The sequence below is a fragment of the uncultured Nostoc sp. genome (assembly GCF_937863485.1).
Classification (GTDB): domain Bacteria; phylum Cyanobacteriota; class Cyanobacteriia; order Cyanobacteriales; family Nostocaceae; genus Nostoc.
The window spans coordinates 1-57,671 of sequence record NZ_CALMFY010000215.1; the positions used below are offsets into that span (position 1 = coordinate 1).

Here is a 57,671-nt window from a genome sequence, read left to right on the forward strand (position 1 = left end):
CTTTGGCATAACGCACCCTACGTATATTTCAAAAATCAAATATCAGTCCTATAGTAAGCGAGAATGCTTTGAGACATTACCTCGTTTACCTCGTTCCTAGTTTCCGACTGGGAACGCCTATTTTGGGGCTGCCGCCTCCCTGACTCGCAGCAGAGCCGCAATTGATTTGCATTTCCAGCTTCTGGCTGGAAACGAGGTTTTATGGGGATTTTAGCTTAAGTTAACACGGATCAGCAATTGGTGTGCCCCTACCAACGTATTTATATGATTATTAAAGTGAAACAGTGTCATTTCTGTCCGGTGAAAGTTTTATCATTAAAACCGTAGGGGGCAGAGGGAGTTTTGAATTATAGGTAATTAAGCCAACTTGATATTATCGGATGAAATTGTGTGAGTTATTTAATCTACTTTCGTGACGAAATTTTTGAGCGTAAAAATAATAAATTTTGTTTTGGTTGTAAAACATTACTTTTAAATACTTTTCTAAAATACCCAAAAGTATCTAACTGCACATCTTGGCTATGATAAATAATTTCACTAATCGGTAACCTGTGAGCATGTAACTTATGACTATTAAAGATCCTAAGGATAATCTTCGGGCAAGTAGATAAATAATTTGAGATTCAACAAATAAACTAGTGAGATGTATGTTATGGTTTTTATAGGAATCAAAAAAGTGAAAACACAAAAAGACTTCAAGACAAGTTTGAGGCAAGCTCAAGAAAGTTTTTTTGCTCTGGTAAGTCCGCTTCAATTCGCTACATCTTTTTGCCACAAAAATCTAAAACTAGATTGAGTAGGATAGTAGCCTTTGTAACAACTTGAAGTCAATCGAAATTTATCTGGGTATGAGCCAATAAGAGTTGGCTAACCTAGCTAGAGCATTACCCGCTAAAGGCAATTACTCTTGGAGTCTGGGAAGAAAGACTCTTAGTACAGCCTGACAAATCCATAGAAATACAGAATATTTACGAACTTAATCTTGCGGGAACAAACATTTGCAACCGCGAACTAAGTTGAAGCAGTTGCTGACTTTTGGAAGGAAAACTTCAAGCAGAATGGTGTAGTTCCAGAATTTTCAGGAATTTAAGCATACTGTCAAAAGTTACTAAGATATTGTCTAAGCCAGAGTGTTAGGGGTTGCCTGTGCAGGCTTTATAGTACTGCACCTGTAGCTACCACTTTTAGGCTGGAATTTATCCTGCTGCATCAATCACGAAACGAGAAGCGCTATTGAAGTTCTTGGCGACTTCACATCAGCAAAATCATAGAAGTTGTAGCGACCATTTAAGAGTGGATTGCAATTTGGTTGGTTGTGTGGTTCAGAGAACAAATCTGCGTTCATTTGAATTCCTGCTGCAACCACTCTTGAGGCTTGAGCAACCATTTGGAATTCTGTTACAACAACTGAACAATGCTGAAGTCAAAGTTTTAAAGGCTTTGTTATTAGGAAATAGAGATTTCTCTATCCCTTAAGTGATGTCTGACGACAAGTCGCTCTGCGTCTACGCTTCGTGGGTAAATATGTTCTGATTTTAAATGTTTTTGTCAGGATGCGATGTGTAGCGACAAGTTCCTACACGTCTACGCCAACAGGCTCTACTTCCCAACACCACCAAGGGTGAATATCTCACATCAAGCTTGCGACCCATCAGCTAAATCATTTTAGGAAAACACAACCATGACTGAAGAAAAGATTAGACAAATAGCTTTCTATGGTAAAGGCGGTATTGGTAAATCTACCACCTCTCAAAATACCCTAGCAGCAATGGCTGAAGTGGGTAAACGCATTCTTATTGTCGGTTGCGACCCTAAAGCTGACTCTACCCGTTTGATGCTACATAGCAAGGCTCAAACAACCGTTCTTCACCTCGCTGCTGAACGTGGTGCAGTAGAAGATATAGAACTCCATGAAGTGATGCTCAAGGGTTTCCGTGACGTTCTTTGCGTAGAGTCTGGTGGTCCAGAACCCGGTGTAGGTTGTGCAGGTCGTGGTATCATCACCGCCATCAACTTCTTGGAAGAAAACGGTGCTTACCAAAACCTAGACTTTATTTCTTACGACGTATTAGGTGACGTTGTGTGCGGTGGTTTTGCTATGCCTATTCGTGAAGGTAAAGCACAAGAAATCTACATCGTCACATCGGGTGAAATGATGGCAATGTACGCTGCTAACAACATTGCTCGTGGTGTTCTCAAGTATGCTCACACTGGTGGCGTGCGTTTGGGTGGTCTGATTTGTAATAGCCGTAATACTGACCGGGAAATCGACCTAATCGAAACCCTGGCAAAACGGTTGAACACCCAAATGATTCACTACGTACCTCGTGACAACATTGTGCAACACGCAGAATTGCGCCGCATGACTGTTAACGAGTATGCACCTGACAGCAACCAAGCTAATGAATATCGGACATTAGGTACAAAGATCATCAACAACAAGAATCTGACTATCCCCACACCTATCGAGATGGAAGAACTAGAAGAATTGTTGATTGAATTCGGTATTCTCGAAAGCGACGAAAATGCTGCAATGTTGGTTGGCAAGACTGCTACTGAAGCACCTGTATAAAGTAGTATTAAGTAAATAATGGACTAGGGTGGGCTGCTTGCCCACCTTTTTTTGGTTAAAAATCAGCAAGAAAGCGATTAACTTTAGATAAATAATATTATTTTGATTCTTAATAGGGATTTTGATGAATTGTAATCAGGACTTACGCACGGGTCATGAAAGAACGAACCACTCCAGACACAGAGAAGCCAGTGCGCCCTTGCGGTTCCCCGACTTGCAGCAACTGGCGCGACACGGAGGAATGATTTGAGAGGTTTTTTGCGTAAGTCCTAGTAATCCAAAATTTCCATATTAGAATTACAAAAAATATGTTTCAATCCCTAATAAAAATTTTAATTAATTGCGATCGCAGGAGTCTGAAATCCAAGCTATATTTAATTGGTATGCAGGAACCTAGCTAGAAAGGGACTCAGCAAAGAAAATTGTTTCGTCCCGTGGCTATTCTTTGCTAATATTTTCGGCTTTTCGCTGACAACAGCCACAGAGAAAATAAAAGCGAACGCTGTCAGTGTCGGGTTTAATCAATATTAGCTAAACGCGATCGCAGCTTTAATACTTAGTGGAAATGATATCGGACTTAAGGACTTGAGCGTGTCTGCTGAAGCGCTGAGTAGCACCGTAGTTCCCATTGTTCAAATCCAAATACTGGGGAAATTATTAAAATTTCAAGTTTAAAGTGAGTAAAATGTAAGTACGTGATATACTACGTCTCTGACTTACCCTGGTTTTATGGCACTGCCAATTGTTGCAATTATCGGACGCCCAAATGTGGGCAAATCCACCCTGGTTAATCGACTCGCCGGGGAACAAACGGCGATTGTCCATGATGAACCGGGAGTGACACGCGATCGCACTTACATGCCAGCTTTCTGGAATGGTCGCGAATTTTTAGTCGTAGACACTGGTGGTTTAGTCTTTAATGATGATACCGAATTTTTACCACTAATTCGCCAGCAAGCAATGACAGCGCTTGCAGAAGCATGTGCCGCTATTTTTGTAGTAGATGGTAAAACAGGCCCCACATTGGCAGATTTAGAAATCGCCGAATGGATGCGCCAACAACGCGTACCTGTGCTACTAACTGTAAATAAATGTGAATCCCCAGAACAAGGCTTAATCCAAGCTGCCGAATTTTGGGAATTGGGATTGGGCGAACCTTACGCCATTTCCGCGATTCATGGCAGTGGTACAGGAGAGTTACTTGATGAGTTAATTAATCACATACCTGCTATTGAGGACATCCCAGAAACGAATGAAATCAAAGTAGCAATTGTGGGACGCCCAAATGTGGGCAAATCTAGCTTACTCAATTCTTTTGTCGGGGAAGAGAGGGCAATTGTCAGCCCAATTTCCGGCACCACCCGCGATGCTATTGATACTTTCATTGAACGAGACGGGCAAAGCTACCGCTTAATTGACACCGCTGGCATTCGCAAAAAGAAACACATAGAATACGGCACAGAATTCTTTAGTATTAACCGTGCTTTCAAAGCGATTCGCCGCGCTGACGTGGTTTTATTAGTACTAGATGCTGTAGATGGAGTAACTGAGCAAGACCAAAAATTAGCTGGGCGGATTATCGAAGAAGGTCGAGCTTGCATCATCGTCGTTAATAAGTGGGATGCTGTCGAAAAAGATTCTTACACAATCTACGATTACGAAAAAACTCTGCAATCACGGTTACATTTTACCGAATGGGCAGAAACAATCTTTGTGAGTGCCTTGTCAGGACAACGGGTAGAAAAAATTCTAGAGTTGGTGAAAACGGCGGCTGAATCACACAAACGCCGTGTCAGCACATCAGTTATTAACGAAGTCTTAACAGATGCCGTCAGTTGGCATTCACCGCCAGCATCCCGTGGTGGGCGTCAAGGCAAGATTTATTATGGTACACAAGTAAGTAGCCAACCACCAACGATCGCCTTATTTGTCAATGATTCCAAACGCTTCAACGACAACTACCGCCGCTACATTGAACGTCAATTCCGGCAACAGCTAGGATTCAAGGGCACGCCAATGATTTTACTGTGGCGGAGTAAAAAAGTCCGTGATGCCGAAATTGGTAATGTTAATAGAGCAACTCGCGTTAAATTAAGTTAGGAGACGCGATTAATCGCGTCTGTACAGGATAGACGTGATTAATCGCGTCTGTACAGGATGTTATGAGTTAAAGTCAGAATTGCTTCCTAACTATAGAACCCTATCGACTTGAGTTTGATAACGGTACAAGGTGAAAGTTATGAGAGTTCCTCGTTCCCATGCTCCGCGTGGGAATGCATTAATTGAGGCTCTGACTCAATTTCTGAGTGGAGGCAGCAGCCCCTAATTAGCCATTCCCATGCAGAGCATAGGAACGAGAGAATAATGGGAAATAAATCGAGCTTTTTTCGACTTGTGCGTACACCATAGCGTTTTTAAAGGAGGATTGAGGTTTCAGGTTTTCAATGCGTAAGTCCTGTTAAAGTCAAAACTGCTAACTCCTAACTCTTAACTTTAAAATGGATTTATTGCGATCGCTGCCACTTGGACTTTATTTAGAACAACCCCAAACTTGGCTGCATAAAATCGATCCGCGAGTCAAGTTCGCCTGGTTGATGAGCTTTTTAACAAGCTATATTTTGGCTAACAACTTTTGGCGGGTGCTGCTAGTGGTAGTATTAATTATTGCCACCTTGATTGCCAGGATTCCTCGACGAGTATGGCAGCAGCAAATGGGTTGGCTGTTAATGCTATCGTTTTTTGTTTTAGCGATCGGAGCCATCAGTCCTGATGGAATGGGTGTAGATTATCAGCCACGCCTGCCAATTAATGAACAAATATTAAGCCAGCCATCAAACTCCAATAATATTGTTCCAGAGCAAGTAATTGAGAAAAAAGAATACAGCTACGTGCTATTTCACAAAGGCCCGGTGAAAGTAACTCGCTATTCCTTGGATTTGGCAGTACGCCTGAGTACACTTATATTTACCGTGATTTACAGCACCAACCTGTATCTGCTGACAACCGCACCAGAAGAAATCACATCTGGCATAGAAAGCCTAATGCAACCCCTGCGACGCCTGAAGTTGCCTGTTACAGAAATTGCTTTAACTTTAACCTTGTCCTTGCGCTTTATTCCCCTGGTATTAGAAGAAGTACAAAACTTATTTCGCTCCGTGATGACAAGGGCAATTAATTGGAAAAAGTTGGGATTGAAAGGAGGATTCAAAGTTTGGATGACAGTTGCAGAGAGACTGTTAGAAAATCTGCTCTTACGAGCCGATCAAATGGCGAATGCAATGATGGTGAGGGGTTTTACCAGTCCCAATGAGCATCGAGTCCAGTGGCACGACTTACGATTAAAAGGGCGTGACTGGTTTGCTATTGCAACTTTAATTTTATTTTGGGGAATACGGCTAGCTATAGGAACTCAGGTCTAATTTTGCGCTGAGAAAATGGTAATAGGTAATAAATAATTGCATTTTGTCAGTGGTCAGTAGTCGTAGTTATTTGTACTCACTGCTGAAAACTGTTAACTAACTATTGACAACGCTTCTAAACAGTATGACCAAGCCTTGGTATTGGCGATCGCTACCCTTAGAAAAGCGCACAGGTTCGGAAGTTTTTGCTGCTCTTTTTCGCCCCACCGCCGCACCGGGAATTGCTACCCTACTAGAAAGTCCCTACCCAACGCCAATCGATCATCCTCAACTCAACCGATATTCTATCTGTGCAGGCGCTCCTCGCCTAGTAGATGGCACCCCACAGATGTGGACACCAGAAGTAGGAGAGGTTTTTCCCTTCCTAGAAAAGTTGTTACAGCAAGGAGTAGCGGGACATGAGGAGGAATTTACCTCCCCTGCTTCCCATCTCCCCTTTACTGGCGGTTGGTTGGGTTGGCTAGGCTACGATGTGGCATGGGAAATTGAACAGTTACCCCGTAATAAAATTGATCCCCTACCCTTTCCCATAGTTTTTTGGTACGAACCAGATTGTTTTGCCGTTTTGGATCATGCACAACAAATTCTTTGGCTAGCCGCCAGTGATGCAAGTGGACTTGATGAGTTAGAAAAGAAGTTAGCAAAGAAAGACGCGGGGAAAGAATTCTCCGTGTCTCCCTGTCCCCGCATCCCCGTGTCCTCTTCACTCCCCCTGTTTTTGACATCTCAAGCAGATTATGAAACAGCTGTCAACCAGGTGAAAAAATACATTCAAGCTGGAGACATCTTTCAGGCAAATCTTTCATTGCGATTTCAAGCGTCTACATTGGCTTCTGGTTGGGAAATTTACCAAGCCTTGCAAAAAATCAATCCTTCTCCTTTTGCCAGCTATTGGCAAACGCCTTGGGGGGAACTGATCAGTTGTTCGCCGGAACGGTTAGTAATGTTGCAAAATCGGCAAGCCCAAACTAGACCGATCGCCGGAACGCGATCGCGTGGTGTCACTCCAGAACAAGATATGCAACTGGCCCAAGATTTACTCAGCAACACTAAAGAACGTGCAGAACACATCATGCTAGTGGATTTGGAACGCAATGATTTAGGGCGAGTTTGTGAATGGGGAACGGTTACTGTTGACGAATTGCTGACAATTGAGCGATATAGCCATGTGATGCATCTTGTCAGCAACATCAAAGGTACTTTAAAAGGCGAATGCACTACCATTGATTTGATTCGTGCCACGTTCCCAGGTGGCACAATTACAGGTTGTCCGAAAGTCCGTTGCATGGAAATTATTGAAGAATTAGAACCTGTGCGGCGCAGCTTGTTCTACGGTTCTTGTGGCTATTTAGATTGGCGTGGTCATTTAGATTTAAATATCTTAATCCGCACCCTGCTATTAGCTCCCGCGTTTCAACAAGGTGGGGGAGCAGGAGAAGTAGGGGAAGTAAATTCTTCCTCATCTCCCCACTCAAGACTCATCCCCCAGCACTCAGCACTCAACATTGTCTGGGGACAAGTTGGTGCAGGAATTGTCGCAGACAGCGATCCTGAGAAAGAATGGTATGAATCTCTGCACAAAGCTCAGGCACAACTGGCAGCGCTGAAAATGCTAGATAATCAATAGAAGATAGTTTTCTTTGCTGTCCCCACTCTCCACTCCCCTATTCTGTTAGCTATTTTGCGCCATTAGGCGACAGTTGTGGCAGTATAGAAAGAAGTTGAAAAGTTCACTGTTGCCGTTGGGAACTTCAAAGGGTGTTTTTCCTGGCAACGCCGAACTTTAACAACAGGATCAGGACTATTTTGTGCCTTGTCCCTACAGATTGGTAAATTGAAGTCACCAAAGCAGATGGTGATGTTTATCAACCAGCCTCTACTCTGTAAAATCTACGCTTTGCGGCTTCTGTTGTACCATTTCGCTTCACTACCACTAACTTCATCTGCCCATTAGGAACTAGATCAAGGTCTTCGTAACCGCAGTTTTGCATTTTAAGCAAATATTCAAGCGAATGTTGGTATTATCGTCTGAATGTTTGGAATTCACTGCGAAAAGATATACATACTCCCACCTTGACTCTTAAATGAATTCAGAAAACGCAGAAACTTACATAAACCATCCAACTTGGGGTTTACTCTACAAAATCTGTATGGTTGATGAGAACCAAGATTTGTTCACCACACTTTATGCCCAGCGCTTATTTTTTTTGGTAGCAAATGACGTTAAAGGTGTTAAATTCCAGTCTCTAGGACGGACTGAGGCTAGAATGATGTTGGAAAATCGCTTACGTACCCTGCGTCGCAGTGGACAATCTCAGGAGTACGATCAGCTTCAGAGTGTTTTCCAACGCACCTTCCAATGAGCAGTTCGATTTCCGAACGTATTGTTTCCATTCGCTCCTCACTGCCAACTTCAGTCCGATTGATTGCTGTTAGCAAGCAAGTTTCTGCCCAGGCCATTCGGTCTGCCTATGCCGCAGGAATTCGTGATTTTGCGGAGAGTCGTATCCAAGAAGCCGCCAGCAAACAAGCCGAGTTGCAAGACTTACCGGATATTACCTGGCACTTTATTGGACATTTGCAAAGCAATAAAGCCAAAAAAGCCATCGAGCAATTCCCCTGGATTCACTCCGTCGATAACTTGAAGCTAGCACAGCGCTTAGATCAATTGGCGCAACAGCTAGGAGTGAGTCCCCAGGTTTGCCTGCAAGTGAAAATTCTCCCTGATCCCAACAAGTCCGGTTGGAGTGTGCCAGAACTTTTGGCTGATTTACCCACACTTAATCAATACAAAAGTTTACAAATTCAAGGTTTGATGACAATTCCGCCTTCAGGATTAAATGCTCCGGAAATTTTGAATGTATTTAATCTCAATCGTGAGCTAGCAAAGGAAATCCAGGAGCAAAACTGGTCACACATTAAAATGCAGCAACTATCTATGGGTATGTCAGGCGACTACGAACTGGCAGTGCAAGCAGGCGCAACGATGGTACGATTAGGAACAATATTGTTTGGCGATCGCTCTTAGCCTGTTGATCATCAGCCTTGGAGGTCAGTATTAATAGAGATCAGGATTTGATGACAAGAATTTTGTAACAGACTGGTGCAATTGGAAACAAAGGATATAGTATTGACAAGAGCAATCGCCAAGGGAAAATGGGGTATAAAGAACTTACCTTCGGACAAACCTTAGGATATAATCTTGACTCATTATTATGTTTAGGCGATGCACAGACCTTTCCAATAAGTGTCAGTTCATCGCCAAAACTCGTAGTATGGGCTACAAATAGCAAAACACTTGCTGAAATATCCACCGATGTAGCGTAGTTTACCGCCGTAGGCATCGCTCCTTGTTCAATCAATCCTAACCCAAGTCAAAACAGGCTATTCGCATCAGGAGAGTACACACACAATGAACAATATCTTTTCCAAACTCAGAGACTTTGTGGGTCTAAATGAGCAAGTGGAATACGAGTATTACGAAGAAGAACCAGAAACAGATAATAATAATAATTACCAAAATCTGTATCAGCAAGAAAATCCCCAACCAGCACCACAAGAGAGCGCAACCGCTCAAAATCGACGCTGGCGGGAACCAGTGCCTACAATGGGAGATGATATAGCAGCAGGTTCAAAGCCAATGGGGAATGTGATTGGTATGCCAGGAGCAATTAACGGAATTTCGGAAGTTTTAGTCCTCGAACCACGCACCTTTGAAGAAATGCCCCAGGCAATTCAAGCGTTGCGAGAACGCAAGTCAGTAGTATTAAATCTGACAATAATGGACCCAGATCAAGCTCAACGAGCAGTAGATTTTGTTGCAGGTGGTACTTACGCACTAGATGGGCATCAAGAGCGCATCGGTGAGAGCATCTTCTTGTTTACGCCAAGCTGTGTCCAAGTTAGCACCCAAGGTGGCGTTCTTCATGAAGTACCACAACCGCCAGCCCGTCCCTCTCGTCCTACAGGCTCTCCAAATCAAACCTGGGGCAACGAAACTAACCGGATGGCACAATAAAGTTAAATTAGTTGTTAGTCCTTTGTCCTTTGTCATTTGTCGTGGGTTTTGATCATAATGACAAATGACAAACGACTAATGACTAATGACCCTTACAGGTGACGCTACCGCAACTCTTAGAGACGCTGCGTAGAACGCTAACGCCAGTCACTCATGGGGAGCGACTGCGGTGGACGGGTTCCCAAGGCACTCCGTTGGGCGGCTTTGCCGACTTGAAGGAAGTGCCGTCGCCATAAAAGAGGCAGTGCGCCCTTGCGCGTCTCCCCTTCTCCCATTCGTGAGAGGCTAGCGCCTGCCTTCTTGATGCCCAAAGGGCTGTAGGGAGAAGCAACTGCCGTCAAGTGGCGTGGAAACCCCCTGTAAAAGCGCTGGCTCACTAATGACTAATGATCAATGACTATAAAATTTGGCTTAATTGGTGGTGGGGTAATGGGAGAAGCGCTCTTATCCCGCCTAATCACGCGTGGAATTTATCAATCATCAGAAGTCATAATTAGCGAACCGCTATCTTCACGCCTAGATTTTTTAAAACAGCAATACGATGTTGCTGTGACCAGAGATAATAGCCAGGTTTTCACCGCAGCAAAAGAAGTTGTCTTTTTGGCAGTGAAACCGCAGGTGTTTAGCGCGATCGCTCAAGAATTAGCAGATATTGATATTATTAATAGAGAACACTCACCCGTAATCATTTCCATCTTGGCGGGTGTGCCTTTAAGCCAGCTAGAAGCTGCATTTGTGCAATTGCCAGTTATTAGAGCAATGCCCAACACCCCAGCAACTGTGGGGGCGGGAGTTACTGCGATTTGTTTAGGTGCATACACCAGCCCCAAGCACCACCAAATAGCACAGCAAGTTTTTTCTGCTGTGGGGGAAGTGGTGGAAGTGTCAGAAGGGCTGATGGATGCTGTTACAGGGCTATCTGGTAGCGGCCCGGCTTACGTGGCGCTCTTGGTAGAAGCACTTGCTGATGGCGGAGTAGCCGCAGGTTTACCTAGAACAATTGCCAATCAACTAGCCTTGCAAACCGTATTGGGAACAGCGAAACTGTTGGAGTCAACCAAACTGCACCCAGCAGAACTCAAAGATCGGGTTACCAGTCCTGGTGGTACAACCATTGCGGGGATTGCCAAGCTAGAACAGGCAGGATTTCGTTCAGCTTTAATTGAAGCAGTAAAAGCTGCCACAGAGCGATCGCAAGAACTGGGAAAATAAAGTTATGAGTTATGAGTCAGGAGTTATGAGTTTTAACTTCTAACTCCTAACTCATAACCTAACGAAGTTGACAAAGACTCGTTAGTATAGTAAACAATCTGGTTGCAAATGTGATTGAGTGAATTATCCTGCGCCGTCTCCAGAACTTGACTTAGGGTCTATATTTCCCTTTGAACTGGATCAGTTTCAAAAAGAAGCGATCGCGTCCCTGAACGCCGGACGCTCCGTAGTCGTGTGTGCCCCCACAGGTTCGGGTAAAACATTAGTCGGGGAATACGCCATTTATCGCGCCCTGTCGCGAGGAAAACGTGTATTTTATACTACTCCCCTAAAGGCGCTGTCGAATCAAAAATTACGTGACTTTCGAGAAAAATTTGGGTTTGATCAAGTCGGACTGTTAACTGGAGATGCTTCCATTAATAGGGATGCACCGATTTTGGTGATGACTACAGAAATTTTCCGAAATATGCTCTATGGCACACCCATTGGGCAAATTGGCATCTCATTAGTAGACGTTGACGCCGTGATCCTTGATGAGTGCCACTACATGAATGATCGCCAGCGCGGAACAGTTTGGGAAGAGTCAATTATCTATTGTCCTCGGGAAGTGCAACTGGCAGCCCTCTCAGCAACGGTTGCCAACAGCGATCAACTCACCGACTGGCTAAATCGCGTTCACGGCCCAACAGACCTGATTTACTCCGATTTTCGCCCAGTCCCCTTAGAATTTCACTTTTGCAATCCCAAAGGGTTATTTCCCCTGCTGAATGATAGCAAAACCAAAATTAACCCCCGCCTTCAGAAGAAGAAGGGGAGAGGGGGAGAAAGGGAGAAGGGGAGAAGTGGTAGACCGGAGGCTCCTGGCATCATTTATACCTTGAGCCAGTTAGAGCAACGAGATATGCTACCAGCGATTTACTTTATCTTCAGCCGCCGGGGATGTGATAAAGCGGTGGCAGAAGTGGGTGATTTATGGCTAGTAAATAATGAAGAGTCTCAGATTTTGCGCCAACAGATTGATGACTTTTTAGTCCGCAATCCCGAAGCAGGGCGTTCTGGACAAATTGCACCCCTATATCGAGGAATTGCCGCCCACCACGCCGGAATTTTGCCTGCTTGGAAAGCACTGGTAGAAGAACTATTTCAGCAGGGGCTGATTAAAGTAGTATTCGCCACCGAGACACTAGCAGCGGGAATTAATATGCCCGCCCGGACAACGGTTATTTCTACCCTTTCCAAGCGTACCGACACTGGACACCGCCTGTTGAACGCTTCCGAATTCTTGCAAATGGCGGGACGGGCGGGCCGCCGGGGGATGGATAAACAAGGTCATGTGGTGACAGTCCAAACTCCCTTTGAAGGAGCCAAAGAAGCCGCGTATTTGGGAACATCCAAGCCAGACCCCCTAGTAAGCCAGTTTACGCCCAGTTATGGCATGGTACTCAATTTGCTGCAAACCCACACCCTAGAGCAAACCAGGGAACTCATAGAACGCAGCTTTGGGCAGTACATGGCCACCTTGCATTTAAGACCAGAATACGATGAGATTGCCGAACTGCAAACACAATTAGCTCAACTTCATGAGCAAATCGCCGCAGTTGATGAAAATGAACTGGCTGTTTATGAGAAATTGCGGCAACGCCTGAAAGTGGAACGCCAGATATTGAAAACCCTGCAAGAGCAAGCGCAGGATGATAGACAACAAGAATTGGGGATGATGTTGGGCTTTGCAGTCTCAGGAACTCTGTTGAGTCTTAAAGGCAAAAATATCACAGTGCCTTCACCTGTAACCGCAATCTTAGTGGGAAAATCGCCTGGTTCTGGTCAAGCTCCTTACTTGGTATGCTTAGGGCACGATAACCGCTGGTATGTAGCAACAACAGGGGATGTAGTCGATTTGTATGCTGAACTGCCGCGAGTTGAGGTGCCACCTGATGTACTACCACCGCCAGAGATGCCCTTGAAACCAGGACAGTCGCGCCGTGGTAGTCAAGAAACCTTTGCGATCGCCGGGCGTATTCCCAATCCGATAGAATCTTTGTATTTGGCACCAGAAGTAACAGAACAACTCAGTCGAACTGCCGCCATCCAAGAGCAATTAGAAGCTCACCCCTTACATCAATCAGGCAATGCTGCCACGCTTTTCAAGCGTCGCGCCCGCTATGTGGAACTAGAAGCCGAACTCGAACAGTTGCAAGAGCAAGTAGAGCAACAGTCACAACGTCATTGGGAAGAATTTCTCAATTTAATTTCAATTCTGCAACACTTTGGCGCTTTAGATAACTTAGTCCCTACACAATTAGGGCGAATCGCTGCCGCCATTCGAGGGGAGAATGAATTGTGGTTGGGTTTAGTATTCGCTAGTGGTGAATTGGACAACTTAGATCCGCACCATTTAGCCGCCGCCGCCGCCGCTTTGGTGATGGAAACGCCCCGTCCAGATAGCAAGGTTAACTTTGAGCTTAGTAATGAAGTGGCAGAAGCCTTGAAAAAATTGCGGGGAATTCGCCACCAAATGTTCCACCGACAACGGCGGTATAACGTAGCGCTGCCTATATGGTTGGAATTTGAGTTAATTGCCATAGTGGAACAATGGGCGCTAGGAATGGAGTGGACAGAACTTTGCGAGAACACCACCTTGGATGAAGGCGATGTAGTAAGAATTTTACGGCGGACGTTGGATTTATTATCGCAAATACCCCACGTTCCCCATTTGCCACACTCTTTCCAGCGTAATGCCCATCGGGCGATGCAGTTGATTGATAGATTCCCTGTGAATGAGGTCGTTGAATGAACAGAACGCTCTTACGCACAAAGAGTATTTGATAATTTCTTTGCGTAAAAGCCTCTGTCCATCTTTGCCTCTTTTTCTCTCTGTGTGTCCTCTTCATCAACATTAATTTGAGGTCTTTGAAGTAATGCTACAAACTGCCCCAACAATGAATTTAAATTTGACCAAACAATAGTGGTGGTAAGTGGTTAAAAGTGCTTTTTTGGTTTCGTATATGTTTTATACGTGATTAATCACATGTATATAACAGAAGTTATAGTCCCTGTCAACGCTTTTCAATCCTAATAAACCAGGTTTCCAGTACCCTGCAACTGACGCAAAGAATTTATACACAATGGACAATCGCATCCAAATAACTGAATTGCCCGATCGCTTTCCGCATCAGTAAAGTTCAACATGGCAATATTCTGATCTGATACTGATGTGACAATGGTTGAGGAACGTGTAGATGAGGTATATGGTTGCTTTCTCTCGGAATCTCGAATGCACACAAAATCTTTTTGCCCATGTGGGTTAGTGATACAGGTACGACCGTCTTGTGTGTGCATTAATTTCTGTGTAATACTAGTACTAGCATGGGCAGGATGAAATACCGCCAGCGTAGACATCATCGATACAAAAATAGAGGAACAGGAAAGCAAATTCAGGAGAATTTTTTTGTTCATAGATTTCCTTGAGAAAATTGTCTACTAGTTTAGGGTATTATATTCACTTTCAAACTTCAAGTGAATTTTCCCTAAGAATAGCTAGCTTGACACTTGTTACTCAAGAAAGTTCCATATCTACCCAGTTTGAGCACAAAGTAGTTGCTACAGCAGAATTCACAAGTCAAACAGGCTTTCTGTCTAAATTTGATACCTAACCTAAGTTGTGTACTTTACAAAATTTTAATCCGCTGTATATTCCTAACAGTTCTATTTCGTTATATACATAAACCGTCTAGAACTCAAGCTCCAGTCTAATAACTAAAGTCCGTTTTAACGGACTATAACCTTTTCTCAGTCCTCTAAAGACGACTTTCACTATTAAACTGGTGAATTCATTCTGAAGTGAGCTAGATAAGAATGAAATAGCTCTGATATTCCCAAGATAGTGATTGTTTGCTTGATGTTAAGTATAAGGGCTTAATTAAATTAAAGCTCGTAGTCAGCGCCTCTAGTACAGCACGGCGTAAATAAGCAGACCATTGAAAAGCCCTAAAGAGCTTATTCCGTAATACTTTTGACTTTTGACTTTTGACTTTTGACTTCCGCCTTGCGGCTCTAGCCCTTTAAAATCTTAGGCAGAGCGATAAATCCCTGACTACGAACAAAAACTATATCTAATATTATTCTATACAATTACGAACTACTATCGCTATCTTTACAGATTAAAAATATTGATTTTAACCAAAAGATAGGACAAATATTTAATAATAAATCTGATATAGATTCTCATTCTTAAATTATCAACTTGTAAAAACTTCTTTTTTTGATTACATTTGGAAAAAGGCTCATATATCAAGTAATTTACTAGCCTCTACAGAAAAAATGAAACACAAAGTACATTTAGAATCATCAGGTTGTTCTAACTGTGAACATGACCATCACGAGAATCATAACCATGTTCATAATCACAATCATGATGAGAATCATAACCATGACCACGATCATGACCACGGTGGAGAATTCAATCTGAAAAATGAGGTATTGCCTTTGGTAGTGATTTTAAGTTTATATGCACCTGGTGTAATTTTTGAAAATCAATTACACAATACATTCTACTCAATAGGTGAATATCTACTTTTTATCCCAGCTTATTTATTAAGTGGATGGAGTGTTTTAAAAACTGCTGGGCGCAATATACTCAGAGGTAGAGTATTTGATGAAACATTTTTGATGGCAGTAGCGACATTAGGGGCGATCGCAATTCATAAATTACCCGAAGCTGTCGGAGTCATGCTATTTTATAAAATTGGGGAATTGTTTCAAGATATTGCCGTTAGTCGTTCTCGTAATTCTATTAAAGCTTTATTAGAAGTCCGCGCAGACTATGCCAATATCAAAATAGAGGGAGAACTTAAGAAAGTATCGCCAGAAACGGTAAAGATTGGGGATATTATCGTTGTCAAACCTGGAGAAAAAATTCCCTTAGATGGTGAGATTATAGATGGTAATTCGCAAGTTGATACATCTGCATTAACTGGAGAATCTGTGCCGCGAACGGTGAAGCTGGGAGAGACAGTTTTGGCTGGGATGATCAATAAAATGGGTGTTCTCAGCATTAAAGTAACAAAACTTTTTGATGAATCTTCCATTGCTAAGATTTTAGACTTGGTGCAAAATGCTAAAAGTAAAAAAGCAGAAACAGAGAAGTTTATTACTAAATTTGCCCGATATTATACGCCAATAGTAGTTTTTACATCTCTAGCGGTTGCTTTGTTACCTCCTTTATTCATTTCTGGCGCAACTTCTTCAGAATGGGTTTATCGGGCCCTAATTTTGTTAGTTATTTCCTGTCCGTGTGGACTAGTTATCAGTATTCCATTAGGTTACTTTGGAGGTGTAGGAGGTGCTGCTAAACGTGGTATTTTGGTTAAAGGCTCTACATTTTTAGATAGTTTAAATGCAGTCAATACAGTTGTTTTTGATAAAACCGGAACGTTAACTAAAGGAGTATTTAAAGTAGCAAGAATAGTACCACAAAATGGCTTTAATGAACAAGAACTGTTGCAATTGGCAGCCAAAGTAGAATCGCATTCAAATCATCCTATTGCCCAATCTATCCGCAATGCTTATGGTGAAAAAATCGATGCATTAGATGTGAGAGATTATGAAGAAATAGCAGGTTATGGAATTAGAGCCAAGGTTAAAAATCAGGTAGTAATAGCGGGAAGCGATCGCCTATTGCATAGAGAGAAGATTGCTCATGATAATTGCCAGTTACAGGGAACAGTTATTCATCTAGCAGTGGATAATATTTACGCTGGGTATATTGTCATTGCTGATGAACTTAAAGAAGATGCGAGACACGCTATTCAAGCACTCAAGCGAATGGGTGTAGAGAAAACAGTCATGTTGACAGGAGATAATCAAGCGATCGCCTCCCAGATTGCTCAACAGCTTGGCATAGATACCTACGAAGCAGAGTTATTACCTGAAGAAAAAGTCAATGCCATTGAGAAGTTACTCAGCAGCGCCGGCAAGCATGGTAAAGTTGCCTTCATTGGCGATGGTATTAATGATGCGCCAGTGATTGCTAGAGCAGATGTTGGCATGGCAATGGGTGGGTTAGGCTCAGATGCGGCGATAGAAACTGCTGATATTGTGATCATGACAGATGCACCATCAAAAGTCGCAGAAGCAATACAAATTGCTAGAAAGACCCGCAAAATTGTTTGGCAAAATATTGGGTTTGCTTTAGCAATTAAAGCTGTATTTATTGGATTGGGTATTTTCGGGATAGCGACAATGTGGGAAGCTGTCTTTGCTGATGTTGGAGTAGCAATGCTTGCAATTTTCAATGCAACTAGAGCGATGAAATAAAATTATTGGGAAATTGTAGAAGTTAAAACTAAAGAGTAAGGAGTTATTTATTTAACGCTTCTCACTCATATTCTGCTACCCAAAATAGAACCCATGAATTCATCAATCAAAGGTATTGCTACAGCTACTTTAGCTTTACTACTAAACTATTCAGAAAACCCAGTCTTTGCACTACCCCAGAAAATCAATCATCCAGTGACTGTTGCTAAATCGCAACCATTAACAGACACCTTGATTGTTCCTGGGGAAAGAGTGGGGCCGATTACACGCAAAACCATCAAGCAAGATTTAGTGAAGCTGTTTGGTGCATCCCATCTCATTGATAAAACCATTTCAGGCGCTGAAGGAATGGGTAGTTTTGCAGCTACGCAGGTAAACCTAAATCAGGGGCGATGTCTAACGACAAGCTGCTTTGCATCTACGCTCTTGGTAGTTTGGAGTGATAATACTCGTACTAAACCTTTAGATGTGCGTAACTTGGGTTCAGCTTGGAAAACCCGCGAAGGTATCGGTGTCGGAACCCCCTTGAGCGAGTTACGCAAGAAATTAGGTAACTTTAAACTTTATGGATTGGCGTGGGACTACGGCGGTACTATTTTGTTGGATAGTAGTAAATTATCTCGTTATCAAGGCAAACTGATTTTACGAGTAGACACGGCTCCTAATGCTTACGAAAAGTTCCCTAATGACTACCAAGCTGTTTCCGGGGATGCTACTTTTTCCTCCAGCAATCCCCACTGGAAACCTCTGGGAATCAGGTTAGCAGAAATTATCGTTGTACTGAACCCAAGTGAGTAGTGGTATGCTAAACATCAGTTTGCTTGCTAGGGCGTAGAGAAACTATGGAGACAACGTTCTTAATACTAAGTACAGTTTTGCATAAAAGCGTAGCGTTTTTAATGCAGGAGGATGCATTAGTATTGCAGGGGAACGCATTAACTAATGCCACCGACGCATTAACATTGTATTGGGATGCATTGGCATTGCAAGGGGACGCATTAACAATGCAGCCGATGCATTAACATTGTATTGAGACGCATTAACAATGCAGCCGACGCATTAACATTGTATTGAGACGCATTAACAATGCAGCCGACGCATTAACATTGTATTGGGATGCATTGGTATTGCAGAGGAACGCATTAACAATGCCACCGACACATTAACATTGCAAGGTATTGCCAAATTTAATTCGTTACAAATTAATGAAATGCTGTACTAAGTCTGGAACTTGTAAATTACTGATGCAAATTTAAGCGCGTCTAGTCTGTTTTTTACTACAAACCCCTTGTTTTCTCGCCTATCAATGCTCAATGGCAGAGAACAAAGGGCATAATAATGCCCAAAGCCTGTTTGGTGTGCATCAGATTCCAAGCGATAACCGTATCCGAGATTTGCTCGACGAGGTAGAACCATCTCAGATATTTCCGATGTTTTGGGAGATTTTCAGAGTGTTGGAGCAAACGGATCACTTATCAGGTTTTCGGTGATTCAAGATATAATTCAAAGTTAGATATCGAAAGGGTTTTACAGTTTTCTGTTATCTATTTTGCAGCACAGTTGCCGAAACCTTTGTGCCAGTTGCGTAAGTCCTGCTTCAGTTGCCAACATTACCTTAAACGGACTAAGCTAGCTTTAGCCAAAGGGACTTCCCGCTTAGTGTCTTGGATTGAGCATAAGATGGATTTTAGTCAAACTCTAAGTCAGAAAAGTAATGCCATTGTTGAACAATGGGTAAAAGCAGTTTACCAGGATGAACAAATCGAAGCTACTAAAGAGCTAACTTTTAAAGCTGTACGAAATAGCTTGCCGCGCGTTTTGAAAGCATTAGCAACAGTACTTTCTGAATCAGCAACCAGCGATTTACAGACGGTAGTGGATGCAAGCCTGGAACACGGGACACTTCGCGCTGAACAAGGATTTGAGCCAGCAGAAATTGCACGAGAGTATCGTTTACTCAGACTTGTGATTTTTTCTTATTTAGAAGAAGATTTATTAAATGCGTCTCCGCAAGAGGTATTACGGGCGGTTCGCCTGATTGATATGATAATTGATGAAGCGATCGCCCGTTGTTTTCACAGTTACACCCAAGGGCGAATACAAGAGTTTAAACAACTGCAAAGTCAGTTGCGGTTGACTAATCAAGAACTAACTCGTTTAGTTCGTGCCAGTAAAGAAAATCTATCTCAGTTGGCTCACGAACTGAAAACGCCCCTAACTTCAATTATTGGTTACGCAGACTTATTTTTACGTCAGCAGCGTCAACAACCAGAACTTAAGGATTCTTATACAAATCTTGAAAGTATCGAGCGAGTCCTCAAGAATGGTAGGCTTCTTGTCCGTTTAATCAACGATACTCTAGAAATTTCGCGTTATGATACCGGGCAAATGATATTGCAGCCAAGTCTCACTGATGTACATGATTTAATCAACTTAGTTATAGAGATGATTGAACCGTTAGCGCAGGCCAAAGAATTATCTTTAGTAGTTGATTGTGATCACGCTCCCAAGCAAGTTACTACAGATCCACTCCGGCTTCAGCAAATTGTTACCAATTTGCTGAGTAATGCAATTCGCTATACACAAACAGGTTCAATTCTTTTAAAGTGCTGGATGGAATCTCAACAGCAGTGGGCTATCTCTGTTACTGATAGTGGTATTGGTATTTCCCCAGAGGCTCAAACACAAATCTTCAATCCCTATTTTCGTGCCGTAACTTATCCCCAAGTACAAAATATTGATGGTACAGGATTAGGTTTAGCAATAGTCTCTCAATTTGTCCAGTTAATGCATGGCGAGATTAAAGTAAATTCACAGCTAGGAAAAGGTTCTACATTTACAGTAATTTTACCATCAGAACTGAGCGCTCAGATATAATATTAATTCGTAATTCGTAATTAAGATTTAGCACTAACTTGTTTCTCTTTGCCAGAGGTTGCTGTCCCTTTCCTAATTGAAGGATTGAAAGATTCAGATCCAGATGTTCGTCAGAATGCTGACTCTGGTTTAAAGCGTATCACTTATTATATCAAAATAGACCAACTCGGTCAAAGGGGATGCGATCGCACCTCTCCACAAGTTATAGAGTATAAAAGGCGATCGCATTCCTCACCCACCGTATGACAAACCAAACTTTTACCAACGGTTATGCATTACTCATTGGCGTAGGTGCTGATTTACCAGTCACAGTCCTCGATGCAACAGCTATACGAGATATACTGATTGATGGCGATCGCGCTGCCTATGCATCAGAACAAGTCACACTGCTAACCGAAACCTCTGCAACTCGGCAAAATATCCTCGCAGCTTTTGACCAAATCATCGCCCAGGTAAATCAAAATCCTGATGCAACAGTGATCATTTACTACTCTGGTCACGGTGGACGCATCCAGCGTACCAATGAATACTTCCTTGTACCGTTCGGTTATAACCCCAGCCAACGCGCAGACACAGCTATCTCAGGTGTAGAATTTACCCAAAAGATTGAAGCAATTACAGCGCGTAAACTTGTAGTTTTATTAGATTGCTGTCATGCTGGTGGCGTTCCAGCTTTAAAGGAACCAGGGGAAACCTTTGTAAAATCGCCCTTACCGCCGGAACTGTTAAATGTGCTAGGAACCGGAAGCGGTCGAGTTGTGGTTGCTTCTTCGCGGGAAGACGAATATTCCTACACGGGTCAACCCTACAGTGCTTTCACAGATTGCTTATTGTCAGCCTTGCAAGGGAAAGCAGCAGTGAATAAGGATGGCTATGCACGTATTCTTGATATTTTAGTTTACTTGTTTGACCAAGTGCCAAAAAGAGCATCAGGGCCGCAACACCCGTTTGTAAATAAAGTGCTGGATTTGGGCGATAATTTTCCCCTTTGCTATTACGCAGGTGGAAGTAAATTTTTGCCTGGTGAAGCAGCAACTATTGAAACTAGCCCATCTGCTACTAGCTTAACTCCTGGAGGGCGACGGCGATCGCAGCAAAAACTAGACGCACTTCAGGCAGAATTTGACATCCGCAGCGAGAAGTTTAAGCAGATGAAAAAAGCTGTAGCAATTGAGGCTGGTACCGCCGTTAAGTTTCAATTAGAACAGCAGCTTCTTGATGAAGAGGCAAAACTGGCACATCTTGGCGATGAACTGGATAAAATTGAGTCTGCATTGCAATCATGAGACTTATGTAAATATACAGTTATTTGGCAAATGAAAATCAGGATTTCCCCACCTAGAAAACAAGGAAAATAGAGATATTCAGTTAATTGGTGTTTGTTTATACTATTTCAATTTTTTGTAGTGGTTATACTCATGACTTAGGTTCTACCTGGGAATTAGGAAGTGGCTTTGCCACTTCTTTTTATTGATCTGGTACCCCAGGAAAAATAAATTAAAAGTTAAAAGTAATTTGTTGAACTTTTAACTTTTATTAGTTGTTATATCATGTCCGTTTAATTGACCATAAAATAATTAGCCTGTTAAACTACAGTTTTGTACTCTCTAGGCAGTCTGACAAAATTCTGGTCATATAGACATGATATTAGTCATTACTCATTGTATCTTGCCATCTCTCACGCTTGGGCTTGCTCTCCACATCACGCGATCGCGCTTCTTGCCAAGTCCCCCACATTAGGGATTGCTGTTTTTCAACATAGTTAATAAACTGCATAACTGACTGATCTGCTTTGATGGGAGTTTTTAAATCAAACTGAATTGTTTGGACAATCTTAATGTCACCCATGAGAAAGTACTTGCCTACAATGTTAGTCAGCCATAGCGCAACTTGATTGTATAACCAACCAAAAATTCCCTTACCTTTCTTAGTAATTAACAGGATCTGACCTTCAGCTTTTCCTCCTTCGAGGAGGCGTAAGGTAAACATACTGTGGACATGGAAAAAATCTGGCCCAATTGTTACTATGCCAGTGCTGCCGTACCAATAGCAAACACTATAAGTTATGGCCTTTTTGTAAAATGGACGGATGAGCTTGATAAAAAAGAAATTTTCGTTGATTGGTGTAGTGTTACTAAAGATAACAGCATTTTCATTCAGTTCCTGCCTTTCAAAGATAATTTCTATTGGCAGTTTGTGAACTGCATTGAGATGTTGAGCATCGATTGCATTAATCATTACCACATTTGGGTGACAGTTCATCACAAAATGGGAAGTAATAGCAACATCACACTCTTTTTCTTCTAACTCTGGAACAAAAGGTAGAGGTTGCTGTGGTATTTCTCCAGTCCAAACCCAAATCATCCCGTACTTTTCAGCAGTGGGCCAAGTTTGTAACTTTAAGGAAAATGGCGTATCTAAACATGGGATATCAATACACATCCCTTCAGCATCAAACTTCCAGTGGTGGAAAAAACAACGTAGTGCATTACCCTCAACTTTGCCTTCAGCAAGGTGAGCGCCCATATGCGGACAGTAGGCATCAAAGGTAACTACTCTTTTGTCTTTACCACGGTAAATCGCTAATTCTCTGCCCAAAATCGTGACAGGTTTTACTTCACCTACCCGCAGATTTTGAGAGGGTATTACCCAATACCATCCCTCAATAAAACGCTCTGGATTATTGAAATTTTTAGGTTTACGGGTTGAGCTAAAAGTCTGCGAGTTGAGATTCATTTTTATAGTTTCACTTGAGGTGAAGCAGTTGATCTAGAAATAACATACAAACTAAAAAAAAACAGTTACTTTCAGTACCATGACAAACAGTTACCCTATCAATGGATAAAATTAGAGATGTAAAATATGGAGTTAAATTTATTCACTAAAAATGTTAAAGTTAAGTAAATCAGCGGAAATTATTAAAGGTATGTAGTGACTTAATAAAATCTTTAATTAGATAAAAGTTTAAATTACTGATGCCAATATTTTGCTAAATAAAATGAGTTAATAAATTAGAAAAGTATGTAATAATAATTACAATATTTGGGAAAATATGCGGTGTTAACTCAGGAGACAAAACTGCTTTTGATTGGTCAGGTAACAGATATAAGCGGAATCTCCATCAGGACAATTCGCTATTACGAGAGTTTAGGCTTACTCAAATCATCAAGACGAACAGAGGGAGGCTTCCGCCAGTTTTCATTGGATGTGCTGACTCGTCTAGCTTTTATTAAAAGGGCACAAAATCTTGGTCTTAGCTTAGAGGAGATTGGAAATATTCTTCAGGTTTATGACCAAGGACAAGCTCCCTGTGGTGAAATTAAAGAAAAGCTCGAAAACAAGCTCTTACAAATTGATCAGCAAATCGATCAGTTGTTAACTTTACGGTCTGAAATAGATGGATTACTATCAGGCTGGAAGAATAATGGCAGACAGCATAAAGACACAATTTGTCCCATTATCCAAAACACCCCTCAGTGCTGATATTAATTTTTTGTGAAACTGCACAAAATCAAGCTTGGTCAGACTTGGGGCAAAATCCCCAAGTTCTGGAGCAACGACAGCATCTCAATTTCCTATCAAAGAATGATTAATAAAAGCCTGAAACCTTACTTCCCTTGCAGGGAAGCGGTTGGGGGTTAGGTCTGTATTCCATGCAATTGAGAAGCGCTATATTCAGAACTTTGAACTCCGGTTCCCCCCTTTTTTAGGAGGGCTAGGGGGGATCTAAAAGTTTTTGATACATCACTAACGACTTTTAAGAAATCCTTTCACGACTCAGAATTTTTATAGACAAGGAACCACCACAACTCTAATCCAATTAAGGCTAAACCACCGATCGCAACACCAACTTTCAAGCCTAAAGGTTGCTCAATGCGGTGAAATTGGCTGGTTTGCTCTGACGAGTGGGCTGGCATTTCTGCTAATGTTACATCTGATGTTCCAGTGAGCAGCACTAAAGCTGTAAGGCTTCCCCAAAGCATTTTTTTACTGAACATTTCCTAAATTATCCTGAAATTATGAAGTAGCTTTTGGTTGAAAGTTACGCAATCGTAGAGCGTTGCTAACAACAGAGAGCGAAGAAAGAGCCATCGCAGCTCCGGCGATAATTGGATTGAGTAAGCAACCAAAGATGGGGAACAGAATTCCAGCCGCAATAGGAATACCAATGACGTTGTAAATAAAGGCAAAGAAGAGATTTTGCCTGATATTATTGATGGTGGCGCGGCTAAGTTGAATTGCTGTGACAATTCCTTGCAAATCTCCAGAAATTAGGGTGATATCGCTAGCAGCGATCGCCACATCTGTTCCCGTACCAATAGCAATTCCCACATCAGCTTGTGCTAGGGCTGGCGCATCATTTATGCCATCACCGACCATTGCAACAATTTTAGATTTTAGACTTCGGCTACGCTCAGTCGAACGATTTGGGATTTTGGATTTGGGAAATCTCTTTATCTCCCCTTGCAGAGATTGAATAATCGCTGCCTTTTGATCTGGACGCACTTCGGCAAAGATTCGCTGGATGCCAACTTGTAGAGCGATCGCATCAGCAGTTTTACGATTGTCTCCGGTGAGCATTACTACTTCTAAACCTAACTTCTGTAAAGCTTTCACTACTGCTGCTGATGAAGGTTTGAGGGCATCAGCAATACCCATTATTCCTTGTAGTTCGCCATCTACAGCAATCAAAATGACTGTTTTACCAACCGCTTCCCATGCATCTTTATACTGCTGAAGACTCATGGTGTTAATTCCAAGTTCTGTTAACCAGCGTTGTGTACCAATTTGCACTAGCTGATTTGAAACAACTGCTTGCACACCACTACCTGCGATCGCCTGAAAGTTCTTTGCCTCTGTTAAACTCACTTTTTGAGACTGGGCATATTTCACCACTGCTGATGCTAAAGGATGCTCAGAATTGCGTTCCACCGTTGCTGCTAACTGTAAAAGCTTGATTTCATTACCATTAGCTGTACCGTTGACAGTCACAAAGTCTGTAACTGTAGGTTTCCCCTGAGTCAAAGTGCCAGTTTTATCTAAAACAATGGTTTGAATTTTGTGTGCTAGTTCTAAGCTGTCTGCACCCTTAATCAAAATGCCATTTTCTGCACCTTTGCCCGTCCCCACCATTACAGAAGTGGGGGTAGCTAAACCCAAAGCACAAGGACAAGCGATAATCAGTACACCCACCGTTGTCATTGTTGCTAGGGTGAGGTTACCTGTGAAGTTAAACCAAATGATGAAAGTGGCGATCGCGATCGCAATCACAGCTGGGACAAACCATCCTGTCACCTGATCTGCCAAACGCTGAATTGGGGCTTTAGAACCTTGGGCTTGTTGCACTAGTTTGACGATTTGAGCCAAAAACGTATCATTTCCGACTCGTGTCACCCGAAATTCAAATGCACCCGCACCATTAATCGTCGCCCCAATTACCTCATCTCCTGGCTGCTTTTTAACTGGCAAACTTTCACCCGTCACCATCGCTTCATCTACCGTCGAAGCGCCTGTAATCACTTCGCCATCTACCGGAATCTTTTCCCCAGGACGCACCAAAATCACATCGTTGATTCTGACTTCGGTGATGGGAACATCAATTTCCCTACCATCGCGGATAACTCTGGCATCTCTAGCTTGCAGTCCAATAAGTTTGCGGATGGCTTCAGAAGTTTGTCCCCTAGCACGATTTTCCAACAACCGCCCTAACAAAATTAAGGTAATGACAATCGCGGCAACTTCATAATAAATATGAGGTATCAAGCCCTGAGCAATAAAAAATTTCGGGAAAACAGTGACAAACAAAGAATATAAATACGCTGCACTTGTACCCAAAGCAATCAGCGTGTCCATTGTCGCCGTATGGCGCTTCAGGGTTTTCCAGCCATTCCGGTAAAAAGATCCACCACACCAGAACACGACGGGTGTTGTCAGCACTAACTCTACCCAAGGATTTTGCAGGAAGCTTGGAATTAAGGGCAAGTTCAGCCCAGTCATCATGGGCAACGACCCCAAAAGTAGGAAAATGCTGATTACACCTCCCATCACTACCTTGAGGGAGAGTTGGCGTTGTAATGCTTGCCTACTGGCTTTCTCGGCATCATCTTCTTCAGAGAGCATTTCTTCCTGGAGTGAGTAGGAAGAGTATCCCGCAGCATCTATAGCAGCTTGGATTTTCTCCAAATTGGCTAGAGAGCGATCGTAATTGATAGCGGCTTGTTCGGCTCCAAAGTTAACGTTGCAGTCAATCACCCCAGGAACAGAGCGAATTGCCTTTTCGATGTTGTTGGCGCAAGCGGCGCAACTCATGCCTCGAAGTTTGAGTGTGAGAGTATCCATAACTAGATGAACCGCCGTGATTGATGTGGGAGGATCTTAAAGATTAAGCAACTGGATAGCCAGCAGCAGCCAACGCTTCCTTAATTGCTGTTTCTGATGCTTGAGTTTCTACACTGACAAGCTTGGTTGTAGGATCAGCCTGAATGCTGGCGTTAGCATCGACTGCCTGAAGTGCTTTGGTAATGGTGCCTGCACAAGCAGAACAAGCCATATTGGGAACTGTGAGTTGGAGAGTCATAGATTTACGGGATAAAATGAACAACCTAGCCAGATCAAACTAGATGACTGAGGGACAACCATCAACAGTCAGAAATAACTGGAAAGAAAGTCGCCTTGAATTCATCCTAGACTCTCTAGCCGGCTGGAGAGTCTAGAGAATTTTAAAAGTTTTTAGCTAAACTTCAAATTTCTTTACAGACGTAGTACATAAATTGCAAAAAATACAAGATACTACAAAACACTTGTCTTCCGATGCAAGTATGTGTTATTAAGGCTATATAACCTGTTGTTTTCCCCACAGTTCTGGGAAAATGACCCTCCGCACCACTTGAGACGCGGCTGCTGAACCCAAGTCTCCTAAATCTCTTCACAACAAAGAGTCTTTTTTAAGGCTCTATTTGGAGTTTTTATGCAGCCAAAAAATCTGAAACGTCTCCTGCGTGCTTTAGAGCGGCAGGGTTTGGATGTAACTTACAATAATCGCACTTATTCAGTTCGTTTAGTTAATTCTCCTGATGCCCCTGTAGCAGAAGTGCTACTGCCAGAAGGCTTCCCCGTAGAAGCAAAGGCACTGAAGCAGTTAGCGAATTTGGCAAGCGTTCGCCACCCGTCAGGTGGATGCGTGTGTCGTGCCTGTGCTACGCCTGACTTTCACCCAGGTGATGCGGGTGTTGCCATTGGTTCAGTTGTGGAAACTGTGGGTCAGATCATCCCTGGCGCTGTCGGTTCTGATATTAACTGTGGGATGCGCCTGCATGTTGTTGATTTGACAATCGAGGAATTTCTGGCAAAACGTGACCAATTCGTAGAACGGATGAAGGGGGATTACTTCTTCGGTACACGTGATGTGACGATGACTGCTGACGCAATGCGATCGCTATTTCAGTACGGAGTTCCCGGTTGGCTGGATGCCATGCTAGATCAGCCTACGGGGAGTGTAGTCAAGTCTGATTTGCAACAACTTGCCCAAGAGAGCGATCGCATCTTTTTAGGTGGTTCAATGGATGGTGATTGGAAACTTGCGCCTGAAGAATTGGTTCCCGATGCTGGACTAGTACGCGATGGTGGACTAGCAACCATTGGCGGCGGCAACCATTTTGTAGAAGTGCAACGGGTTGATAAAGTCGAAAATCGCCCACTTGCCCACGCCTGGGGAGTGCGCGAGGGACAGCTAGCTTTTATGATTCACTCTGGTTCTCGAAACGTGGGTAAGTATATTGGGGGAATGTGGCGAGATAAAGCTAAAGCGACTTGGCAAAAAGGTCTAAAGTACCCTGATTCGCAGATTTTTCCTCTCTCTACTTATTCTCACCCCGAACTAGTCACTAGTTACCTGCAAGCTGAGGCTACTGCTGCTAACTATGCCTTTGTGAATCGCCTGTTGCTAGCGGAACTGCTGCGTCTGCGTTTACGGGAAGTATACAAAGATGTGGAAGCACCTCTAGTTTATGACTTGCCGCATAACATCACCTTGCCACAACTTGAAGATGTAGAGACATTGGGTACAACGTCTCTACAATCCAAAATCCAAAATCCCTTCGGGTTCGGCAGTCCCCCAGACGCTCGTTCCTCGCTACCGCTAGCGCTAACGACGGGAACCGCCTTCGCGGAGCGTCTCGTAGAGAAGACGGGGGCTACCTCACCAAAATCCAAAATTGAGAAGTGGGTAACACGCAAGGGCGCAAGTCCAGCCCATGTAGGGCAACCAGTGATTATCCCTGGTTCAATGGGTGCTTATTCTTATCTGATGGTGGGTAGAGGCAATCCAGCATTTTGTAATTCAGCCTCACATGGGGCGGGAAGAATTTATTCTCGCTTTGACCTCAACCGCAAAGGTGCATCCCAAAGTCAGGCAGAACTGGGATTAACTGGGATAGACTGCATCACTTTGCGTGAAGAACGCCGAATTGAAGAAGCACCCGTCGCCTACAAACCGATTCAGTCTGTGATTGATGTGCAGGTTGAGGCAGAAATGGTGGATGTTGTGGCGCGATTGAGTCCAGTGTTAACGTTTAAGGCGTAAAAGATTATGAATTAGTCAAAGGCAATGAATTATTGCAGCTAGATTTATCTAAATGTAGTTCCAGACTTTTTTGCCACCTGATTGAACGATAAAGTGTAATTAGGGGAGTAAAAGAAATTTCAGCTTTTACAACCCTATCTCTTCAAATAAGGATAGGTACTCATGAGCAAATCAACTTGCTTTTAGATTTAGATAAGCTTTAGCTTTAGCTATTCGTAGACATCGCTGTTTACCTTTGTGGGAGATAATATTTAATTTTTAATTATTATAAAAATGAAGGAGAAAACTTAAGTGTTTTTAGGTAGTTGCACAGTGAACAAACTACCTTTACCTACTTCAGAGGTGACCTGGATAGTTCCTGCGTGCGCTTCTACAATCCGATGGGATAGATGTAGTCCTAAGCCACTACCTGAGCGTTTATGTTTACCTTGGCGAAATCGCTTGAAAATTGTTGCCTGATCTTCTGGCGCAATCCCATATCCTGTATCTTGGATCTCGATTGTTACCGAATCTTGATTTCCTGGATGAGGTGATTTTTCAAAAATGCGGATTGTGATGCCTCCTGTATCTGTAAATTTGATCGCATTTGCGATCAAGTTATTTAGCACCCGGCGTAGTTCCAAGCGATCGCCCATAATAATACCAGCGTTTTTTCCCTGTGAGTCTAATTCACGGCTGTCTATTTCCAGAGTCAAACCTTTTTCACCAGTTAGAGGACTTAGTTCGCTCACTACTTCTTGAGATATCTCACGTAAATCGCATATTTCCCAATTCAACGTTTTTTTACCTGCCTCGAAGCGATAGACTTCTAGGAGAGTGTTCACCATTTCCATCAAATTTTGGTTACTGCGAATCATGACTGCGATCGCCTGTTTCATTTCCGGCGAGATTTTGCAGAATGTTTCCATCTCAAACAAATTCAACATGCGATCGGCGGCTACTAGAGGAGTTCGCAAATCATGAGTCAGACGCGAAACAAAGTCTTCCCGTTGGCGGGCCATTTTTTGTTGTTCATCCAGACTGTGCTTGAGACGCAACAGCGATCGCACCCTTGCCAGTAGTTCATCGGTATCAAATGGTTTACGAATAAAGTCGTCAGCACCAGCATCTAAACCTTCGACAACGCTAGATTCGTGAAAGGCAGTAATTAACAAAATTGGAATATAACTAATTGCTGGGTTATTCCGAATCCGACGTGTGACTTCATAACCATCGATTCCCGGCATCATCACATCTAACAGAATCAGATCAGGTGGAGATTCTTCAACTTGCCGCAAAGCCTTTATTCCATCTGAAACCAAATCAATTTCATAGCCCTCACTTTCTAAAATTGCTTGAACCAAAATGAGATTATCTAGAGTATCATCAACTGCGAGGATACGAGAAATTTTATTATTTTCAACTACAGACATAATTTATCAACTTTTATCAGTTTTTTGAAAGTAATTTATAGTTTAAATTTCGGATATCCTATTGCTGCTTACCTAGTTTGAGAAGATGAATGATGCGGATTTTTAGCTCTGCTAAAAATATCATCGCCATTTAACTGTACATCTGGAGCATCGGCTGCTTCAGTGGATAATGTGATTTGACGCGGCAATTCAATTTTAAACATTGAACCGCTCCCCAATTTGCTATCAAGAAAAATTTTGCCGCCCATAATTCGCACTAGCGAATCTATAATTGCCAAACCCAAACCTGTACCTGGATATTTGCGAGTGATAGTTTGATCGACTTGCCGAAATGCTTCAAAAATACGTTTAAAATCTCTGGGCGCTATGCCAATACCTGTATCCCGAACAACAATTGTCACTCGACTTGCAGGTAGTTCCTTAACCTCAACCCAAATTTCCCCAGACTCTGTGAACTTAATGGCGTTGGAAAGCAGGTTAATTAAAATCTGTTTGATCCGAACCGGATCATTAAATACCAAAGTGTTTTGCAAATCGGTTTGCACTAACAATGATAGATTTTTGGCATCAGCAAGGGAACGCATTTCACCTACAGCGAGATTTATTACCTTTGATACATCAAATATTTCCGCCTTTAAGTCTAATCGTCCTGCCTCCAACTTGGAAAAGTCAAGAACTTCATTGACTAGCATCAGCAAATGCTTCCCATTATTCAAGATCCGCTCAACCATATCTGCTTGCTGGTGCGATAGTTGACCGAACTTAGAACGGAACAGTATTTGCGAAAAACCAATAATCGCATTCATCGGCGTTCTGAGTTCGTGGGACATGGTTGCCAAAAAATGTGATTTTAGCTGTGATACCTCCAATAGCTTGAAGTTTTGCATTTGAATCTGTTGCTGTTGTCTTTCCAATTCTTGGTTCTTACGAATGAGTTGTTCATGACTTTCTCTGAGCTGCTGGTTTACCAAAGCTGCTTGCGTTTCAGCCCAATAAATCCGAATCGCACTCCGCAAAACCTGTACCAACATTTCTGGAGATATCTTAGACTTAGATAGATATTCTGTAGCACCAGCTTTGATTAATTGCACAGCAATTTGTTCATCTCCTTGAGCAGTTAGGACTACTGAAGGAACTTTAATTTTTGAAGAACGTAGCTGTTGAATAAAGGTTAGTCCATGCTGATCTGGTAAGCGATAGTCGAAGAAAACACAATCATAGGCAGTAGTGTTTAAGGCAGAAAGCGCATCATTGCCATCGCTTACTTCAAACAGTTCCATTTGAACACCTGCTTTAGTCAGCGCATCACGGACTGCCATCCGGTCAACTTCGTTATCGTCTACAACCAAAATTTTCAGCGTCTGTTTCATCAGTTTTTATTTTTGCCGCCAAAGATAGATTGATGTATAATGTTTCTTTTTTGAGATTATCCAACTAAAGAATATAAGATTTTCGGACATCTAAAATTTCTCACTTACTTGATTAACTAAGGCATTTTGTATAATATCCAATACTTCTCTTTAGGTTGAATTCAGTCTGTTGTCTTCTCAATCTGGTTAATTTACCCGAATATTGGAATTCAACTCCTAGTTAATGACTAATAGTTTTAAAACAATTAGCAATTAATAAACTGAAAACTATTGCTCTGAAGACAACAGTTAGAGCTGATATAAAGTAAAATAAAATACTTTACTAAGCTTAAAACAATTGTAAATGAGTCAGCAAGCGACCGTCGTCACCCATTGGTCAGAGTTGCATACCATTTATCGTCTACCATAAGCCTGAGTAATTTTACTCATCAAATTGCTTAAACCAGGTAGATGAGACAGTACTGCCTATATTTATTTGTGAATCCGAAGTAATCCTACCTGCTGGAATTTTGACAATTTTCTCAACGATCGCCAGTCCTGTGTTAGTATTTCTTTGGTGATCGCGGACTTCCACTGTTTGGAAAATTCCCCAGACTTTCTAGTGAACTTTGGGAAGAATACCAAGTGCTTCCAAGCCTTTTAGCATTAAAAAAATTACTTGTCCACCTTGATTGCTGAAGGGTTTAACTTGTCAGCCGTAAGTCTCCCACCATATGGATGCACGAGTGATTACCTTTGGTAGTTGTGCTTGAATTCTTTTGAAATTGTCCACCAGTGAGCCTGATAATTCAGGTCATGTGGATAAGAAGAGGGCGAAATCTTAACCCCCCAGTCCCAAACCTACAAGGGTTGGGGGAAAATTCAAAGCCTCTCAAAAGCAGGAGAGATGAATGAAAGTAAGGTTTTTCAGAACCCGGGAAAAGTCAGAAGTTCGATCTGTTGTAATTTGTCCATTTTTGTCAGCTTTTTTCAAAGCTTTATACTAGATAATAGTAATTAACTGATGGAAAGCAACTAAGCGGATGGGTGTAAATAAATCTAATATGGACTTTCATTGCGTTTAATTATGCCTGCCTACTTAAAAGCTGAATTCTGAGCAAACGGGGCAATTTTGCACTATTCTCAATATTTCATACTTTTTGTGTAAGTATCTATATATCTCCAGCTAGATATGTCCTCTATCTAAATACTAAAAGATCGGATGTTTCTTATTTCTATCGGTGGATGCAGACTGTATGAAAAATCATCTATCTTTAGTTTGGGAAAATAGATAGATAGCGCTTATAAAAGGTAATACTTTGAAAGATTGCAAACAGCGTAAGAGTAAGTGTAGCTATGAATGAAATTAGTATTATTTTAATTGAAGATCACGACTTAACGCGAATGGGGCTACGAGCGGCATTACAATCTCACAGCGCATTGAAAGTAATTGGCGAAGCGGCAAATGCTACCCAAGGATTAAAACTTTTAGAAACGGCAAAGCCAGATGTAGCTGTTGTAGATATCGGCTTGCCTGACATGGATGGCATCGAACTCACCCGTAAATTCAAACGCTACCAAGCTGAAACTGGGCAAGGCACAACGAAGATTCTGATCCTGACAATGGATCATACAGAGGATGCTGTACTTGCAGCTTTCGCAGCGGGTGCTGATTCTTATTATATGAAAGAAACAAGTATCAGTAAATTAACGGAGGCAATCCAAGCAACTCACGGCGGTAACTCTTGGATTGATCCGGCAATTGCCAACGTGGTATTGCGGAAGATGCGGCAAGGTATTCCTGGAGAGAGCCAAAACTCTGACAAGCCGAAGACTGTAAAAATTGAGGCGCTGGCGTCAGAATATGAACAAGTTTTGGAAACATACCCCCTGACTCAACGTGAACTGGAAATCCTAGAGTTGATTGTAGCTGGGTGTAGCAATGGGCAAATTGCCGAGAAACTTTATATTACAGTTGGTACTGTGAAGACCCATGTTCGTAATATTCTAAATAAATTATGTGCCGATGACCGTACTCAAGCTGCTGTTAGGGCCCTACGTTCTGGGTTGGTGGCGTAAGGGATGAGGGAGATCAGGGGACAAGGGCAATAACCATGCCCAATGCCTCTTTAATTCAATCGTTCCTGTAAACATTCCGCAATGCGTAATGCGGCTCCTGGTTTACCCATGCGTCGTAGACCATTTTCGGCAATAATTTGCAAAATATCAGGATTTTTGAATAGGGACTGGACTATTTGGGCAACTTCTACTGGCTGCTCGACTAAAATCAAAGATGAGCCTAAATGACGACTTTGAGCTTCAGCAAAGCCCCGGTTAAATTGGGGCCCATTACCGGGAATCGCGATCGCAGGTTTCCCTAAACCGATAAACTGTTCTGTAGCTGTACCTGCCATTGCGATCGCTAAATCTCCCAAATGCAGACAGTCATTATAGGCTTGTTGTGTTAGCAATAAATATGCATTGCTTTGTTTAAATGTCAAGACATTTGGATCAGAGATTTTGAGAGGAGATGCCGATTGAGTGCGCCAGCCTTGGGATTGCACACTTTGGGATAAAATATTAGAGTCCAAACCAGGAGCGATCGCACCTAAAAACACTACTGTGCCAGAAGTATAGAACACTGAATCTCGCTCCTGGAAACTTGCCATCAACGCAGATACAGCAATCATAATTGTTTCCCAGTTAGTGTATGCCTCTGGTAGACGGGAACCAGGAAGAAGAGTCACCATTAAAGGTCGAACTGTCTCTTGCTGTTGACTATTTTGACTATAAAATTGTTGGCGTGAAAAGGTCGGTTGCAGACCATCCATCATCGGATTACCCAAATTAAAAGCTGGAATTGGCCATTGTTTTAATGTTTCCGTCGTCAGTGCATCTCTAGGGAACACTGCCTTACAACGGCGACGACTCATTAACCAACGTTCCCAAGGATGGTAAACTGAACCAGAAAAGTTTTCCCAACGCGCATCTTTGGATTTGCGTGGTAATAATCCAGCTTCATCCCGCACATAATATTCAGATTTCGCCGTACCTACAAAAGCATAATTAGCGCCACTGAAAGTTGCAAACAATAGCGGGACAATATCTCCTACAGCTAAAATTGCTCTTTTATTACCTAATTTTTTTTGAGAACTCACCCAACGGCGGACAGCTTTAATCTGGCTGAGGGTAAGTTGCAATAAACCACCGCGTACATCCCGCACTAATTGGCGTCCATCCATATAAATAAAGCCGCCAGAAGGCATAGTGCGGACTGAACCGATCAGAGGGATATTCAGCTGTTGATAAGCATGTCCCTCGCCCACCAGAGATAAAGCAAATATCTCTGGTGGGTTTGATTGTCGTTGGAGTTCTTGCAAAATCCGAACTGCAATTACATCTTCTCCATGACCATTACTTAATACAAGTAACCGCAAAGGAGAAGTTGCAGCTTGGGAGTTAGAGGCTAGGGATAAGCGAGATACATTACTCATAAGAAACAAAACATCAATATTAACTGTCTGTTTGGATAAGAGGTATAAATAGGGAAATCGGCGGATGAAAATTTTAAAATAACAGATAAAAGAAACAAAATCTTTATTAAAAAAGTAACAAAAATCACCAGCGAAAAGTTCAGGTGCAACTATAAACAAAAGTAAAAGTAGTATATCTCCTAAATTCTATGTAATTTTAAAGATTACTGAATTGGTGTTTTAAAGTCGAGCCAGTGAATTGCTGTTTGGCATTGTAGCAACTAGTGTGTCGAGTCGTGGTTCCTCCCTGACATCACGGATCGTGCAGACAGCTTTATCATAGTTTCCTACTTCAGGATTTCTCGACTCCCGCGTTATCCTATGAAAAAGATAAAACTGTTGTGATCGTGGAGAGGTTTTTCCCGCTTAGGGAGTTCCAACAACTAAATCATCCTGTAGGATAGACAGGCAATAACCCTGCCCTATATAAAATATGGGAAAATTTTTTGGAAATCCCTCAAGACTCAGGACTCGCTGGTTATCTGCTCACTCAAGACTCAGGATTTTCTATGTTAGCAGGCACAATTTTGCAGGATGGAAAATATACCCTAATTCAAGAAATAGGGCGGGGTGGCTTTGGCATTACGTTTAAAGCTACCCATCGCTACTTGGGTCAGGAGGTGGTAATGAAAACCATCAATGAACGGCTGCGACAACATCCTGATTTCGCGAAATTTGAGCGCCAATTCCAAGATGAAGCCAGACGATTAGCTACGTGTATCCACCCAAATATAGTTCGAGTCAGTGACTTTTTTGTTGAAGCTGGACTGCCTTACATGGTGATGGAATACATTCCTGGCGAAACCTTGACAGACGCATTTGTATTACCAGGGATACCAATGCCTGAAGCCACAGCAATTCATTACATTCGGCAAATTGGGGCAGCTTTGCAGGTAGTACACAATAATGGTTTGCTGCACCGAGATGTCAAACCAGATAATATCATCCAACGTCTTGGAACACAGGAAGTAGTGCTAATTGATTTTGGCATTGCTAGAGAATTTAATGGCAGTGTCAGGCAGACTCACACGGGTATGGTTTCTGAGGGTTATTCTCCAATTGAGCAGTACTTAACGCAAGCGCCGCGCACACCCGCCACGGATGTTTATGGTTTAGCCGCAACCTTGTATACCCTGTTGACTGCTCAAGTTCCCATGCCAGCATTATTGCGCGATCGCGAGCAAATGCCTTCCCCCCGCGAACTGCAACCACACTTGAGTGCTGCTCTCAATCAGGCAGTAATGCGCGGTATGGCGGTGGAGTCTCGTTTTCGGCCAGCGACAGTTGCTGAGTGGTTACAACTGCTACCTGGAGATGGGGTGAATATGACACCGGAAGCGTTAACCACTTACGCAGTGCCAACTGTCAATTTATCTGCCCAACAGGCGGCATTAATTGGGAAAACTACCCAAAATCGCCTTCATAGACCACCTGTGTTAGTGCAGCCCAACCCAGGCATCGCCAAGGAGACTGTAGTGGCGAAAAAACTGGGGTCATCTAAAATATTCATTGGTATAGGTGTTGCCTTGGTTGCCGCTACAGCAGGTTTTGGCATCACTAGAATCTTACCTAAATCTCAGCCGCAGCCAACCGCAAAACCGCTTTTTGAACAGCCAACTCAAAAGCCAGCTGCGAAAGTACCTAGCTTCGAGAATGGTGAACAGACTAACACCACCTCAAGAACCGAATCAGCACCTGTTTCTAATTCCAAGCAGCGGCGGCGTAATCGTCGTTTTTCCCCACCAGAAACTCCCAGCAACCCTACAGGAGAATCACAACGGCGTGATTCGGAACAATCTGCACCTTTACCTAAGGTTTCACCTACACCCTCACTAGTAGAGAAACTACGGGCGATCCGGTCATCTCGTAATGCTTCCCCGATACCATTGCCACAAAATAACTCACCTGTTTTTAAGCAAAATTCTGCTTCCCCTCAGCCTCTAAATCGACCATATCCTGTGATTATACCAACAGCACCGTCAACCGAATCCAAACAGTCAAATCCTTCTGGTGTAATAGTACCAACACAGGAAACGCCAAATTCACCGATTCAGAGTCAACCTCAAAATGATAAATTTCCGCAAAAATTGGGAGATGATAACAATTAAAAAGTTCTTTATTTGTATTTGATATTGCCTACAACAATTTCCCCCTTCTTATTAATTTTCACCGGATTCTTGGGAAAAGCTTGATTATTCAAATAACGCATAAGTCTTACAGTCTGAAAACGCGGATCAATATGAGGGATTCCCTGCCGATCCATCCGAATAGGAATAATTTTACTTGATACCAAATTTCCCGCTGGGTTGAGTTTAACTTCTAAAATCATTGAGTCACCCGTTTGGGCATTTGTAGATAAAGTCCGGTATCCGAGAAAGTTTCCTAAAGAATAGGCAATGATTTTTCCTTTATATATTTCCATCGCTCTCGGAACATGAGGGCCATGTCCAAGTACTAAGTCTGCTCCCGCATCAATCATGTTTCGAGCAAACTTGATCGAATTACCTCGATTTTCTCCATAAAAAAACTCTGTCTGATTCTTAACTTGTAGTGCCCCCGTTCCTTCGGCTCCAGCGTGCATCGATATTACTATAATGTTGGCTTTCTTTTTGGCTTCTGCTATGAGTGCTTGGGCTACTCCTAAATTATGGATGGAATTATATATTTCATAAGGAGAAAACCCGATCATTGCCACAGAGATATTGTTAGCTTCCAAATAGAGAATTTGATTTTTATGACCTAATGTTGCAATGCCCACAGCCTCAAGATTTTTCTTTGTATCTTTGAACCCTACTGGGCCAAAGTCCATTGCATGGTTATTCGCCATATTAAACACATTAAAACCAGTTTCAGCAAATAACTGGGCATATGCAGGTGGGGAGCGAAAGGCAAATACTTGTCCACGACTAATATCTTTGGCAGTGTAGGGATAATTAGTTAAGCTACTTTCAAAGTTACCAAATAAGATATCAGATCCTTGCAACTGAGTTCTCACTGACTTTGGTAATAATTGATCTCGAAAACGGGGTAATCTATAATTAGGGAAATTAGTGCCGGGAATAATATCTCCAACGGCTTTGATGGTAATAGTGTCTGGAAAGGTTTGTTGTTTTGTTGTTGATGGTGTAAGTTCAGGGATAGGTAATGGAAATTGCACAGGCTCGGTAGGTGTAGTAGCAGCGTTTAATCGCTGTGATTGCCCAAGCCGGATAATGACTCCTATACTAATACCCAGATATAAACAGACGCTAATAAAACTAAATGAGAGCACTCTCCCCATGCTGTGATTTGCCATTGTTCACTCCTCACACAGATGGCATTAGTTTATCCCAAAAAAACTCAAAGTTCTAATGCCTTAGATCAATATCTGAGAGGATGTTTGAAAAGTCATGATTGATGTATCAAATATTTTTTTACCCTACCCTAACCCTCCCCGATGTATTGGGGAGGGAACTTGATTTTCTGGTTTACCCCTTTCTAAGGCGGGATTAAGGGGGTAATAATTCAATTAAAATCACAGCCAATCACTTTTCAAACAACCTCTGAGTTTGCAAAGGAATTAACTGAAGAATTACGCAATCGCCCAGAAGTGAAAGTCTGTTTTGGTGTAGATGAAAATATTAGCGCCCACGAATTAGTAAACGAAATTTTTCTAGATTTGTTGACTAAAACTTATAACAAAATTAGCGAAAAATATCAAAGCAATCTGATTATTCAGCCCAATAAGATTGAATAAACTAATATTTATAATAGTTCGGAATTTATAGAATATTTTAAATCTTGTGGCAATAATGAATATGATGTTATGTATACTTATGATTTAACTATAGTTACATAACTTAAACTAATTAAATTAGATAATTTCAAGCTTAAATAATTGAAATGCTTACAGAATAGGGAAAAACGGAGAGGGGGGGATTCGAACCCCCGTTGGGTTTCCCCAAAACGCATTTCGAGTGCGTCACCATCAACCACTCGGACACCTCTCCAGCTATTTATTTACAGATTTGAGTATCTATTCTATACTCATATCCTATGAAGTAAGGGAAATTTTAGCAGATTTCCTATACTACTATAACATTATCGCTTTTTTTGTGTAACGGAATGCTCCGGCAACACCCAAGCCCAAGACATTTCCGATCATCGTGGTTGGCGCAATTACCTAGCGAGTCAATGACACCCAGAGATATTTTTCTGGTGGTGTTGGTGCAGCGTCTCGTAGAGAAGGCTGATCCTCAGATTGAGGTCAATTTTTTACACCAACTAAAAATTACCTACCCGATTGCAACGAACAAGTTTGCAAACGTTGGTCAGAATTTCAACCAAGTCTAATACCCTAAAACTTACTTTATTCATCAATGCTGAAGTCAAAATCAATCAACATTCCCAAACCAACTCGCTATCAAAATGCGGCAATAGATTATTACATGGGAATCACAGATTCCTCCTATCTCCATTACGGCTATTGGGAGCCACTACCTACTGCGGGTGAAGAATTGACTGTAAGTCGCCTGCGTGCGGCGCAAGTTGCTTATGCAGCCAAGCTTTTGAGTTTTATTCCAGAGGATACAAAAACTGTGCTTGACGTAGGTTGTGGTATCGGGGGGAACGCAGCATATTTGTGCTCACGCGGTTTCACTGTTGAGGGATTAGCACCCGATGTAATCCAACAAGAGAAGTTTATCAAGAATACCAACTCTCAAGTACCTTTCTACTTAACGAGATTTGAAGATTTTCACACTTCACACTCCTACGACCTAGTTTTGTTCAGTGAAAGCAGCCAATATATTGCTGCTGACGATTTGGCTCAAGGTGCATCTCGTTTATTGAGCAGTGGTGGCTATCTATTACTTGCGGATATGATGCGCTCTGATGCTGGATATCGAAAGGGCATTTTTTCTAATTGTCATGTCGTTAGCGAGCTTCAGGCGGCGTTGATAAAAGCTGGATTCAAGTTAATTAAGACTGAAGACATTTCCAGCCAAATTGCACCGACGATTGACTTGGGTGTTGATAACTTCCGGACTTTTGGGCTGACTACCATCAAATATATTGCGGATATTGTAGCGATCGCACTCCCACCATTACACGCGATCGGTCGTTTAGCGTTCAAACGCTGGCTGGAAAAGCCGATTGTCGAGGGGTTAGCAGCACGCACCATTTTTGATAAGCATCTCTGTTATGAAATTCAACTATGGCAGTTAGCAATTCATCAGGTTAACTAAGAGGATGTTTGAAAAGTCCTAAAGTATACTAAAAACCCCACTCCCATTCCTCTCCCTCACTCCTGAGAGGCTTTGAAATCCCCATTCTCTTGTAGGGAAGGGGCTAGTACAGGTCGGCGGAAATAAACCTACCATTCAAAACAGCCAGAAAGCCCAAAATTAAAACCTTTTGACTTTTGAATGAGTGACTTTTGACTTCCGCCTTGCGGTACTAAGGGGGTTAGGTTTTAGAGTACCAGAAATACTTTTCAAACATCCTTTAAGATGACCTCTGAAACAAACACCCAACTTGTTGCAAATAAATCTCCTGTAGAATTTTTATAACAGTGATAAAATCCTCAAAAGTCAATGAGCATTAGTCGTTTTGTAGTTTTCAGTTTCCGTTTTTTAATTGGTTCCACTGCAAGTGCTTTTTTCATCCCTCTTGCCATGTATAAATCATTGCTAGCGAAATTAAAACAGTAATCATAATCTATTAATATTTGTATAAATACATAATTAATTGATGTTATCTATGCATATTTTATATACTCAACTTTGTGCTTTTTTGTCACAATTCTTGTTTTCAATATTCTAGGTAATGTGTTATTAATCTCTCTTGACATGGGATATTTTAGGGATTACTATGTCAATCAATCCGGATTTGACTAACTTCTTTGGAAAATCTCTGTAAATAAATCCAACACTATCCTCACAGCACTGCATGAAACTACGCTGGTTCTTATTGAGCCTTACAAGTATTCTTTTACTATCGTCCCCAGTAAAAGCTAATCCCAACACGAATCAAGTTAACAACGTAAATGACTGGAGTGCAAATCAATATAATTTACAACTACCAAAACTTAAATTTATTCCTCCGGTTCCTTTAAGCGAACCTGTCAACCCAATAAATACTTCTAAATTCACTGGTGTAGTTCCTGTGGGACGCGAGATATCAGAACTAAAAACTCCTATTAAAGCATTAATGGAGCACTATAGATTCCTCACTCCCGGAATGTTTTTTATGGATTTACAAACTGGGGATTATTTTAGTTTTAATGGTGATAAAGCTTTTTCTGCCGCTAGCACAATTAAATATCCTATTTTGATTGCATTGTTTCAGGAAGTAGATGCTGGGAGAATCAAACTAGGTGAAACTTTAGTGATGCGACGCAAACATGTCACTGGCGGTTCTGGAGATATGCAGTATCAACGAGTAGGAACTAAGCTTAGTCTCTTGCAAACTGCAACTAAGATGATGACTATTAGTGATAACACTGCTACAAATATGATTATTGACCGTTTAGGTGGTGTATCTAAATTAAATCAAAAGTTTCACCGTTGGGGATTGCAAAGCACTGTAATTCACAGTCTGCTAGGGGACTTTAAAGGAACTAATAAAACTAGTGCAAAAGACTTGGTACGACTGTCAGCTTTGATTACAAATAATCAGTTAATTTCGATGACAAGTCAATCCCAAGTTTTAAGTATTATGATTCGTTGTCACAATAGAACATTGCTCCCATCTGGCTTAGGTTATGGTGCAAATATTGCTCATAAAACAGGTACTCTGCGGTTTGTACTAGGCGATGCGGGTATCATTGAAACGCCATCAGGTAAGCGTTATTTAGCAGGAATTTTTGTCCGAAGACCGAATAATGACAATAGAGCTAAGGATTTTATTCGTCAAGTTTCTCAGGTGATGTATGGCTACTTCGAGCAGCCAAAAGTTAGTCATCTACCTTAATTATTTATTGGGTATGAAGCATAATTAACACTTAATTTTCCAGCGAAACGTCTGAGTTTAGTACTCACCGAGAAAATTGAATCGCTTACACTAATAGCAATCCTGAAGACTGGCAATGTTGAAAGCTGTGATGCCGAATAGCCCATCATAGACATCGCTTCTCTAACTGCCAAGGTATTATGTAGTCGAATACCATGCAGCATACAGCTTGAGGTTTTGCATGAAAGTAGCAGTCTTCAGTACAAAAGTCTATGATCGGCATTTTTTGTCAGCTGCAAATTCTCTCCCCCAACACGAATTAGTCTTTTTTGAACCCCGTTTAAATCGGGATACTGCTATCCTCGCCGCCGGATTTCCGACGGTTTGCGTATTTGTGCATGACCAAGTTGATGCCCCAACTTTAGAGCTTCTCGCCTCATGGGGAACTCGGCTGGTTGTCCTTCGCTGTGCAGGGTTTAACAATGTAGACTTACAAGCCGCAGCGGATTCAGGAATTACTGTTATGCGTGTTCCCGCTTATTCACCCTACGGAGTAGCAGAACATGCTGTAGGATTGATTTTAAGCTTGAATCGCAAAATTCATCGTGCCTATAACCGTGTCCGAGAAGGCAATTTTTCCCTAGATGGACTGTTAGGATTTAATTTGCATGAGCGCACAGTGGGGATTGTAGGCACTGGCAAAATCGGTCTGATTTTAGGACAGATTATGAAGGGGTTTGGCTGTAACCTACTCGCCTATGACGTTTATCACAATCCAGAATTGGAGGCGCTAGGTGGAAAGTATGTAGAACTACCTGAGCTATTTGCCAACTCCGATATTATCTCTCTGCATTGCCCCCTGATTCCCGAAACGCATCACTTGATTAACGCTGAGGCTATAAAACAGATTAAGTCAGGCGTGATGCTAATTAACACTAGCCGAGGAGCGCTGATTGATACCCAAGCAGTGATTGAGGGATTGAAGTCTGGTAAGATTGGCTATCTCGGTGTGGATGTCTACGAACAAGAATCGGAATTGTTCTTTGAAGATTTGTCTGGCGAAATTATTCAAGATGATATTTTCCAACGTCTGACAACGTTCCCCAATGTGCTTATTACCGGACATCAAGCCTTTTTTACAGTAGAAGCTCTCTACAATATTGCCGAAACAACTTTTGCTAATATTGCTGATCTTGAACAGGGTCGTCCTTGTGTAAATGAAATTCGCGCTCAACCTTCAGTTTAAGTAATGCTTGACGATCGCTAAGGGAGCATATTCATTTTGAACGATAGGCAACGCGGAGACTTTGGACTAAAATCACCAGAGATGCGATCGCCATCAAACCGCCCCAAAACCAGTAAGGTAAAAGCAAATACCGCTGCATTTGCGCTGTATCAGAGAGTCCAAGGGGGCCAGCAGAACTACTAAATAGATAATCAAGTTGATGGTACGTACTCACACAAGCTTGTACACCCAGCAATTGAATGGCAAACCCTTGGGCCCAGCGAGGTGCTTTCAGGGCGATACCCAAGATTATTAAACCCAGCAAGGGAATTGCCACCAATCCAAACCAGGAACGTATCCAAATTAATGTGGAAAATAGCAAAAAACTCCCTAATATTTTTAAACTCAGGGTTGCTGCTCTAAAACTGCGGGAAGCCAGAATCAAAACTGCACCGGCGACAGGCGGCCCCATTGGCCCTGCTGCTGCGACCATTGCCGGGCCAATTGGCCCCAATGCCGACCGGATGCCATAAGTTGCGACACCGGAACCATTGCTAAAAATCTGCAACTTCTGAAACTGTCCCCCTAATAGGAGGGCCATTAAGCCGTGACCCATTTCATGAAACCAAGTTGCCAAAATTGTAAATGGGTATAAGATATAATCCCCTCCTGGTATTTGCCACAGGAAAGCAGTTGCGATCGCTGCTGCAATTAACCAGGTTAGCCCCATACGTTCAACAACTAGCGGGGCTTCTTTGGTGAGCAAGGGTTTAAAATTTTTGCTTGGTTCCCTCATAGGTCACTCGATTTTGGATTTTAGATTTTAGATTTTAGATTTTCCAGAAAATTCAAAATCTAAAACTGACAGTGTATTTTCTCTATCCTAGTGTAATTATTAAGGTAGTGGGGTTGCTGGGCAATGCAACAATTCGCACATCAAAGCGACGGCTGTAAACTATGGCGCTATCAAGAACAACATAGTTATCCGTCGCTTGTCTGATGCGGTTCATTTGTTTATCCTCCAAAAGGAATGCCGGAGGATGGGCAGAAAATGCCTAGACTGATGTCACAATTGATCGAGAATCAGTTAAGCAAGTTGAAACAGGAATGTCATTAAGTCTCCTTTACCCAAGCTGATGCGATCGCCTGGTCGCAAGCGGTGACGATTCCCCGGTAAGAGCGGCAAATTATTAATGTAGGTGCCATTGGAACTTCCCACATCCTCTACATAGTGAGCGTCTCCCTCGACGCGAATATCTGCATGAATCCGCGAGACAATTTCTGAATTGGGAAATCCTGAAACATCTATATCTGGGGGAATCCGGTCATTGAGCTTGCCGATATGAATCACAGAGAGATTTTGCGGCAATTCAATTAACCGATCACTTTGAACGTGGATTAACCGCGCTGTAACCTGCTGCAATTGCGTTCTGGCAGCAGTTGCAGTTGGTGCTGCTGCTGGTGGCGGGGGTAGTTCGGCTTCAGAGGCTGGCGTTGGTTCCAAAGGTGGTGGAGTCGGAATAGTTTGTCCAGAAACTACGGGTTGAGCTACAACGGTTGGCGGTGCTTCTGGGAGGCTGCTTTCTGTAACAGATACCTGTGGCGGAGCTACTGGGGTAACTGCTACCTCTGTTGGTGGTAAAGATGAGCCGGAGGGATGGGAATTAGTAGAACCGCTTATTCCCAAAGCATCTGGTTGTAAAAGTTCTAACAGTGGATCGGGTGGATCTAACGGCGGAACTTCCACAGGAATATTGGGAGTAACTGTTGCAGCTACCGCAGTATGAACATGTGGAACTCCTGCGGAGTGAAGGTTATAGCCACACTGACCGCAGAATGCAGCATCTGCCTGCACAGTTGCTCCACAACTGGGACAGTTAGTAGTCGCGGGTAAGGGTGTATAGCAAGCTTCACACTGGACAGCGCCGTCAGGGTTAGGATGATTGCAATTAGGGCAGACGATCATCGATATTTAGCCTTTGTTCAAGATCATCATAAATACAGGTAGGACTGGCAAGCAGAGAGCGGCCCTAGCTTTAGATTCTAGCAATTACTGCTGATGGAACAATGAATTGGACGCTCTGACGCGAGGAAAGGAGCAGGGGGGCAGAGGGGAAGTTACAGTAAGTCTTTCTGCCCCTTTGCACTGCTTCTTGTGCCCAATGCCCCATTGTTCAATGTTGGAGTTCCAAACCTGCTGCCGCATCCAGCAGCCACCAAAGTTCACCTTGGGGCTGAATTAAGCGGGATGGGTAAGTGAAGTCATCCGCTACAGGTGCAAAGACTTGCGCCAAAGCTGGTCGTTTATTAGCACCAGCAACCAGAAAAATCACGCTGCGAGCAGAGTTGATAAAGGGGTATGTGAAACTTATCCTGAGGTTTCCGTTTTTGTTACCCACAGTCAGCAGGCGATCGCGTACTTTGAGAGCCTCTGTGTGGGGAAACAAAGATGCGGTATGTGCATCATCACCCATTCCTAGTAATACTACATCCAATGAGGGAAACTCGACCCCAGGAGAATTGAAAAATTCTTTGAGTTGTTGTTCATACTTAGCAGCAGCCAGTTCTGGATTGGCTTCTAAAGTTGGTACGGGATGAATGTTAGCCGCTGGGATGTCAACACGATCTAGCCACGCACGACGCGTCATCAGTTCATTGCTATCGGGGTGATCTGGTGGTACGTAACGCTCATCCCCCCAGAATATATGAATTTTATCCCAAGGCAGTTTTTGATTAGCGATCGCTTCGTATAACGGTTTAGGTGTACTACCACCAGATAAGGCGATGGTAAACCGTCCCCGCTGCTCAATGGCAGTTTCTAATTTGGACAGAATTAATTCTAGCGCTCGTGCAACCAGTGCTGGCTGATCCGGTAGAACTTCAACGGTTTTGTTCATGGCTTCATCATATTGCTGGCTTCCAGCAATACAATACCGAACTTATTACAATCCTCCTTTTTAACTTTTGAAACATTTAACATCGTGGATTAAGTAGGCTGGAAAAATATAGACGCTCATTATCATTTTTAACGGTGAGTTGTCAGTAGTCAGTCGTACTAACTACTAATTACTTTCATGATTATTTTTATTTACACCCAGTTACTTGATACTTTGTTGAGTAACGCTATAGAGGATACATTTATTAATTCTTATTAAAAATTAATAAAACTAATTAATTAGAAACAATGCTTCCCAGTCAGCGATCGCTTCGCGTTGGGCGATTAACAATTGCTTAATTCCTTTTTGAGCGACATCTAGGAGTTGATCCAACTGAGTCCGGCTAAAGCTGCCTTCTTCGGCTGTTCCCTGGACTTCAATAATTCCCAGGTGTTGATTCATCACCACGTTAAAATCTACTGTTGCAGCCACATCTTCAATATAATTTAGATCCAAAAATGGCTCTTGCTCCAGTAATCCTACGGAAACTGCTGCTACCTGTCCACACAGAGGCGATCGCTCCAACCCGCCCGACTGCAACAATTTAGAAATCGCATGAGCCAAGGCGACAAAAGACCCTGTAATCGCTGTTGTCCGAGTTCCAGCGTCTGCTTGCAAGACATCCGCATCTACAGTCAGCGTGCGTTCTCCCAGAGCCTCAAAATCCACTGCTGCGCGTAAGCTACGCCCAATTAGACGTTGAATTTCTTGCGTCCGTCCAGATAATTTCAATAATTCCCTTTCTTGCCGTTTTTGAGTAGCAGATGGTAACATCCGGTACTCAGCAGTTAACCAGCCTTTACCAGTTCCTTCAAGAAACTTCGGAACTCCTTTAGTAACGCTAACGGTACAAAGTACCTGAGTGTCACCGCATCTGGTGAGAACAGAACCGGGAGCAAAGCGGGTGAAATTGGGGTAAAAGCTGATTGGACGTAGTTCGTAGGGAAGACGGCCGTCTGGACGCTGCCAAGCCATTAGAGTTGCCTCAAGTTTTACAATACTGCCTTAAGGTTACCTTAGTGTTGTAAATCATCTGATTGAGAGGCATTAGGCAATTCAATTTTAGATTTTGGATTATATTTCAATCTAAAATCCAAAATCTAAAATCTAAAATTCTTACTCCCCTGCTTCTTTTCTAAGGAACTGAAAGCAGAGTCAAAATATTTTGCTGCACCATATCTGGTGACTGGTCGCCGTTGATGGTCAATAGGCGGCGACGACGGTCGTAATATTCTAGGATCGGAATCGTGTGATCGTAGAATAATTCTACATGGCGTTGCACGATTTCCGGTTGGTCATCTGGTAGCGATCGCCCCAAGGATCGGCTAACCATGACTGCTTCTGAGACTTGGAGATAAATTGCCCAATCTAGCTTTTGTCCTGAATTATCCAATAAAGAATCTAATTCTTTAGCTTGGAAGGCAGTACGGGGATAGCCTTCTAACACCCAAGCACAGTCAATATCTGGTTGTCTGAGGCGAATTTTGATCAATTCAATGATCATTTCGTCTGGAACTAACTCCCCTTTTTGCATGTAGGGCCGTGCGTGGTAACCTAGTTCACTCAAGCTAGCGTAAACCGAAAGAGAAGTCCGGGGATCGGCTTGTGACCATTGAAATTCCGGGAGGGGCTGATCGCCAGATATTGCTTCCCGTAAAATCTCTCCTGTAGAAATCAGAGGAATATCAAAGTATCTGCAAAGCCTTTGTCCTTGAGTGCTTTTCCCCGATCCTGAACCTCCCACAATCACCAATCTCACAACAATTAACTCCTCATCCTGTCAAATTCACTACTTGTTAAGTCTGTTTTGCCCAAACAACTGGGAAATCTAACATTTAGCGATTTTCAGCCGTTATGCCCAGCTTTTTTAAATAATTGGAACTCTAACTCATGTGTTTTCATTTTTACAACTACTTTCAGAGAAAAAACGAAAATAACTCTTGACTTCAGCACAAATGTAGTGTTTGACTAAGAATGCAATTTGCCAAATCTATCACACGTGTGAAAAACAGATTGATTATACAGGCAGATTTGTAATAATTACTGTCAACAAGAGGACTTTTGGGACAAGAGTCCTCTTGGGACTCTTGGGATAGAGGGACTTTGGGGTTACCCCATAGATAAATCTATTTGCTCTGAAAACTTGGACACCTAATACCTCGTTGCAAGCAATCTCGGAAGAAATTTTTCTTTTTCTGCATAAATGAATTCACTCTTCTTGAAAAGAAAGTAGAAAAGGGGTTTTTTCTTTTTTCCCCAAGTTCCCAGATCTGCCTTCCCAAGAGTCCTCTTCGGTCAGCAGAAAGCCTTAATTTATTGTATCTTTTTGAACTTAACCCTATGGTTGCCCAGCTAGAAACTCCAAGTATCAATTCAACCCTTCCCTTACCATATCCAGTTGAAGGACTAGTGCAAGTTTTCACTAGCTCCCATCGCAACTTTTTTACGAGCGTTATGGCTCAATCACTGAGAATAGCTGGACAAGGAACGCCAGTATTAATAGTGCAGTTCCTCAAAGGAGGTATTCGTCAAGGACATGATCGACCCATACAATTAGGGCAAAATTTAGATTGGATTCGCTGTGATTTGCCTCGTTGTATCGATACACCGCATTTAGAAGATACGGAAAACCAAGCCTTACAAAAGCTGTGGCAGTATACACAACAGATAGTGTGTGAGAGTAAATATTCTCTCGTTGTCTTAGATGAGTTAAGTTTAGCGATTAACTTTGGTTTAATTCCTGAAACTGAAGTTTTAGCGTTTCTGGTAAAACGCCCTCCCCAGGTCGATATCATTCTCACAGGGCCAGAGATGCCAAAATCTCTCTTGGATGTAGCAGATCAAATTACAGAGATTCGCCGGAGTTATCGGCCCTAAACAAAATACTCAGTTCACGATATTCTAGTAATTCGGTTTGAATTAGCTGTGAACTTGTGATTAAAAACGATATCTGGATTACTGAAATGGCTCAACAGGGTCTAATTTCGCCCTTTGAGCCAAGTTTAATCCGAAAAGTACAAAAAGATGAGTCTGTAGCGGTTCAACCTGTAATTAGCTACGGTTTGTCTTCTTATGGCTACGATATACGCCTTTCCTCGGCTGAGTTCCGCATTTTTCGTCACATTCCCGGAACTGTAGTTGATCCCAAAAACTTTAATCCTCAGAATCTGGAGCCAACAGTACTGCATACAGATGCCAATGGCAGTTATTTTATTTTGCCTGCTCATTCCTATGGACTTGGGGTCGCTCTAGAAAAACTGGAGGTTCCTGAGAATATTACAGTAATTTGTATAGGTAAATCTACATATGCAAGGTGTGGTATCATTGCAAATCTAACACCTGCTGAAGCTGCATGGCGGGGTCATCTAACTTTAGAATTTTCCAATTCTTCCAGCGCAGACTGTCGCATCTACGCTAATGAAGGCGTGGTGCAATTGCTATTTTTAGAAGGTGAACCTTGTGCTATCAGTTACGAAGCTCGTCAAGGTAAATATCAAGATCAACTAGAGATTGTAACGTTGGCTCGTGTTTAGACTGAATGATATCTAAAAAAACTTTATACAAAAATAGAACTTAAATCTATTTTGGCAAGTCCGAGTCGGTTTGCAATTTGGGCGTACTCATTAACTAAATAGTAGAGATCAATAGTGAGAAGATCGTTTGATACATAGTTTATTTCAGAAAGAGTAAAGCTTTTCTTAATCAAAGTTTTGGGAGGTAAACCAGGAAGCGAGAAAAAAAGACTTAAATTGTAAAAAGATCCGTCTAAAGAGTCAGAAACAGAACCGAGAAAGGAATAAATGCTCTTAAGTCCAGTACCGCCCTCAAACTGATAATTATTAATTCCTAGCTGATTACAGCTCTTTAACAGATCAATAATTTCACTTTTGTTTGAAAGTAAAAACTTCTGCTCTACACTGATATTCATAAAATTTTGCGATTTCATCAAATTTTGTCTTGATTGTAGCTTAAAAAATTTTAAAGTTTTAAACTTTAAATACTCAATTTGCTTAAGGTGCTAATCTTGCCTTTCCTAGACGCTGCTTTTCATACCATTGTGCGTAGGCATAGACATCGCACAATCTCCAAAGCTCAATTGATCGCAAACTCTGTAAATTGGCGCATATAAGGAGAGTGAAACGCCAAAACGATATCTTCTTTTGGTATACCCAGTTCGAGGAGTTGTGTCGCAATGCCGACTTCGGTTCCATCATGCTGTATCCAGATTTTACCATCTTTGATATCGAGATGTAGGCTGCATCCATGTGTTCGACGATTCCCGCGCCAGCCTGTATGTAGCAAGAGGTAGTGGTCACGTTCCGTATCTAGAATGGCTTGTGTTTCCATTTCCTCTGGTGATAAGCCTCTTTTTGCTCGTTCTAAAATTAACTGTTGAATGATTTGACGATACTGCTCTACAGCCATTGGACAATAACCTCCTGTTTTTCATCGTAAACCAATAGCCGAATTTGAGTTCGTAAAATCACTGACCGGATAAAACGACGCTGAAAAAATGAGTTATGAATTGATTCAGGCACTGCAAGATAAAGTTTGCGTTCCGGTTCCAATTCTTCGAGAGCAAATTGATAATTGATAAATTGTCCAAGAGCGGTGTGGAATTCTGATACACTTGATCGCCCAATAAAACTCTTAATTTCAACTGCAATTTTTTCGCCTGCTCGTTCGGCAGCTAACATTTCTGCTGCCAAATCTATTTCAAAATCTACATCTCCAACGCTGATTTCGTAGGGATCGGCAGTAATTCTCCATCCTTCTTTCTCCAGAGCCATTCTAACTGCATCGTGAAAGCGGTCTTTAGCCATTCAGCTTTTTCTGAAAATTTATTAGGACACTTGACTGGTATCTCAATTTTATCCTCAGTCATTGGATCGCTCCTCACTCCTGCTACTGTTCCACTTCTGTCACTGCCAAACCCGTTTTCGGAGGGATTGTTTCCTTATCTAATATATTCAGCAGCGATCGCCCGAAATCAAACCCAAATTTCGGAACGCCTAAACACGAGGGGATAACAGTATAAAAAGGCTTATAAGCCAATATTTTAAGGTGCTAATCTTGCCTTACCTAGACGCTGCTTTTCATACCATTGTGCGATCGCAGGTGCCCAATCTTCAAAATGAGGCCACATCATTTCACATAACTTTTGAATTTCAAGTTGAGCATCTTTCTTATTTCTCAGGTCACAAAAATGCAAGAAAGACCTTAAATTGAAACTAACTACAAAATGCTGGCGATAATCAAAAGGTACTTTACCCCTTGCATGTTCTTCAGACATTCCAGCCTCAAAATCAGCTTTATATCGTTTAGCTGCTTCTAGACACCATTGCAAATCTGCTGTTCGTGCTAAGAGTGAATAGTGGTACTTTTTGCCTTGTCTATCAGTGTAATAACCAACGGGACGCAGGTAAAAAACATCTTCTATGTCTTTCTTACCTTCTACAACATCGGTAAATTGGTTGCCTGTATATCTAAAAGACTGGACATCAAATGATACGCCCACACGATGAGTACGCGCCTGCTGCATCACACTGTGGGGAAAGTAGCCACAGTTGAAAACAATTTGGGGATGCTCTAGAGGCCCATAGTGTCCCCTCTCACCGGCTAAAAGTCGCTTAACAATAACTTCGCCGCTTTGTGACTCCGAGGGCCAAGAGTCACGCTCATCAAACACGAACCCATCAGTATAGTCCTGGTGCATCGCGGCATAAATCACCTGCTGCGGGTTTGGTGTTTTGGCAATAACCTCTACTCGAAATCGATGCATTAGTTTTTGGGAATGGATTTGTGACTAGAAAGTGCTTACACACAAGGAGCAGAGCCTGTTCGTTAAACATGGCTTTGAACTCGATTCATTATCATTATCTCTGGCTTGGACTTCTACTTGAGCAGATTCAGATACTTTACAAATATTAATCTTCTTGTTACAGTTATTTACATAAAGAGAAGACAGGGAAAAATCCATGCGTACAAACACTGCTATAATTGACGACCAAGGCAAACTGAACAACTTTGCGATCGAGCCAAGGGTTTATATAGATGAGCAAGGCGATCGCACAGGCTTCACTCCTTTTGCAGAACTGCTCAACGGTCGTTTAGCAATGATTGGTTTTGTCTCTCTAATAGCATTAGAAGTATTCACAGGACACGGTATCGTTGGTGTTTTGACAAGCCTGTAAAAACTGATTCCTGTAATATAACTCTCAACATAAATTAAGAGACGGTAAATTTACCGTCTCTTAATTTATGGAAAACTTAGTGGTAGAGTAAAATATACTGATAGCAAAAGCCGTTAGTTATCAGCGTAAAGTTATCAGGTAAATTATGGCTTTAACTGCTTCAACTATGTTGCCGCTAGGCACAAAAGCACCAGATTTTGATCTACCGGAAGTAGTATCTGGAAAGGCAACTTCACTTTCCACCTTTGCAGATAAAAAAGTGCTGTTGGTAATGTTTATTTGTCGGCATTGCCCGTTTGTAAAGCACGTCCAAAAAGAATTAGCGCAGTTAGGAAAAGATTATTTTACAGGTGATTTAGCGATCGTTGCCATCAGTGCTAACGATGCAAAAAATTACCCAGATGATGCGCCAGAGTCGTTACAAGCATTTGTTACAGAACAAGGGTTTAATTTTACATTATGCTACGACGAGAGCCAGGAAACGGCAAAGGCTTATACAGCAGCTTGCACACCAGACTTTTTTGTATTTGATGACCAACGCCAACTTGTTTATCGGGGGCAATTAGACGATAGCCGTCCGAGTAATGGTAAACCTGTAACAGGCGCAGATTTACGCGCAGCCATTGAAGCAGCGCTGGCGGGTAAACCTGTTACAAGCGAGCAAAAGCCGAGTGTTGGTTGCAATATAAAATGGAAATCTGGAAACCAACCCAGTTATTTTGGTTGAAAGAAACTAGTACCGCAAGGCGGAAGTCATGCGTTCAAAAGTCAAAAGTCAAAATAAATACAGCGTGAGCGTTTCGTTGATTTGGAATGGGTAGCTTATTTATGCCGTACTGTACTAGGTATTGGGTACTGGAAAATGTTTTTAGTCCCCAATCCCCAGTCCCCCTAACTATCAGTGTTTAATTTCCAAATTAAGTATGTAGCATCCTAGTTGGACTTTTTCTGCCCACAATTCATATTCCAGACGCAAATGTTCTGGCAAGGGATGTCCGTTGAGAGTTAGGCTATTAGTAAAATTTCGTAAACGAATCGGATTGTTAGGTTGGAATGACTCAGTTGGCAACCAATAGCGACTAATGCCATAAACGCCCTGTTCCCAAAAGTGACGGTAACTCACTTGAGCGTTACCTTGCATAGTCATGATCACCCGGTAAGGGGAAATCTCCAGCCACAAAATTCTGGGACTGTTAGGGGCATAAGCTTTGCTCTTAGTTTGGGTAAGTGTGTCCTCTGGACTTACGACACTCTCTACTTCGCAGCTAATTAGGGGCGGTGCAGTTAATAGCAAATGGAATCTATTAGTATCCTTTTGATACAATGTCGCGGCAGTTTCCACAACAGACCAGATTGGTAGGTCAGTGGAAATAAGTGATAAGCACACGGGCTTGCGGTGATGGGTGAGCATGGGAGCGATATAGGGCTAAAAGCTATTGAACAAAGTAAAATGAACACTCTAACTGTTTAATAGGTCACGGGTAAGAAACTAAATAGTAAAACAGGCTTAATATTAATGAATCAGCTGATTTGTCAAGCTACAAAAATTTGGATAGAAACAGGTAGAATGTCAGCTTAGATAGCAAAAACGGTATTTTTCTAGAGAAAGCTAATTCGTAAGTAAAGCTTGTAAATATTCTAAAGCTATAGCCTCAAAACAGTGGGAGTCGTTTTAGATGCTAAGAAACCTTATTGAGGGAGACTTACCGTAGATCGGAGTAAGTTTCATACAGCAAAAAGCGATGGGACACTAGGCAGAAAGTCACTAACAGCGACAAATAAAGTCACTGATAAACTTTCGGTGTATTCAAAAGCCAGTGTATCCTAATGTCGGCTTCTGTTATAACCGTAGAAGCTCACAAAGACCTTTCTCACAAGTTAATTATTCAGCAGCCCTTTTATTGGGCTATCCTTATAGGCTCGCATCTGGGGAGCATCCGAATGCAAAAATTTACTAAAATCGTTAAAAGTCAATTGCGAATGAAGCATACTCCAACTCTACAAGACGCTCTTGGGTTCGTGCAGCGTTGCGAAGAAAAGAATCGTAAAGTGTGTGTAATAGAACCCGCGAGCAGTAAAAAAACTAGAGCTAAATTTCCTTCCAAGAAACTGATACACAAAGGAATGGGAGCCAAAATTGAAACACTCATCTTCTCTGTACTCAATACTGCTTAAAGCTTAACCGAACCGGATTGACCCAACACCTGTTTGTTTAATGTTAAGAAATATTTCGTTAATAGCATCTATGACTAGTGACATGGATCACAAAGGAGAAAACGCGTTACATTTATTTACGATATCTTCAGTAGACCTTTATATATCTAACTCTGTTTCATCACTTTAGAAAACGAGAAATCAGATGCCATTTTTAATACAAGACAAGAAATGGGTTTGAGTTTTTATTTTCTAATACAATGCACAAAATTGTGGCTTTTTGACAAAAGCCACTTGTAAGAAGGATTCTAAATTATTCTCTCGCAATAGTGATGATAGAGCGCTAAACCTATCTAAAAGGAAATTGCATGTGGATCGTCAAAATTGCTTTACGTCTTCCGTATACATTCGCGATCGCTGCCTTAATGATTGTGATCTTGGGTGTAGTAACGATATTTGGCACAGCGGTTGACATTTTTCCCGCAATCAACATTCCGGTTGTCAGTATAGTTTGGACTTATACTGGTACTACATCTGAGGAAATGGCACAGCGAATCGTAACAATTAGCGAACGTGCCATGACAACAACTGTTGGGGACATCGAACACATTGAGTCTCAATCTTTAAGTGGTGTTAGTGTCGTCAAGGTTTTCTTCCAACCGAGCGTTAATATAGCCTCAGCCGTCGCTCAAATCACCTCTGTCAGCCAAACAATTCTCCGTCCTTTGCCACCCGGGATCACGCCGCCATTCATCATTCAGTACAACGCTTCTAGCGTACCGATTATCCAGATGAGTGTCAGCAGCAAAAACTTGCCGGAACAAGCGCTCAACGACTATGCTACCAACTTTGTTCGCACTCAGTTAGCAACAGTGCAAGGGGCGAGTGTACCTTTGCCCTATGGTGGTAAACCTCGGCAAATTATGGTTGATATCGATCCCCAAGCGATGTTGGCTAAAGGCGTTTCTGCCCAAGATGTGACTAATGCTGTCAGTGTTCAAAATCTGGTCTTGCCCGCGGGCAATATGAAGATAGGCGCTCGCGACTTCGCCGTACAAATCAATAATAGTCCAGATGTAGTGTCAGCCCTCAACGACTTGCCAATTAAGCAAGTTAATGGTAACATAACTTACATTCGCGATGTTGCCCAGGTACGAGATGGCTTTGCTGTACAAGCAAACATAGTACGTGAAAATGGCAGGCGATCAAGCTTACTGAGTATTCTCAAAAGTGGCAATGCCTCAACTATTGATGTGATTGATCGGGTAAAAAAAGCTTTGCCTCGCATCCAATCCACCTTGCCCCCAGGACTGAATTTAGCGTTTTTGTTCGATCAATCTGTATTTGTTAAGGCTTCGATTCAAGGCGTTCTCAAAGAAGGATTGATTGCAGGATGTCTCACCGCGCTGATGATTTTGGTTTTCTTAGGAAGTTGGCGCAGCACTGTAATTGTAGCCGTATCGATTCCCCTCTCGATGCTGGTTTCGATTATTGTGATGAGTCGTTTGGGACAAACTTTCAACATTATGACTTTGGGGGGTTTGTCCTTAGCTGTCGGTATTCTTGTAGATGATGCCACAGTCGAGATTGAAAATATCCACCGAAATCTTGGACAAGGTAAACCAATCAAGCGAGCAATCTTGGATGGAGCGCAGCAAATCGCAACTCCAGCACTTGTAGCAACATTATGTATTTGTATTGTCTTTGTGCCGGTGGTGTTTCTGAGTGGAGTGGCAAAGTACCTGTTTGTCCCGCTAGCGATGGCGGTAGTATTTGCCATGCTTGCTTCTTATGTGCTGTCTCGGACTGTAGTACCGACGATGGCAAATTATTTCCTACCACATGAAGCGCACTTGCATAGAGAAAGCGAGAATCATAATGGTCATAGCGATCGCCATCATATAGATTCGCCAGTTCAAAACAATAATGGTCGTGACAACCATCATATAGATTCGCCAGTCCAAAACAATAATGGATATGGCGATCGCCACACCCATTCACCAGTCGAAATCTATGATAGTCGCGACAACCACCATAGCCATTCGCCAGTCCAAAATAATAATGGTCATGGCGATCGTCACCAAACAGAAGAAGCAACAACCAAAACTGCCGAACCTGTTAAGAAAGATTGGATATGGCGGCTACACGAAAAGTTTAACCGGCAATTTGAGAAATTTCGCAGTTGGTACTACGATGTCCTAACCTCAGCATTAAATCACCGCCGCATAGTCTTTGTGCTGTTTGGTGCTTTTATAGTAAGTGCAGGAGTTTTATTGCCGTTCGTCGGTCAAGACTTTTTCCCTGAAGTCGATGGTGGTCAGTTTAGCCTGCATGTTCGAGCCTTACCTGGTACTCGTTTGGAAGAGACAGAAAGAATTGTCAGCCAAGTCGAAGGCGTTATCCGCCAGACTGTACCGAAAGAAAATCTCTCGAAGATTCTGGATAATATCGGTTTACCCAACAGTGGTATTAACCTTACCTATGGCTACAACGGTGCTACAATTGGCCCGGCTGATGCTGATATTCTTGTGTCCCTCAAAGAATCTGGTTCAACTTTTTCTTATGTCAAGCAACTCCGCCAGAAATTGAAAGCGACATTTCCCAATTACACCTTCTTTTTTGAGCCGGCTGATATTGTTACTCAAATTCTGAATTTCGGTTTGCCTGCTGCTGTTGACGTGCAAATATCTGGCCCTCTGCAAAACTCAAAAGCAAACTTTAAAATTGCCAAAGAAATCGAAGCAAAGATGACGCTCATTCCTGGTGCTGTAGATGTACACATGCAGCAAGTTGTCGATGCCCCAGAGTTACGTCTTAATGTAGATCGCACTGAGGCTCAACAACTGGGTATGACTCAGCGTGATGTTGCCAATAGCGTTCTCACTTCTTTAAGTTCAAGCGGTCAAGCCGCAATTAACCAATGGCTCGATCCCAAAAAAGGTGT

48 protein-coding genes, 1 tRNA gene and 2 pseudogenes (1 of these 51 running past the window's edge) are annotated in these 57,671 nt (G+C 42.3%); 27 read left to right on the forward strand and 24 right to left on the reverse strand.

All coding sequences use genetic code 11. The features are described from left to right. The first annotated feature begins 1,681 nt into the window (after positions 1–1,681). Entirely contained in the window at positions 1,682–2,572 is an 891-nt protein-coding gene (nifH, locus tag Q0541_RS28625; protein WP_298919296.1) for a nitrogenase iron protein, read from the forward strand. Positions 2,573–3,010: 438 nt separating this feature from the next. Here nifH and Q0541_RS28630 read toward each other — a convergent pair. Then, positions 3,011–3,097: pseudogene (locus Q0541_RS28630) on the reverse strand (CRISPR-associated endonuclease Cas2); the annotation flags it as partial. 204 nt (positions 3,098–3,301) lie between these two features. Between Q0541_RS28630 and der the strand changes: the two are divergent. The 6 genes from der to Q0541_RS28660 all read left to right on the forward strand — a co-directional run bounded on the left by der (position 3,302) and on the right by Q0541_RS28660 (position 10,009). Further along, positions 3,302–4,672: a ribosome biogenesis GTPase Der gene (gene der, locus Q0541_RS28635; RefSeq protein WP_298919297.1), complete on the forward strand. Its 1,371-nt coding sequence runs from the start codon at positions 3,302–3,304 to the stop codon at positions 4,670–4,672. A 398-nt stretch (positions 4,673–5,070) separates the two neighbouring features. Further along, on the forward strand, positions 5,071–5,991 hold the full coding sequence (locus tag Q0541_RS28640) for an energy-coupling factor transporter transmembrane protein EcfT (RefSeq protein ID WP_298919299.1): 921 nt from the start codon (positions 5,071–5,073) through the stop codon (positions 5,989–5,991). A gap of 124 nt (positions 5,992–6,115) precedes the next feature. After that, the gene (locus Q0541_RS28645; protein WP_298919301.1) at positions 6,116–7,618 is read left to right on the forward strand and encodes an anthranilate synthase component I; all 1,503 of its coding nucleotides are present in this window, start codon (positions 6,116–6,118) and stop codon (positions 7,616–7,618) included. A 457-nt stretch (positions 7,619–8,075) separates the two neighbouring features. After that, positions 8,076–8,354: a transcriptional coactivator PipX gene (pipX, locus tag Q0541_RS28650; protein ID WP_196514765.1), complete on the forward strand. Its 279-nt coding sequence runs from the start codon at positions 8,076–8,078 to the stop codon at positions 8,352–8,354. Continuing rightward, complete coding sequence (locus Q0541_RS28655; protein ID WP_298919305.1) at positions 8,351–9,019, forward strand: YggS family pyridoxal phosphate-dependent enzyme; 669 nt, start codon at positions 8,351–8,353, stop codon at positions 9,017–9,019. Before pipX ends, Q0541_RS28655 begins: the two co-directional genes overlap by 4 nt. 384 nt (positions 9,020–9,403) lie before the next feature. Further along, positions 9,404–10,009 (forward strand): cell division protein SepF, encoded by a 606-nt coding sequence (locus Q0541_RS28660; RefSeq protein ID WP_298919307.1) that lies wholly within the window; start codon positions 9,404–9,406, stop codon positions 10,007–10,009. Between the two features lie 137 nt (positions 10,010–10,146). Here the strand turns inward: Q0541_RS28660 and Q0541_RS28665 are convergent, their stop codons facing one another. After that, positions 10,147–10,386: a hypothetical protein gene (locus Q0541_RS28665; RefSeq protein WP_298919309.1), complete on the reverse strand. Its 240-nt coding sequence runs from the start codon at positions 10,384–10,386 to the stop codon at positions 10,147–10,149. Positions 10,387–10,402: 16 nt separating this feature from the next. Here Q0541_RS28665 and proC point away from each other — a divergent pair, with 16 nt between their 5' ends. Continuing rightward, positions 10,403–11,221, forward strand: a complete 819-nt coding sequence (proC, locus tag Q0541_RS28670; protein ID WP_298919311.1) for a pyrroline-5-carboxylate reductase — start codon at positions 10,403–10,405, stop codon at positions 11,219–11,221. A 118-nt stretch (positions 11,222–11,339) separates the two neighbouring features. Then, positions 11,340–14,015, forward strand: coding sequence for an RNA helicase (locus Q0541_RS28675; protein WP_298919313.1), 2,676 nt, complete (start codon positions 11,340–11,342; stop codon positions 14,013–14,015). A gap of 278 nt (positions 14,016–14,293) precedes the next feature. Here the strand turns inward: Q0541_RS28675 and Q0541_RS28680 are convergent, their stop codons facing one another. Then, a complete protein-coding gene (locus tag Q0541_RS28680) occupies positions 14,294–14,677 on the reverse strand; it encodes a hypothetical protein (protein WP_298919315.1) in 384 nt (127 codons plus the stop codon). Positions 14,678–15,541: 864 nt separating this feature from the next. On the opposite strand from Q0541_RS28680, the gene Q0541_RS28685 reads away from it, so the two are divergent. The 6 genes and pseudogenes from Q0541_RS28685 (at position 15,542) to Q0541_RS28710 (ending at position 21,699) form a co-directional block, all read left to right on the forward strand. Further along, positions 15,542–17,536: a heavy metal translocating P-type ATPase gene (locus tag Q0541_RS28685; RefSeq protein ID WP_298919317.1), complete on the forward strand. Its 1,995-nt coding sequence runs from the start codon at positions 15,542–15,544 to the stop codon at positions 17,534–17,536. 93 nt (positions 17,537–17,629) lie between these two features. Then, positions 17,630–18,334 (forward strand): hypothetical protein, encoded by a 705-nt coding sequence (locus Q0541_RS28690; protein WP_298919319.1) that lies wholly within the window; start codon positions 17,630–17,632, stop codon positions 18,332–18,334. Positions 18,335–18,816: 482 nt separating this feature from the next. Continuing rightward, positions 18,817–18,996, forward strand: a pseudogene (locus tag Q0541_RS28695) (ISNCY family transposase); the annotation flags it as partial. A gap of 220 nt (positions 18,997–19,216) precedes the next feature. Then, complete coding sequence (locus Q0541_RS28700) at positions 19,217–20,413, forward strand: HAMP domain-containing sensor histidine kinase (protein ID WP_298919321.1); 1,197 nt, start codon at positions 19,217–19,219, stop codon at positions 20,411–20,413. 48 nt (positions 20,414–20,461) lie between these two features. After that, positions 20,462–20,659: a HEAT repeat domain-containing protein gene (locus tag Q0541_RS28705; protein WP_366941938.1), complete on the forward strand. Its 198-nt coding sequence runs from the start codon at positions 20,462–20,464 to the stop codon at positions 20,657–20,659. Further along, a complete protein-coding gene (locus tag Q0541_RS28710; protein WP_298919326.1) occupies positions 20,656–21,699 on the forward strand; it encodes a caspase family protein in 1,044 nt (347 codons plus the stop codon). The genes Q0541_RS28705 and Q0541_RS28710 overlap by 4 nt, the downstream gene beginning before the upstream one ends. A gap of 361 nt (positions 21,700–22,060) precedes the next feature. Here Q0541_RS28710 and Q0541_RS28715 read toward each other — a convergent pair whose 3' ends face one another. After that, on the reverse strand, positions 22,061–23,149 hold the full coding sequence (locus Q0541_RS28715) for an aromatic ring-hydroxylating dioxygenase subunit alpha (RefSeq protein ID WP_298919328.1): 1,089 nt from the start codon (positions 23,147–23,149) through the stop codon (positions 22,061–22,063). 321 nt (positions 23,150–23,470) lie between these two features. Between Q0541_RS28715 and Q0541_RS28720 the strand changes: the two genes are divergently transcribed. Then, complete coding sequence (locus Q0541_RS28720; protein ID WP_298919330.1) at positions 23,471–23,896, forward strand: heavy metal-responsive transcriptional regulator; 426 nt, start codon at positions 23,471–23,473, stop codon at positions 23,894–23,896. Positions 23,897–24,183: 287 nt separating this feature from the next. Here the strand turns inward: Q0541_RS28720 and Q0541_RS28725 are convergent, their stop codons facing one another. The 3 genes from Q0541_RS28725 to Q0541_RS28735 are packed head-to-tail and all read right to left on the reverse strand — an operon-like array spanning position 24,184 to position 26,990. After that, a complete protein-coding gene (locus Q0541_RS28725) occupies positions 24,184–24,411 on the reverse strand; it encodes a hypothetical protein (RefSeq protein ID WP_298919332.1) in 228 nt (75 codons plus the stop codon). A 19-nt stretch (positions 24,412–24,430) separates the two neighbouring features. Beyond that, entirely contained in the window at positions 24,431–26,752 is a 2,322-nt protein-coding gene (locus tag Q0541_RS28730; RefSeq protein WP_298919334.1) for a heavy metal translocating P-type ATPase, read from the reverse strand. Positions 26,753–26,795: 43 nt separating this feature from the next. Continuing rightward, positions 26,796–26,990, reverse strand: a complete 195-nt coding sequence (locus Q0541_RS28735; protein ID WP_273764231.1) for a heavy-metal-associated domain-containing protein — start codon at positions 26,988–26,990, stop codon at positions 26,796–26,798. A gap of 390 nt (positions 26,991–27,380) precedes the next feature. On the opposite strand from Q0541_RS28735, the gene Q0541_RS28740 reads away from it, so the two are divergent. Then, on the forward strand, positions 27,381–28,994 hold the full coding sequence (locus Q0541_RS28740) for an RtcB family protein (protein WP_298919338.1): 1,614 nt from the start codon (positions 27,381–27,383) through the stop codon (positions 28,992–28,994). A gap of 287 nt (positions 28,995–29,281) precedes the next feature. Here Q0541_RS28740 and Q0541_RS28745 read toward each other — a convergent pair whose 3' ends face one another. The 3 genes from Q0541_RS28745 to Q0541_RS28755 all read right to left on the reverse strand — a co-directional run bounded on the left by Q0541_RS28745 (position 29,282) and on the right by Q0541_RS28755 (position 32,350). After that, complete coding sequence (locus Q0541_RS28745) at positions 29,282–30,406, reverse strand: hybrid sensor histidine kinase/response regulator (RefSeq protein WP_298919340.1); 1,125 nt, start codon at positions 30,404–30,406, stop codon at positions 29,282–29,284. 68 nt (positions 30,407–30,474) lie between these two features. Then, a complete protein-coding gene (locus Q0541_RS28750; protein ID WP_298919342.1) occupies positions 30,475–31,776 on the reverse strand; it encodes an ATP-binding protein in 1,302 nt (433 codons plus the stop codon). A gap of 421 nt (positions 31,777–32,197) precedes the next feature. Then, on the reverse strand, positions 32,198–32,350 hold the full coding sequence (locus Q0541_RS28755; RefSeq protein ID WP_298919344.1) for a hypothetical protein: 153 nt from the start codon (positions 32,348–32,350) through the stop codon (positions 32,198–32,200). Between the two features lie 761 nt (positions 32,351–33,111). Here Q0541_RS28755 and Q0541_RS28760 point away from each other — a divergent pair. Further along, positions 33,112–33,834 carry a response regulator transcription factor gene (locus tag Q0541_RS28760; protein WP_273764237.1) on the forward strand — a complete coding sequence of 241 codons (723 nt, stop codon included), beginning with the start codon at positions 33,112–33,114 and terminating at the stop codon, positions 33,832–33,834. 50 nt (positions 33,835–33,884) lie between these two features. Here the strand turns inward: Q0541_RS28760 and Q0541_RS28765 are convergent, their stop codons facing one another. Continuing rightward, complete coding sequence (locus tag Q0541_RS28765; RefSeq protein ID WP_298919347.1) at positions 33,885–35,249, reverse strand: lipid-A-disaccharide synthase-related protein; 1,365 nt, start codon at positions 35,247–35,249, stop codon at positions 33,885–33,887. 548 nt (positions 35,250–35,797) lie between these two features. Here Q0541_RS28765 and Q0541_RS28770 point away from each other — a divergent pair. Continuing rightward, entirely contained in the window at positions 35,798–37,396 is a 1,599-nt protein-coding gene (locus Q0541_RS28770; RefSeq protein ID WP_298919434.1) for a serine/threonine-protein kinase, read from the forward strand. An 8-nt stretch (positions 37,397–37,404) separates the two neighbouring features. On the opposite strand, the gene Q0541_RS28775 is transcribed toward Q0541_RS28770, so the two are convergent. Both Q0541_RS28775 and Q0541_RS28780 read right to left on the reverse strand, forming a co-directional pair. Then, positions 37,405–38,583: a CapA family protein gene (locus tag Q0541_RS28775; RefSeq protein WP_298919349.1), complete on the reverse strand. Its 1,179-nt coding sequence runs from the start codon at positions 38,581–38,583 to the stop codon at positions 37,405–37,407. Positions 38,584–39,192: 609 nt separating this feature from the next. Further along, positions 39,193–39,277, reverse strand: a tRNA-Ser gene (locus Q0541_RS28780). 369 nt (positions 39,278–39,646) lie between these two features. Here Q0541_RS28780 and Q0541_RS28785 point away from each other — a divergent pair. The 3 genes from Q0541_RS28785 to Q0541_RS28795 all read left to right on the forward strand — a co-directional run bounded on the left by Q0541_RS28785 (position 39,647) and on the right by Q0541_RS28795 (position 43,464). Further along, complete coding sequence (locus Q0541_RS28785; protein WP_298919351.1) at positions 39,647–40,513, forward strand: bifunctional 2-polyprenyl-6-hydroxyphenol methylase/3-demethylubiquinol 3-O-methyltransferase UbiG; 867 nt, start codon at positions 39,647–39,649, stop codon at positions 40,511–40,513. 703 nt (positions 40,514–41,216) lie between these two features. Next, on the forward strand, positions 41,217–42,239 hold the full coding sequence (locus Q0541_RS28790; protein ID WP_298919353.1) for a serine hydrolase: 1,023 nt from the start codon (positions 41,217–41,219) through the stop codon (positions 42,237–42,239). 220 nt (positions 42,240–42,459) lie between these two features. Continuing rightward, positions 42,460–43,464: a 2-hydroxyacid dehydrogenase gene (locus tag Q0541_RS28795; protein WP_298919355.1), complete on the forward strand. Its 1,005-nt coding sequence runs from the start codon at positions 42,460–42,462 to the stop codon at positions 43,462–43,464. A 31-nt stretch (positions 43,465–43,495) separates the two neighbouring features. On the opposite strand, the gene Q0541_RS28800 is transcribed toward Q0541_RS28795, so the two are convergent. The 6 genes from Q0541_RS28800 to Q0541_RS28825 all read right to left on the reverse strand — a co-directional run bounded on the left by Q0541_RS28800 (position 43,496) and on the right by Q0541_RS28825 (position 48,138). Then, complete coding sequence (locus Q0541_RS28800) at positions 43,496–44,239, reverse strand: M50 family metallopeptidase (protein WP_298919357.1); 744 nt, start codon at positions 44,237–44,239, stop codon at positions 43,496–43,498. An 82-nt stretch (positions 44,240–44,321) separates the two neighbouring features. Further along, on the reverse strand, positions 44,322–44,453 hold the full coding sequence (locus Q0541_RS28805; RefSeq protein WP_298919359.1) for a hypothetical protein: 132 nt from the start codon (positions 44,451–44,453) through the stop codon (positions 44,322–44,324). Between the two features lie 77 nt (positions 44,454–44,530). Then, a complete protein-coding gene (locus tag Q0541_RS28810) occupies positions 44,531–45,409 on the reverse strand; it encodes an FHA domain-containing protein (RefSeq protein ID WP_298919362.1) in 879 nt (292 codons plus the stop codon). Between the two features lie 208 nt (positions 45,410–45,617). Then, entirely contained in the window at positions 45,618–46,340 is a 723-nt protein-coding gene (gene pgl, locus Q0541_RS28815; RefSeq protein WP_273764257.1) for a 6-phosphogluconolactonase, read from the reverse strand. Between the two features lie 270 nt (positions 46,341–46,610). Next, entirely contained in the window at positions 46,611–47,354 is a 744-nt protein-coding gene (gene rph / locus Q0541_RS28820; RefSeq protein WP_298919366.1) for a ribonuclease PH, read from the reverse strand. Between the two features lie 160 nt (positions 47,355–47,514). Continuing rightward, positions 47,515–48,138 carry a nucleoside monophosphate kinase gene (locus Q0541_RS28825; protein ID WP_298919370.1) on the reverse strand — a complete coding sequence of 208 codons (624 nt, stop codon included), beginning with the start codon at positions 48,136–48,138 and terminating at the stop codon, positions 47,515–47,517. 581 nt (positions 48,139–48,719) lie between these two features. Here Q0541_RS28825 and Q0541_RS28830 point away from each other — a divergent pair. Together Q0541_RS28830 and dcd are read left to right on the forward strand one after the other, a co-directional pair. Continuing rightward, positions 48,720–49,256, forward strand: a complete 537-nt coding sequence (locus Q0541_RS28830; RefSeq protein ID WP_298919372.1) for a P-loop NTPase family protein — start codon at positions 48,720–48,722, stop codon at positions 49,254–49,256. An 86-nt stretch (positions 49,257–49,342) separates the two neighbouring features. After that, positions 49,343–49,912 (forward strand): dCTP deaminase, encoded by a 570-nt coding sequence (dcd, locus tag Q0541_RS28835; RefSeq protein ID WP_298919436.1) that lies wholly within the window; start codon positions 49,343–49,345, stop codon positions 49,910–49,912. 23 nt (positions 49,913–49,935) lie between these two features. On the opposite strand, the gene Q0541_RS28840 is transcribed toward dcd, so the two are convergent. The 4 genes from Q0541_RS28840 to thyX all read right to left on the reverse strand — a co-directional run bounded on the left by Q0541_RS28840 (position 49,936) and on the right by thyX (position 52,161). Continuing rightward, positions 49,936–50,307, reverse strand: a complete 372-nt coding sequence (locus Q0541_RS28840) for a hypothetical protein (protein ID WP_298919374.1) — start codon at positions 50,305–50,307, stop codon at positions 49,936–49,938. A 164-nt stretch (positions 50,308–50,471) separates the two neighbouring features. Then, positions 50,472–50,804 carry a XisI protein gene (locus Q0541_RS28845; RefSeq protein ID WP_298919376.1) on the reverse strand — a complete coding sequence of 111 codons (333 nt, stop codon included), beginning with the start codon at positions 50,802–50,804 and terminating at the stop codon, positions 50,472–50,474. Continuing rightward, positions 50,795–51,202, reverse strand: coding sequence for a XisH family protein (locus Q0541_RS28850; protein WP_298919379.1), 408 nt, complete (start codon positions 51,200–51,202; stop codon positions 50,795–50,797). Before Q0541_RS28850 ends, Q0541_RS28845 begins: the two co-directional genes overlap by 10 nt. A gap of 236 nt (positions 51,203–51,438) precedes the next feature. Continuing rightward, complete coding sequence (gene thyX, locus Q0541_RS28855) at positions 51,439–52,161, reverse strand: FAD-dependent thymidylate synthase (RefSeq protein WP_298919381.1); 723 nt, start codon at positions 52,159–52,161, stop codon at positions 51,439–51,441. Between the two features lie 196 nt (positions 52,162–52,357). On the opposite strand from thyX, the gene Q0541_RS28860 reads away from it, so the two are divergent. Both Q0541_RS28860 and Q0541_RS28865 read left to right on the forward strand, forming a co-directional pair. Then, complete coding sequence (locus tag Q0541_RS28860; protein WP_298919383.1) at positions 52,358–52,573, forward strand: chlorophyll a/b-binding protein; 216 nt, start codon at positions 52,358–52,360, stop codon at positions 52,571–52,573. A 145-nt stretch (positions 52,574–52,718) separates the two neighbouring features. Then, a complete protein-coding gene (locus Q0541_RS28865) occupies positions 52,719–53,300 on the forward strand; it encodes a thioredoxin family protein (protein WP_298919385.1) in 582 nt (193 codons plus the stop codon). Between the two features lie 171 nt (positions 53,301–53,471). Here Q0541_RS28865 and Q0541_RS28870 read toward each other — a convergent pair whose 3' ends face one another. Continuing rightward, positions 53,472–53,984, reverse strand: coding sequence for a hypothetical protein (locus Q0541_RS28870; RefSeq protein WP_298919388.1), 513 nt, complete (start codon positions 53,982–53,984; stop codon positions 53,472–53,474). A gap of 1,111 nt (positions 53,985–55,095) precedes the next feature. Here Q0541_RS28870 and Q0541_RS28875 point away from each other — a divergent pair. Beyond that, positions 55,096–57,671 carry the 5' portion of an efflux RND transporter permease subunit gene (locus Q0541_RS28875; protein WP_298919389.1) on the forward strand. It continues 895 nt past the right edge of the window, so the window shows 2,576 of its 3,471 coding nt (coding positions 1–2,576); its start codon is at positions 55,096–55,098; its stop codon lies beyond the right edge, outside the window.

Bases quoted from the DNA above. Each gene is read 5' to 3' on its own strand.
- nifH (WP_298919296.1), top strand. From the start codon at position 1,682: ATGACTGAAGAAAAGATTAGACAAATAGCTTTCTATGGTAAAGGCGGT.
- Q0541_RS28745 (WP_298919340.1), bottom strand. From the start codon at position 30,406: ATGTCTGTAGTTGAAAATAATAAAATTTCTCGTATCCTCGCAGTTGAT.
- Q0541_RS28690 (WP_298919319.1), top strand. From the start codon at position 17,630: ATGAATTCATCAATCAAAGGTATTGCTACAGCTACTTTAGCTTTACTA.
- Q0541_RS28810 (WP_298919362.1), bottom strand. From the start codon at position 45,409: ATGATCGTCTGCCCTAATTGCAATCATCCTAACCCTGACGGCGCTGTC.
- dcd (WP_298919436.1), top strand. From the start codon at position 49,343: ATGGCTCAACAGGGTCTAATTTCGCCCTTTGAGCCAAGTTTAATCCGA.
- Q0541_RS28765 (WP_298919347.1), bottom strand. From the start codon at position 35,249: ATGAGTAATGTATCTCGCTTATCCCTAGCCTCTAACTCCCAAGCTGCA.
- Q0541_RS28645 (WP_298919301.1), top strand. From the start codon at position 6,116: ATGACCAAGCCTTGGTATTGGCGATCGCTACCCTTAGAAAAGCGCACA.
- Q0541_RS28660 (WP_298919307.1), top strand. From the start codon at position 9,404: ATGAACAATATCTTTTCCAAACTCAGAGACTTTGTGGGTCTAAATGAG.
- Q0541_RS28715 (WP_298919328.1), bottom strand. From the start codon at position 23,149: ATGAATCTCAACTCGCAGACTTTTAGCTCAACCCGTAAACCTAAAAAT.
- Q0541_RS28730 (WP_298919334.1), bottom strand. From the start codon at position 26,752: ATGGATACTCTCACACTCAAACTTCGAGGCATGAGTTGCGCCGCTTGC.
- Q0541_RS28640 (WP_298919299.1), top strand. From the start codon at position 5,071: ATGGATTTATTGCGATCGCTGCCACTTGGACTTTATTTAGAACAACCC.
- Q0541_RS28740 (WP_298919338.1), top strand. From the start codon at position 27,381: ATGCAGCCAAAAAATCTGAAACGTCTCCTGCGTGCTTTAGAGCGGCAG.
- Q0541_RS28685 (WP_298919317.1), top strand. From the start codon at position 15,542: ATGAAACACAAAGTACATTTAGAATCATCAGGTTGTTCTAACTGTGAA.
- Q0541_RS28870 (WP_298919388.1), bottom strand. From the start codon at position 53,984: ATGCTCACCCATCACCGCAAGCCCGTGTGCTTATCACTTATTTCCACT.
- Q0541_RS28830 (WP_298919372.1), top strand. From the start codon at position 48,720: ATGGTTGCCCAGCTAGAAACTCCAAGTATCAATTCAACCCTTCCCTTA.
- Q0541_RS28655 (WP_298919305.1), top strand. From the start codon at position 8,351: ATGAGCAGTTCGATTTCCGAACGTATTGTTTCCATTCGCTCCTCACTG.
- Q0541_RS28795 (WP_298919355.1), top strand. From the start codon at position 42,460: ATGAAAGTAGCAGTCTTCAGTACAAAAGTCTATGATCGGCATTTTTTG.
- Q0541_RS28700 (WP_298919321.1), top strand. From the start codon at position 19,217: ATGGATTTTAGTCAAACTCTAAGTCAGAAAAGTAATGCCATTGTTGAA.
- Q0541_RS28800 (WP_298919357.1), bottom strand. From the start codon at position 44,239: ATGAGGGAACCAAGCAAAAATTTTAAACCCTTGCTCACCAAAGAAGCC.
- Q0541_RS28710 (WP_298919326.1), top strand. From the start codon at position 20,656: ATGACAAACCAAACTTTTACCAACGGTTATGCATTACTCATTGGCGTA.
- Q0541_RS28850 (WP_298919379.1), bottom strand. From the start codon at position 51,202: ATGGCTAAAGACCGCTTTCACGATGCAGTTAGAATGGCTCTGGAGAAA.
- Q0541_RS28805 (WP_298919359.1), bottom strand. From the start codon at position 44,453: ATGAACCGCATCAGACAAGCGACGGATAACTATGTTGTTCTTGATAGC.
- Q0541_RS28865 (WP_298919385.1), top strand. From the start codon at position 52,719: ATGGCTTTAACTGCTTCAACTATGTTGCCGCTAGGCACAAAAGCACCA.
- thyX (WP_298919381.1), bottom strand. From the start codon at position 52,161: ATGCATCGATTTCGAGTAGAGGTTATTGCCAAAACACCAAACCCGCAG.
- proC (WP_298919311.1), top strand. From the start codon at position 10,403: ATGACTATAAAATTTGGCTTAATTGGTGGTGGGGTAATGGGAGAAGCG.
- Q0541_RS28750 (WP_298919342.1), bottom strand. From the start codon at position 31,776: ATGAAACAGACGCTGAAAATTTTGGTTGTAGACGATAACGAAGTTGAC.
- Q0541_RS28735 (WP_273764231.1), bottom strand. From the start codon at position 26,990: ATGACTCTCCAACTCACAGTTCCCAATATGGCTTGTTCTGCTTGTGCA.
- pipX (WP_196514765.1), top strand. From the start codon at position 8,076: ATGAATTCAGAAAACGCAGAAACTTACATAAACCATCCAACTTGGGGT.
- Q0541_RS28680 (WP_298919315.1), bottom strand. From the start codon at position 14,677: ATGAACAAAAAAATTCTCCTGAATTTGCTTTCCTGTTCCTCTATTTTT.
- Q0541_RS28775 (WP_298919349.1), bottom strand. From the start codon at position 38,583: ATGGCAAATCACAGCATGGGGAGAGTGCTCTCATTTAGTTTTATTAGC.
- Q0541_RS28840 (WP_298919374.1), bottom strand. From the start codon at position 50,307: ATGAATATCAGTGTAGAGCAGAAGTTTTTACTTTCAAACAAAAGTGAA.
- Q0541_RS28790 (WP_298919353.1), top strand. From the start codon at position 41,217: ATGAAACTACGCTGGTTCTTATTGAGCCTTACAAGTATTCTTTTACTA.
- der (WP_298919297.1), top strand. From the start codon at position 3,302: ATGGCACTGCCAATTGTTGCAATTATCGGACGCCCAAATGTGGGCAAA.
- pgl (WP_273764257.1), bottom strand. From the start codon at position 46,340: ATGAACAAAACCGTTGAAGTTCTACCGGATCAGCCAGCACTGGTTGCA.
- Q0541_RS28845 (WP_298919376.1), bottom strand. From the start codon at position 50,804: ATGGCTGTAGAGCAGTATCGTCAAATCATTCAACAGTTAATTTTAGAA.
- rph (WP_298919366.1), bottom strand. From the start codon at position 47,354: ATGGCTTGGCAGCGTCCAGACGGCCGTCTTCCCTACGAACTACGTCCA.
- Q0541_RS28770 (WP_298919434.1), top strand. From the start codon at position 35,798: ATGTTAGCAGGCACAATTTTGCAGGATGGAAAATATACCCTAATTCAA.
- Q0541_RS28725 (WP_298919332.1), bottom strand. From the start codon at position 24,411: ATGTTCAGTAAAAAAATGCTTTGGGGAAGCCTTACAGCTTTAGTGCTG.
- Q0541_RS28760 (WP_273764237.1), top strand. From the start codon at position 33,112: ATGAATGAAATTAGTATTATTTTAATTGAAGATCACGACTTAACGCGA.
- Q0541_RS28785 (WP_298919351.1), top strand. From the start codon at position 39,647: ATGCTGAAGTCAAAATCAATCAACATTCCCAAACCAACTCGCTATCAA.
- Q0541_RS28860 (WP_298919383.1), top strand. From the start codon at position 52,358: ATGCGTACAAACACTGCTATAATTGACGACCAAGGCAAACTGAACAAC.